The organism is Streptomyces sp. Alt3 (assembly GCF_030719215.1).
Classification (GTDB): Bacteria; Actinomycetota; Actinomycetes; order Streptomycetales; family Streptomycetaceae; genus Streptomyces; species Streptomyces glycanivorans.
This window is the reverse complement of record NZ_CP120983.1, coordinates 1,488,106-1,544,668: the sequence shown is the minus strand read 5'-3', so window position 1 is coordinate 1,544,668 and position 56,563 is coordinate 1,488,106. Positions and strand designations below refer to the sequence as shown.

48 protein-coding genes and 2 pseudogenes (1 of these 50 cut by a window edge) are annotated in these 56,563 nt (G+C 72.1%); 23 read left to right on the top strand and 27 right to left on the bottom strand.

Going from position 1 to position 56,563, the window contains the following annotated elements:
- Positions 1-41: 41 nt before the first annotated feature.
- Complete coding sequence (locus P8A20_RS06670; RefSeq protein ID WP_147959967.1) at positions 42-1,400, top strand: family 43 glycosylhydrolase; 1,359 nt, start codon at positions 42-44, stop codon at positions 1,398-1,400.
- A gap of 33 nt (positions 1,401-1,433) precedes the next feature.
- Here P8A20_RS06670 and P8A20_RS06665 read toward each other — a convergent pair whose 3' ends face one another.
- Entirely contained in the window at positions 1,434-2,186 is a 753-nt protein-coding gene (locus P8A20_RS06665) for a DUF4142 domain-containing protein (RefSeq protein WP_187282197.1), read from the bottom strand.
- A gap of 225 nt (positions 2,187-2,411) precedes the next feature.
- Positions 2,412-3,107, bottom strand: a complete 696-nt coding sequence (locus tag P8A20_RS06660) for an aminoacyl-tRNA hydrolase (protein ID WP_261988726.1) — start codon at positions 3,105-3,107, stop codon at positions 2,412-2,414.
- A 141-nt stretch (positions 3,108-3,248) separates the two neighbouring features.
- Between P8A20_RS06660 and P8A20_RS06655 the strand changes: the two genes are divergently transcribed.
- From P8A20_RS06655 to P8A20_RS06645, 3 genes and pseudogenes are all read left to right on the top strand, one after another.
- Positions 3,249-3,926 carry an AIM24 family protein gene (locus P8A20_RS06655; RefSeq protein ID WP_147959970.1) on the top strand — a complete coding sequence of 226 codons (678 nt, stop codon included), beginning with the start codon at positions 3,249-3,251 and terminating at the stop codon, positions 3,924-3,926.
- Between the two features lie 44 nt (positions 3,927-3,970).
- Positions 3,971-4,487, top strand: a pseudogene (locus P8A20_RS38645) (ATP-binding cassette domain-containing protein); the annotation flags it as partial.
- A gap of 1,066 nt (positions 4,488-5,553) precedes the next feature.
- A complete protein-coding gene (locus tag P8A20_RS06645; protein ID WP_147959971.1) occupies positions 5,554-5,733 on the top strand; it encodes a hypothetical protein in 180 nt (59 codons plus the stop codon).
- Positions 5,734-5,789: 56 nt separating this feature from the next.
- Here P8A20_RS06645 and P8A20_RS06640 read toward each other — a convergent pair whose 3' ends face one another.
- From P8A20_RS06640 to zapE, 4 genes are all read right to left on the bottom strand, one after another.
- On the bottom strand, positions 5,790-6,680 hold the full coding sequence (locus P8A20_RS06640) for a polysaccharide deacetylase family protein (protein ID WP_306105125.1): 891 nt from the start codon (positions 6,678-6,680) through the stop codon (positions 5,790-5,792).
- A 117-nt stretch (positions 6,681-6,797) separates the two neighbouring features.
- Complete coding sequence (locus P8A20_RS06635; protein ID WP_306103056.1) at positions 6,798-8,174, bottom strand: alkaline phosphatase PhoX; 1,377 nt, start codon at positions 8,172-8,174, stop codon at positions 6,798-6,800.
- 133 nt (positions 8,175-8,307) lie between these two features.
- Positions 8,308-8,733, bottom strand: coding sequence for an OsmC family protein (locus P8A20_RS06630; protein WP_015579261.1), 426 nt, complete (start codon positions 8,731-8,733; stop codon positions 8,308-8,310).
- Between the two features lie 82 nt (positions 8,734-8,815).
- Entirely contained in the window at positions 8,816-9,907 is a 1,092-nt protein-coding gene (zapE, locus tag P8A20_RS06625; protein ID WP_147959973.1) for a cell division protein ZapE, read from the bottom strand.
- A 59-nt stretch (positions 9,908-9,966) separates the two neighbouring features.
- Between zapE and P8A20_RS06620 the strand changes: the two genes are divergently transcribed.
- The 4 genes from P8A20_RS06620 to msrB all read left to right on the top strand — a co-directional run bounded on the left by P8A20_RS06620 (position 9,967) and on the right by msrB (position 13,207).
- Positions 9,967-10,740, top strand: a complete 774-nt coding sequence (locus P8A20_RS06620) for a pyrimidine reductase family protein (RefSeq protein ID WP_147959974.1) — start codon at positions 9,967-9,969, stop codon at positions 10,738-10,740.
- Positions 10,741-10,898: 158 nt separating this feature from the next.
- The gene (locus P8A20_RS06615) at positions 10,899-11,351 is read left to right on the top strand and encodes an indole-3-glycerol phosphate synthase (RefSeq protein ID WP_181396814.1); all 453 of its coding nucleotides are present in this window, start codon (positions 10,899-10,901) and stop codon (positions 11,349-11,351) included.
- Between the two features lie 43 nt (positions 11,352-11,394).
- Positions 11,395-12,789, top strand: coding sequence for a UDP-N-acetylmuramate--L-alanine ligase (murC, locus tag P8A20_RS06610; protein ID WP_306103055.1), 1,395 nt, complete (start codon positions 11,395-11,397; stop codon positions 12,787-12,789).
- Positions 12,790-12,799: 10 nt separating this feature from the next.
- A complete protein-coding gene (gene msrB / locus P8A20_RS06605; protein ID WP_147959976.1) occupies positions 12,800-13,207 on the top strand; it encodes a peptide-methionine (R)-S-oxide reductase MsrB in 408 nt (135 codons plus the stop codon).
- A gap of 116 nt (positions 13,208-13,323) precedes the next feature.
- On the opposite strand, the gene P8A20_RS06600 is transcribed toward msrB, so the two are convergent.
- The 7 genes from P8A20_RS06600 to P8A20_RS06570 all read right to left on the bottom strand — a co-directional run bounded on the left by P8A20_RS06600 (position 13,324) and on the right by P8A20_RS06570 (position 23,218).
- A complete protein-coding gene (locus tag P8A20_RS06600; protein ID WP_147959977.1) occupies positions 13,324-15,501 on the bottom strand; it encodes an MMPL family transporter in 2,178 nt (725 codons plus the stop codon).
- 40 nt (positions 15,502-15,541) lie between these two features.
- Entirely contained in the window at positions 15,542-16,090 is a 549-nt protein-coding gene (locus P8A20_RS06595; RefSeq protein ID WP_147959978.1) for a TetR/AcrR family transcriptional regulator, read from the bottom strand.
- A gap of 193 nt (positions 16,091-16,283) precedes the next feature.
- Positions 16,284-17,648, bottom strand: a complete 1,365-nt coding sequence (locus P8A20_RS06590) for an amidohydrolase (RefSeq protein ID WP_147959979.1) — start codon at positions 17,646-17,648, stop codon at positions 16,284-16,286.
- A gap of 67 nt (positions 17,649-17,715) precedes the next feature.
- Positions 17,716-19,005 (bottom strand): amidohydrolase family protein, encoded by a 1,290-nt coding sequence (locus P8A20_RS06585; protein ID WP_147959980.1) that lies wholly within the window; start codon positions 19,003-19,005, stop codon positions 17,716-17,718.
- Positions 19,006-19,310: 305 nt separating this feature from the next.
- The gene (locus P8A20_RS06580; RefSeq protein WP_147961200.1) at positions 19,311-20,033 is read right to left on the bottom strand and encodes a GntR family transcriptional regulator; all 723 of its coding nucleotides are present in this window, start codon (positions 20,031-20,033) and stop codon (positions 19,311-19,313) included.
- Positions 20,034-20,231: 198 nt separating this feature from the next.
- Entirely contained in the window at positions 20,232-20,708 is a 477-nt protein-coding gene (locus P8A20_RS06575; RefSeq protein WP_147961201.1) for a hypothetical protein, read from the bottom strand.
- Positions 20,709-20,803: 95 nt separating this feature from the next.
- Positions 20,804-23,218, bottom strand: a complete 2,415-nt coding sequence (locus P8A20_RS06570; protein ID WP_147961202.1) for a GTPase-associated protein 1-related protein — start codon at positions 23,216-23,218, stop codon at positions 20,804-20,806.
- A gap of 361 nt (positions 23,219-23,579) precedes the next feature.
- Between P8A20_RS06570 and P8A20_RS06565 the strand changes: the two are divergent.
- Positions 23,580-24,415, top strand: a pseudogene (locus tag P8A20_RS06565) (alpha/beta fold hydrolase).
- A 72-nt stretch (positions 24,416-24,487) separates the two neighbouring features.
- On the opposite strand, the gene P8A20_RS06560 reads toward P8A20_RS06565, so the two are convergent.
- Positions 24,488-26,080 (bottom strand): MFS transporter, encoded by a 1,593-nt coding sequence (locus P8A20_RS06560; protein ID WP_147961204.1) that lies wholly within the window; start codon positions 26,078-26,080, stop codon positions 24,488-24,490.
- A 142-nt stretch (positions 26,081-26,222) separates the two neighbouring features.
- Positions 26,223-26,696, bottom strand: coding sequence for a MarR family winged helix-turn-helix transcriptional regulator (locus tag P8A20_RS06555; RefSeq protein ID WP_147961205.1), 474 nt, complete (start codon positions 26,694-26,696; stop codon positions 26,223-26,225).
- Positions 26,697-26,845: 149 nt separating this feature from the next.
- On the opposite strand from P8A20_RS06555, the gene P8A20_RS06550 reads away from it, so the two are divergent.
- From P8A20_RS06550 to P8A20_RS06535, 4 genes are all read left to right on the top strand, one after another.
- A complete protein-coding gene (locus tag P8A20_RS06550) occupies positions 26,846-27,301 on the top strand; it encodes a MarR family winged helix-turn-helix transcriptional regulator (protein WP_147961227.1) in 456 nt (151 codons plus the stop codon).
- Positions 27,302-27,617: 316 nt separating this feature from the next.
- A complete protein-coding gene (gene tdh / locus P8A20_RS06545; RefSeq protein WP_030124718.1) occupies positions 27,618-28,646 on the top strand; it encodes an L-threonine 3-dehydrogenase in 1,029 nt (342 codons plus the stop codon).
- A 42-nt stretch (positions 28,647-28,688) separates the two neighbouring features.
- On the top strand, positions 28,689-29,882 hold the full coding sequence (locus P8A20_RS06540) for a glycine C-acetyltransferase (RefSeq protein WP_147961206.1): 1,194 nt from the start codon (positions 28,689-28,691) through the stop codon (positions 29,880-29,882).
- Positions 29,883-29,912: 30 nt separating this feature from the next.
- Entirely contained in the window at positions 29,913-30,818 is a 906-nt protein-coding gene (locus P8A20_RS06535) for a LysR family transcriptional regulator (protein ID WP_306103054.1), read from the top strand.
- Between the two features lie 15 nt (positions 30,819-30,833).
- On the opposite strand, the gene P8A20_RS06530 is transcribed toward P8A20_RS06535, so the two are convergent.
- The gene (locus tag P8A20_RS06530; protein ID WP_147961208.1) at positions 30,834-31,220 is read right to left on the bottom strand and encodes a VOC family protein; all 387 of its coding nucleotides are present in this window, start codon (positions 31,218-31,220) and stop codon (positions 30,834-30,836) included.
- A 98-nt stretch (positions 31,221-31,318) separates the two neighbouring features.
- Here P8A20_RS06530 and P8A20_RS06525 point away from each other — a divergent pair, with 98 nt between their 5' ends.
- Both P8A20_RS06525 and P8A20_RS06520 read left to right on the top strand, forming a co-directional pair.
- On the top strand, positions 31,319-31,945 hold the full coding sequence (locus P8A20_RS06525) for a nucleoside/nucleotide kinase family protein (RefSeq protein WP_147961209.1): 627 nt from the start codon (positions 31,319-31,321) through the stop codon (positions 31,943-31,945).
- A 91-nt stretch (positions 31,946-32,036) separates the two neighbouring features.
- Complete coding sequence (locus P8A20_RS06520) at positions 32,037-33,167, top strand: aminopeptidase P family protein (RefSeq protein WP_306103053.1); 1,131 nt, start codon at positions 32,037-32,039, stop codon at positions 33,165-33,167.
- A 19-nt stretch (positions 33,168-33,186) separates the two neighbouring features.
- Here the strand turns inward: P8A20_RS06520 and treZ are convergent, their stop codons facing one another.
- On the bottom strand, positions 33,187-34,947 hold the full coding sequence (gene treZ, locus P8A20_RS06515) for a malto-oligosyltrehalose trehalohydrolase (RefSeq protein ID WP_306103052.1): 1,761 nt from the start codon (positions 34,945-34,947) through the stop codon (positions 33,187-33,189).
- Between the two features lie 203 nt (positions 34,948-35,150).
- Here treZ and P8A20_RS06510 point away from each other — a divergent pair, with 203 nt between their 5' ends.
- Positions 35,151-36,536 carry a GH1 family beta-glucosidase gene (locus tag P8A20_RS06510; RefSeq protein ID WP_147959982.1) on the top strand — a complete coding sequence of 462 codons (1,386 nt, stop codon included), beginning with the start codon at positions 35,151-35,153 and terminating at the stop codon, positions 36,534-36,536.
- On the opposite strand, the gene P8A20_RS06505 is transcribed toward P8A20_RS06510, so the two are convergent.
- Both P8A20_RS06505 and P8A20_RS06500 read right to left on the bottom strand, forming a co-directional pair.
- Positions 36,508-37,419, bottom strand: a complete 912-nt coding sequence (locus P8A20_RS06505) for a GNAT family N-acetyltransferase (RefSeq protein ID WP_147959983.1) — start codon at positions 37,417-37,419, stop codon at positions 36,508-36,510. The genes P8A20_RS06510 and P8A20_RS06505 overlap by 29 nt on opposite strands.
- A gap of 216 nt (positions 37,420-37,635) precedes the next feature.
- Complete coding sequence (locus P8A20_RS06500; protein ID WP_306103051.1) at positions 37,636-38,595, bottom strand: GNAT family N-acetyltransferase; 960 nt, start codon at positions 38,593-38,595, stop codon at positions 37,636-37,638.
- A 164-nt stretch (positions 38,596-38,759) separates the two neighbouring features.
- Between P8A20_RS06500 and P8A20_RS06495 the strand changes: the two genes are divergently transcribed.
- Positions 38,760-39,326, top strand: coding sequence for an FHA domain-containing protein (locus tag P8A20_RS06495; RefSeq protein WP_147959985.1), 567 nt, complete (start codon positions 38,760-38,762; stop codon positions 39,324-39,326).
- 19 nt (positions 39,327-39,345) lie between these two features.
- Here the strand turns inward: P8A20_RS06495 and treY are convergent, their stop codons facing one another.
- Entirely contained in the window at positions 39,346-41,742 is a 2,397-nt protein-coding gene (gene treY, locus P8A20_RS06490; RefSeq protein WP_147959986.1) for a malto-oligosyltrehalose synthase, read from the bottom strand.
- A 97-nt stretch (positions 41,743-41,839) separates the two neighbouring features.
- Positions 41,840-43,996, bottom strand: coding sequence for a glycogen debranching protein GlgX (glgX, locus tag P8A20_RS06485; RefSeq protein WP_147959987.1), 2,157 nt, complete (start codon positions 43,994-43,996; stop codon positions 41,840-41,842).
- A gap of 379 nt (positions 43,997-44,375) precedes the next feature.
- On the opposite strand from glgX, the gene P8A20_RS06480 reads away from it, so the two are divergent.
- Both P8A20_RS06480 and P8A20_RS06475 read left to right on the top strand, forming a co-directional pair.
- Positions 44,376-45,608: a DUF5919 domain-containing protein gene (locus tag P8A20_RS06480; protein WP_147959988.1), complete on the top strand. Its 1,233-nt coding sequence runs from the start codon at positions 44,376-44,378 to the stop codon at positions 45,606-45,608.
- Between the two features lie 80 nt (positions 45,609-45,688).
- Entirely contained in the window at positions 45,689-46,423 is a 735-nt protein-coding gene (locus P8A20_RS06475) for a 3'-5' exonuclease (RefSeq protein WP_147959989.1), read from the top strand.
- An 18-nt stretch (positions 46,424-46,441) separates the two neighbouring features.
- Here the strand turns inward: P8A20_RS06475 and P8A20_RS06470 are convergent, their stop codons facing one another.
- Together P8A20_RS06470 and P8A20_RS06465 are read right to left on the bottom strand one after the other, a co-directional pair.
- Positions 46,442-46,801, bottom strand: a complete 360-nt coding sequence (locus P8A20_RS06470; RefSeq protein WP_147959990.1) for a DUF4333 domain-containing protein — start codon at positions 46,799-46,801, stop codon at positions 46,442-46,444.
- 131 nt (positions 46,802-46,932) lie between these two features.
- Positions 46,933-47,799 (bottom strand): phosphotransferase enzyme family protein, encoded by an 867-nt coding sequence (locus P8A20_RS06465; RefSeq protein WP_147959991.1) that lies wholly within the window; start codon positions 47,797-47,799, stop codon positions 46,933-46,935.
- Between the two features lie 125 nt (positions 47,800-47,924).
- Here P8A20_RS06465 and P8A20_RS06460 point away from each other — a divergent pair, with 125 nt between their 5' ends.
- The 4 genes from P8A20_RS06460 to mgt all read left to right on the top strand — a co-directional run bounded on the left by P8A20_RS06460 (position 47,925) and on the right by mgt (position 52,260).
- Positions 47,925-48,863, top strand: a complete 939-nt coding sequence (locus tag P8A20_RS06460; protein WP_147959992.1) for a carbohydrate ABC transporter permease — start codon at positions 47,925-47,927, stop codon at positions 48,861-48,863.
- On the top strand, positions 48,860-49,699 hold the full coding sequence (locus P8A20_RS06455; RefSeq protein ID WP_147959993.1) for a carbohydrate ABC transporter permease: 840 nt from the start codon (positions 48,860-48,862) through the stop codon (positions 49,697-49,699). Before P8A20_RS06460 ends, P8A20_RS06455 begins: the two co-directional genes overlap by 4 nt.
- Positions 49,699-51,003 (top strand): ABC transporter substrate-binding protein, encoded by a 1,305-nt coding sequence (locus tag P8A20_RS06450; protein WP_306103050.1) that lies wholly within the window; start codon positions 49,699-49,701, stop codon positions 51,001-51,003. The genes P8A20_RS06455 and P8A20_RS06450 overlap by 1 nt, the downstream gene beginning before the upstream one ends.
- Before the next feature lie 63 nt (positions 51,004-51,066).
- On the top strand, positions 51,067-52,260 hold the full coding sequence (mgt, locus tag P8A20_RS06445; protein ID WP_306103049.1) for a macrolide-inactivating glycosyltransferase: 1,194 nt from the start codon (positions 51,067-51,069) through the stop codon (positions 52,258-52,260).
- A 9-nt stretch (positions 52,261-52,269) separates the two neighbouring features.
- On the opposite strand, the gene P8A20_RS06440 is transcribed toward mgt, so the two are convergent.
- From P8A20_RS06440 to P8A20_RS06425, 4 genes are all read right to left on the bottom strand, one after another.
- The gene (locus P8A20_RS06440; RefSeq protein WP_147964416.1) at positions 52,270-53,814 is read right to left on the bottom strand and encodes a polysaccharide deacetylase family protein; all 1,545 of its coding nucleotides are present in this window, start codon (positions 53,812-53,814) and stop codon (positions 52,270-52,272) included.
- Between the two features lie 100 nt (positions 53,815-53,914).
- Positions 53,915-55,393, bottom strand: coding sequence for a glycosyltransferase family 2 protein (locus P8A20_RS06435; protein ID WP_306103048.1), 1,479 nt, complete (start codon positions 55,391-55,393; stop codon positions 53,915-53,917).
- Positions 55,390-56,316, bottom strand: coding sequence for a hypothetical protein (locus P8A20_RS06430; RefSeq protein ID WP_306103047.1), 927 nt, complete (start codon positions 56,314-56,316; stop codon positions 55,390-55,392). Before P8A20_RS06430 ends, P8A20_RS06435 begins: the two co-directional genes overlap by 4 nt.
- On the bottom strand, positions 56,313-56,563 hold the 3' end of the coding sequence (locus P8A20_RS06425; RefSeq protein ID WP_147959995.1) for a nucleotide sugar dehydrogenase. The gene runs 1,171 nt beyond the window's last position; 251 of the gene's 1,422 nt are visible here — the last part of the coding sequence; the start codon falls outside the window, past its right edge; the stop codon is at positions 56,313-56,315. The genes P8A20_RS06430 and P8A20_RS06425 overlap by 4 nt, the downstream gene beginning before the upstream one ends.

Genomic DNA, 56,563 nt, shown 5'->3' with positions numbered 1-56,563 from the left:
GAAGCCCTCGAACCCCGGACGAACGAAGGAGTGTCTGACTGATGACCAGCACCGAGAACAGGACCGGTCTTGACCGGCGGTCCCTGCTGGCCCGTGCGGCCGGTGTCGGGGCCGCGGCGGCCCTTCCCGTCGCCGCCGCGCCGGGCGCGCAGGCCTCGGCCGCACCCGCTTCCGCCGCCCGCACCCCCGCCGCGTCGAAGCGGCGGTACCCGGCGAACTGGCCCGACCCCGAGCCCTACGGCGTCGCGGACACCCGGGCCGACCTGTGGCCCCGTGACGACAACTCGTTCGTCCTCCCGCTGGAGCTCCGCCCCCGTGACAAGGAGCGCGGAGTGGTGTGGATGCGGGACACCTACGTCAACTGCTTCGTCGTCGACGGCCGTCCGCTGTACGTCGCCACGGGTACCACCCGGGTGCCCGGCCTCGAAGCGGCCGGTCCCTGGAACGACGGCATCTTCGTCTGGACGGCACGCTCGCTCGAGGGGCCGTGGAAGCTGGCCGACACCACACGGATCCGTCCCGGCGCCGAGAAGGGCAAGGTGTGGTCGCCCGAGTTCACGGCCGAGAACCGGCCCGGGCGAACCGTCGTCGCACCGTGGCAGGAGTACTGGTACGACGAGCAGTTCGGCAAGCGCGGCCAGGCCTGGGCCCCGGAACTGCACCACTTCCGCGGGAAGTGGTACATGGTCGCGTGCATGGGCGACCACTCCAGGAAGGTCGGCTCGTTCATGCTCGTGAGCGAGGGCGGGGTCGAAGGCCCGTACAGGCTCGTCGAGGGCAACCTGGAGAAGCCGTTCGGCGACTCGTTCATCGGGGGGCCGAGCTTCATCGCGCCCGGCGCCTACCACCACATCGACGGCAGCCTCTACTCCGAGGGCCGCGACGCGTGGCTGGTGCTGCACAACAACCTGTACGCGAAGTTCCGTGACGACATGGAGGACATCGTCACGACGACGGACCTCCCCGTGTTCCGGCAGACGCCGTACACGCCCGAGCCGTACCTCGAAGGCGCCTACGTGTTCAAGCACGGGGGGAAGTACTTCCTCCTGCACGCGGCCTGGGACCGGACGTCGGTCAACGCGGACGGCACCCCCCGGCACGCGTACGACGTGGGCGGCACCGGACGCGTGCAGTACCAGTACGACGCCGTCGCCGCCGTCTCGGACAGCTTCGAGGGTCCCTACTCCGAGCGCTGGACCGTCGGTGTCGGCGCGGGGCACAACAACTTCTTCGAGGACTCCCGCGGTGACCTGTGGGCGACGTTCTTCCGGAATCCGAACTTCGGCTACTGGTCCAACCCGTCGCGCCTCGCCGACGCCGCGGTACCCGGTGTCGTACGCGTGGAATGGACCGGCCCGAAGGGCAACCGCCTCTACGCCGAGCGCCGGGCCCGCGGCTGAACCCGTCGCTCCGGTGGCGGGACGGCGGGGGCCTTACGGCTGAGGCAGCGGTGCCATCGTCGGTGGCACCGGGCGGGACGTGAACGACTGGTCTCCGCTCGGAGTCACCGGCACCGGGACCTGCGGGACGCCACCGCCCGATGACACCGGCGGCCCCGACGGGCTCGCCGTGGACGCGCCCGCCGCCTCACGCGCCAGGCCGTCGAAGTCGACGAACCCGGTGCGCTCCAGCATGGTGATGTGGTCGAGCACCGTCTGGTTGGCGTCCGAGGCGAGCTGCCGGATCAGCGAGTTGCGTGTGGTGTGCCGGACCTGCGCGATCAGCGCGAACACCTTGCCGTGCGCCGCGCGCAGGAGGTTGGCGAACTTCTGCTCGTACTCCTGGCCACCGGCGGCGGTCAGCTCGTCGAGCCAGCCCTGCTGCTGTTGCGTGGGCTGGTTCGGGAGTTCCACGCCGAGCTTGGACGCCACGTCGCGGGCCCGCCGGTCCAGGTCCGTGTGGCCGACCACCAGGTGGTCACCGGCGAGCTTCACCCCCTCGCTCGGCGCGCGCTCGATGGCCTGCTGCCCGGCAGGCAGTTCCCACAGACCGGCGAGGCGCACCTTGACCAGGAAGTCCCGGTCGGTCGCGGAGAGCGGGCCCCACTGGGTGGCCACACTGGACGCGTTCAGATTGGCCTCACCGGTACCGGAGCGGTCGGCGTAGGACCACACGGGGAAGGCGAGCGCGCCGAGCGTGGCGACCAGCGCCGCGATGATCAGGGCCGTTCCGTTGATGCGTCGCAGCAAGATGTCTCCCGGGCCGATGCGTGACAGCGTCGAATCAACCGCCGACCGACTTGTCGCACAACCCACTTGGCGGTGAAGCCGATACGGCGGCACGGGGAGATACGTAGGCCGGCGCGGGGATGTTCAACCGGGCGGGAAACCGGGCGGGAAAACGGACGGGAAGCCGGGCGGGAAGCCGGGCGCAGACGACGTCGCTGCGCCTGACACCCCGTCCCCGGCGGTTCAGCGGCGCAGGGCGGGGTGGTCGGCGACTACCGTGCAGGAGCCCGGAGCGATCTCGGTGAACCCCGCGTCCCTCACCACCGGCAGTCCGCTCGCGGTCAGTTCGCGCCAGCGGGCCGGGCCAGGGGTACCGACGGAGAGCGGGAAGCCGGCCTCGCGCCACGCCTTGCGCTCGGTTTCCGACAGCTCCCACCAGGCGAGCTGCGCCCCGTGCCCCACCTGGGCCATCGCCTTGCCCGCCGACATGCCGACGTCCGGATTCATCCAGAGCACCGGGCCCGCGGGATCGGGTGAGGGCGGGGCCTCGGGGTCCTCCAGCTCCGTCCCCGACACCTGGAGCTTGGCCAGCTCCTTGGGCCAGCCGTCCAGCGGCACGGGCGGGAACACCCGCACCTCCGCGTGCTCGCCCGTGACCGTGATCCCGGGGAGCGTGGACGCCTTGCGCCACTCGGCACCGCGCGCCCGCCGCACCACCTTTCGGATCCGGGCGTCCTGCCAGTCGCCCATCACCTGGGCCCACTCGCCCTCGGCGCCACCCTCCTGCTCACCGAGCGAGCGCGGGTCGGCAAGGATCGTGAGCACCGCGCGGGCGGCGGTCACCAGAGCGTCGTTACGCGCCGGGGGGTCGGTCTTCTCGAGGCGCACCACCAGCGGCAGAACGAACTGAGGGGCCTCGTCACGGGCCGTCGGCTCCATACGGAAAGGGCCGTCGGCGGGGGCCTCGGGCGCTGCGGGAAGGGGGCCGGAAATGCTGTCGCTGCTCACACCCCCCAGTCTGCCAGGCCCCGCGACCCCCGTTCTTGGCGGAACAGAGGACTCCGGGTGAGGATGCACGGCATGAAGAGCGACCTCTTTTCCAGTGAGCACACGGCGCAGCCGGCCACCGCCCCCGGTATGACCCTGCAGAACACCAAATCGATCAAGTACGCAGTCAACGGTGAGATGCACGCGCGTCAGGGCTCGATGATCGCCTTCCGGGGCAATCTCCAGTTCGAACGCAAGGGCCAGGGCATAGGCGGCATGCTCAAGCGCGCGGTGACGGGCGAGGGCCTGGCCCTCATGGCGGTCACCGGCCAGGGCGAGGCGTGGTTCGCCCACGAGGCCGCCAACTGCTTCATCGTGGACATGGAGCAGGGAGACGTCCTGACGGTCAACGGCCGCAACGTCCTCTGTTTCGACTCCAGCCTGTCCTACGAGATCAAGACGGTGAAGGGTGCCGGGATGACCGGTGGCGGCCTCTTCAACAGCGTCTTCAGCGGCTACGGAAAACTCGGCCTGATCTGCGACGGCACTCCCATCGTGATCCCCGTCACCGCACAGCAGCCGGTGTACGTCGACACGGACGCGGTCGTCGGCTGGAGCGCGCAGCTCTCGACCTCGCTGCACCGCTCGCAGAGCTTCGGCTCGATGGTGCGAGGCGGATCCGGCGAGGCGGTCCAGCTGATGCTCCAGGGCGAGGGGTTCGTGATCGTACGGCCCAGCGAGCTCAAGCAGGAGAAGGCGTCGGCCCATTGATCCTGCGAGGTGCGGGCCGGCGGTACGGCCTGCGCGGTCCGTGGGTGCTGCGCGGCCTCGACCTGGAACTGCCCGCGCGGACCCTGGTCCGGATCGAGGGCGCCAACGGTGCGGGCAAGTCGACCCTCCTGCGCCTGCTCGCCGGCATCGACGCGCCGACCGAGGGCAGCGTCACGGGCCGGCCGCGAACGGCGTACGTTCCCGAGCGTTTCCCTCCGGCGCTGCCGTTCACCGCTGCCGGCTACCTCGTGCACATGGGCCGGGTCCACGGGCTCCCGGCCGACGAGGCCGCCGCCCGGGCCCAGGAGTGGCTGACACGGTTCGGGGCCGCGGAGCACGCCCGCACACCCCTCGCGGAGCTCTCCAAGGGGACCAGCCAGAAGGTCGCCGTCGCCCAGGCGCTCCTCGCCGAGCCGGACCTCCTCGTCCTGGACGAGGCGTGGACCGGGCTGGACACAGCCGCCCGCGACGAACTGGACCTGGCCGTCGCCGAGCGGGTCGCCGACGGCGCCACAGTGGTGTTCGTCGACCACGACCCGCGACGGCTCGCCGGGGCGGCCGGTGTCTCCCACCGGCTGGCGGGCCGCACCCTGCACACGGCGGTGACCCCGGCCGCCGATCACGGCCCGCGTGTCCGGATCGAGGCGACGGGCCCGCCGTCCGCCGCGCTTCCGCCCGTGCTGCCGGGCGCGCCGACGGTGGAGAGGGACACCGCGAACCCGGCCGCCGCCGTCCGCCTCACGACCACCGCGGCGCACTCGGACGCCCTGCTCGGCGCTCTGCTCACGGCCCGGCCGCCCTGGCACATCACGGGCCTCTCACAGCTCCCCGGCGATGACGTGGTGCCCCTTCCCGCTCCCGGAGCCGGGCCGGCGGCAGCCGCCGCCCCGGCCGGGGACACCGCTCCGCGCCAGGCCCGCCGGTCCGGGCCCCCGCTGCGTGCCACAGCAGCCCTGACGCGCTACCGGATCGCACTGCTGGGACGATCCCAGCGCTGGCTCGCGCCCCTCCTCCTGTACGTGGCCGTCCTCGGCGTCGGTATCCGTGCCGGTCAGCCCCTCCTCGACTCGCTCGGTTACGCCGCGGCGACCGTGCTCCCCCTGTCCGCCTGGCTCGTGCGGCTCTGCGTCACCCAGGAGCCGCCCGCCGCCCGGAACGTCGCCGCCTGCGCCGTCGGACCGGCGCGCGCCCACTGCGCCTCCCTGCTCGCCGGTCTGGGATGCGCACTCGCCCTGGGCTGCGCGGGCACCGGGATCGTGCTGCTGATCAGCGAACCGATCAGCACCGACCGCACGGTCGCCGTGCCACTCCTGCCCGCCGCCCTCGCCGGACTCCTCGTCGCCGTGTGCTGCGCCCTGACGGGAGCGGCGGTCGGGGCGCTCTGCGCGCGGCCGGTCCTGCACCGCCACGGCTGGTCGCTCGCCGCGACCCTGCTCGGCGCACTGCTCGTCCTCGTGACCGACGGCTCACCCGCGAAGGCCGCGGTGACGGGCCTCGTCTCCGGTTCGCTGACGGGCGCGGTCCGTATTCCGTTCCTGCCACTGGCGGTAGCCGTCGTCGTGGCGGTCGCGGTGGCCGCCCTCACGTCCCGGCTCGCGGCCCTGCGCGGGTGAGTACGCTCATGGGCATGAACGATGCGTACTGCGAGACGCCGACGCCGGCCCCCGCACCCTCGGACGCGGGCCCGCCCTACGCGGAGTGCGTGCTGTGCCGGAAGCCGACCGAATACCCGGAGGCGACGAAGGGCAGCACCCTCTGCCCGGTCTGTGCCTGGCAGGAGGCGGGACGCACCGCCTGCTCCGGCTGACACGCGGACTCGCTGACACGCGGACACGCGGACACACGCGGACAGGCTGACCGTGCTCAGCCGCGCATCAGCTCGGAGACCTTCACGAATCGGTAGCCGCGCTCGCGCAGTTCGGGCACGATCCGGCGCAGGGCGTCGTCGGTGACGGGCGCCGCGCTGCGGGTGCAGTGCATGACGACCAGCGACCCCGGCTCCACCCCCTCCAGCACCTGTTCGGCCACCGCGTCCGCGTCGGTGGCGAAGGCGTCACCGCTGACCACGTCCCACTGGACCGCGGTCACCCCCGTCGGTGCCAGTGCTTTCAGCGACGCGTCGTCGTAACAGCCGCCGGGGAAGCGGAAGTAGGGCACGACATGGCGAGCGCCCGTCTTCCGGATCGCCGTGAACGCCCGCTCCACGTCCGCCCGCATGTCTTCCGCCGCGACCGTCGGCAGCCCGTAGCAGGGGGAGGAGAAGGCGTGGTGGCTGAACGAGTGGTTGGCGATCTCGAAGAGGGGATCGGTGCCGATCGAACGGGCCTGGTCCGGATACTCCTGCGCCCATCTGCCGGTCATGAAGACCGTCGACGGGACCTCCAGCCGGCGCAGCGACGCGATCAGTCCGGGGTTGTCGAAGTGCTCGCCCTCGGCGGCGCGCTGCCCCTGGTCCGCCGTCATGTCCGCGTCGAAGGTCAGCGCCACCACCTTGTCCGCCGCGCCTGCCCCGTCGCGCCCGGTGGAGCCGGTGGCACGTCGTTCGAAGACCGGCGTGAGACCGCCGGGCCCCGGGGCCAGCACGGGCGGACCGCTCTCCGGCGCCCGCGACGGGGCCCGCGGCGGCGAAGGGGCCGCCGTGGGCCCCGTCGCGGGCTTCTCGGAGGCCGTCGGACGAACGGCCGTCCCGGCGCGGGTGGCCTCAGGGCTTGCGCAGCCGGCCAGCACCCCGCCCATGACGGTCAGGACGATCATCGCTCGAACGGATTTGATCACTGGAGGACGCTAGCTGATGATTAATCAGATAATCCTCATGGCACTCCGGCCGTCCGGGACACGGACGGCCGGATCACCCGTCTGCCCGCGCCGGTATCAGCGCCAGGGGCCCGTCACCGCGAACGTCGTCCCCGGCGTGTAGCAGTTCACGAACATCGTCGCGCCGTCCGGCGAGAACGTGACGCCCGCGAACTCGCCCCACTCCGGATCCTCGTCCGTCCCGATGTTCTGCCGTCCCCGTGCCATCGCGTAGACCTCGCCGCGCCTGGTCACCCCCAGCACGTGCTGCGCGCCGCCGCCGTCCTCACAGACCATCAGCCCGCCTCCGGCCGCGAGGCAGATGTTGTCCGGGGACTCGCCCGGCAGCTGGACGTCGGTGTCGGGGCCGAAGACGATCACCAGCGTGAGCCGGCGCCGCTTCGGCTCGTACCGCCACACCTGGCCGAAGTGGTCGGCGGCCGACCCCTCCGAGCTGTGCGCGAAGCTGGAGACGAAGTACACCGAGGAACCGCCCCAGTAGCAGCCCTCCAGCTTCTGGGCGTGCGTGATGCCCTTCGCCCCGAAGTCCTGGTGCCGGATCGGTGTCTCCGCGGCCTGCGGATCCGGTACGGGGACCCACTCGATCCGGTCGAACGTCGCACCCGTCTCCTGGATCACGGAGAGGTCGGGCACCCCGGGCACCCGCATCGCCTCCAGCGCACCGCCGGCCCGCAGCGACCCCCTTCCGCCGAGCGGCTTCTCGGGGAGGAAGCGGTAGAAGAGCCCGAACGGCTTCTCGAACGCGTCCTCCGTCTCGTAGACGATGCCGTTCCGCGGGTCGATCGCGACGGCCTCGTGCTGGAAACGACCCATCGCGGTCAGGGGGACGGCCCCGGTGCGGCGCGGATCGGCACCGTCCACCTCGAAGACGAAACCGTGGTCCTTCGTGTAGCCGTTGGTGCCGGCCTTGTCCTCGGTCTCCTCGCAGGTCAGCCAGGTGTTCCAGGGGGTGGGCCCACCCGCGCAGTTGACGGCCGTACCCGCGATGGCGACGCGCTCGCCGCGTACGTTGCCCCGGCCGTCGAGTTCGAGGGCCGTGCAGCCGCCCTTGCCCATGGGGTCATAGGTCAGGCCCTCGACCGTGGGGACGGCGATCTTTCCCGTGACGCGGTTCTCGTGGTTGCGCACGAGATGGACCCGGCCGGCGGAACCCGCGAAGGCGGCCATGCCGTCGTGGTTGCTGGGAACCAGGCCCTCGCCCGAGCGGAGCGGATCGCCCTCCCGGGAGAGCACCCGGTAGCGGAATCCTTTCGGCAGGTCGAGCAGGCCGTCGGGGTCCGGCACGAGGGGCCCGTAGCCGCTGTGGCCACGGGCGTCGGCGGTGCCGGAGAAGAGTTCGGTGAAGGCCCCGGTGAAAGCGACCGAGGCGGCGGTCGCGGCGCTGCCGGCCAGGACCTGTCGTCGTGTTGCGAGTCGTCGAGGTGCGGATGACATGAGGCAACTCCCTGTTGGCGGACAGGTGAAGTGACCCGCATGTGTGTACCACGCATGGTGGCGCGCGGGAACCATGCGGGCCACGGTGCCCCCTGTGTCCCCGGGGCGGACGGCGCACCGGGGACGGGTGGGATCAGGCCAGCGACGCGGTGAGCGTGATGGTGGTGCCCGTGAGCGCCTGACTGACCGGGCAGTTCGCCTTGGCGTCCTCCGCGGCCTTCACGAAGCCCGCCTCGTCCAGACCCGGAACCTCGCCCTCCACCGTGAGGTGGATGCCGGTGATCCCGGTGCCGGGCTGGAAGGTGACCTCGGCCTGGGTGTTCAGCCGGGTCGGCGGGGTGCCCGCCGTGGCCAGGCCGTTGGACAGCGCCATCGAGAAGCAGCTGGAGTGCGCGGCGGCGATGAGCTCCTCCGGACTGGTCTTTCCGTTCGCCTTCTCGGCGCGCGACGGCCAGGAGACGGGGTACTCCCCGATCCCGGAGGAGTCGAGGGTGACAACACCCTTGCCCTCGAGCAGGTTGCCTTCCCAGACCGTGTGCGCCTGACGCGTGGTAGCCATGCTGGATCCCTTCGAACGGTGTGCTCGGTCATCCGGACGTACGCGGCACCCGCAGGCACCCGTACGCCCTTCGCCCCCGAACCTACTGCCCCACCAGTCCCTTTGCGTCACGTGCCAGTGCAGTCAGCCGGGAGATGGCCCGGAAGTACTTCTTGCGGTACCCGCCGTTCAGCATCTCGTCGCTGAACAGCCGGTCGAAGGGCAGCCCGGAGGCGAGCACCGGGACCTCGCGGTCGTACAGCCGGTCCGCGAGGACCACGAGGCGCAGAGCCGTCGACTGGTCGGGCACCGCCTGCACATCGGTGAGGCAGACCGCCGTGATCCCGTCCGTCAGCGCTCCGTACCGGCTCGGGTGCACCTTGGCGAGGTGGCCGAGCAGGGCCGGGAAGTCGTCGAGCGAGGCGCCGGCGGTCGCGTACGCGGCCCTGGTCACCTGGTCGTCGGAGTACGGCGGCGGCGCCTCGGGCAGTCCGCGGTGGCGGTAGTCCTCGCCGTCGATCCGCAGGGGCCGGAAGTGCGAGGACAGCCCCTGGATCTCGCGGAGGAAGTCGACGGCCGCGAAACGGCCCTCGCCGAGCTTGCCGGGCAGCGTGTTCGAGGTGGCGGCCAGCGCGACGCCCGCCTCGACGAGCCTGCCGAGCAGGGACGACACCAGGACGGTGTCGCCCGGGTCGTCCAGCTCGAATTCGTCGATGCAGAGCAGCCGGTGCCCGCTCAGGGTCTGCACGGTCTGCTGGAAGCCCAGCGCTCCGACGAGGTTCGTCAGCTCGACGAAGGTGCCGAAGGCCTTGAGCGAGGGCGCGGCCGGGGTGGCGTGCCAGAGGGAGGCCAGCAGGTGCGTCTTGCCGACGCCGTACCCACCGTCGAGATAGACCCCGCGGGGCCCGGTGGGCGCCACGGGCTTCCTGCCGAACCACTTGCGCTTGCCGGTGCCCGTGGCGTGCGCCCCGCCGAGCCCGGCGGCGAAGGAGCCGAGCACCTGGACGGCCTCGGTCTGGCTCGGCTGGTTCGGGTCGGGCACGTACGTATCGAAGCGCACCGAGTCGAAGCGCGGCGGCGGCACCATCTCCGCGACCAGCCGGTCGGCGGGGACGCGCGGTTCGAGGGCGCACAGGGACTGCGGGGCCGTTTCGGCTATGGGGCTCTGCCCCGGCACGGCTGTGGAGGACGACACAACTCTCCACCTTAAGGCCTCTCCCGGAAGGCCTCCCGCGCCGTGCCAGACTGCGGATCATGCGACGCCTGATCCCCGTGACGGACCCGACCACCCCGGCCTCCTCCGCCGCCGACCGCGAGTGGACGCTCGACGAGCTGGCCGACGCCTACGCCTATCCCGAGGCGAGGCGTCCCTGGCTGCGGGCGAACATGGTCTCCACCCTCGACGGCGCCGCCCAGCACGACGGCCGTTCCCAGGGCATCTCCTGCGCCTCCGACATGCGCGTCTTCGGCACGCTGCGTGGGCTGGCCGACGCGGTCGTCGTCGGTGCCGAGACGGTCCGCCTGGAGGGTTACCGGCCCGCGAAGGCACGCGAGGCCTTCGCCGCCAGGCGTGAGGCGGCGGGGCAGGGACCCGCCCCGGCCGTCGCGGTCGTCAGCGCGAGCCTGGACCTGGACTTCTCCCTCCCGCTCTTCGTCTCGCCGCTGGTGCCGACGCTCGTACTCACCGGATCGGCGGCACCCTCCGACCGGGTCCACGCGGCGCGGGAGGCGGGGGCCGAGGTGGTGTTCGCCGGGGACGGATCCGCCGTCGACCCGGCCCGCGCGGTCGCGGAACTCGGCCGGAGGGGCCTCGGCCGGCTGCTCACCGAGGGCGGGCCGCGCCTGCTCGGCCAGTTCGTGGCGGCGGGGGTGCTGGACGAACTCTGCCTGACCCTGTCACCGCTGCTCACCGCGGGAGACGCGCAGCGCATCGCGGGCGGGCCCGCCGTCTCCGTGCCGGAACGTTTCGCCCTCGTCTCCCTCCTGGAGGAGTCGGGATTCCTCTTCACCCGGTACGGGAAGATCTGACATTTAGCGGAATTACCCGTTCCGGTTAGCTCCGGGTGGGCACACTTAGTCCTGCCGACCCCGTGCAATTGCGGGGAAGGATGGTTTCAGCAACAGCGGCCGGTCTCGCGGCCGACAAGATGAAGCGGAAGGCGCCTGTCGTGTTCACGAGCGTTTTGATGATCGAGAAGCCCCTCACCCCCGAGGACGTGGAATTCGTCACCACCCTCCACGGCGAGGAGCGGATCTCGTTCGTCGTGCTGATGCAGCCCCGCAGCGACCAGGCCGACGTACTGCTGCGGGCGATCGACGACGTGGCGATCGGCGAGCTCCGGGAAGCCGTCCGCGAAGGGGACCGGCCCGAGGGAGACGAGGCCAGGGAACCGGCCGAGATGGCGCTCGAGTACTCCCTCCGGGAGCTGCGCGAGGCGGGATCCGAGGCCGTCGGACAGGTCGTCGAGGACCATCCCCTGGACAAGCTGAAGACCGTGGTCGACGACTCGGGGGCCGACGAGGTCATCGTGCTGACGGCACCCCACTACGTCGAGGAGTTCTTCCACCGTGACTGGGCGTCCCGGGCCCGTCACAAGGTCGGCGTACCGGTGCTCAAGCTCTTCGCGCACAGCGAATAGGCTGGGGCGGACCGACCCACGTCACACCTCGGGAGAGACACGTATGGCACCCGGTATTCCTGCCGCTCTGGAACGGCCGCACTTCATCGGCATCGGCGGCGCCGGAATGTCGGGCATCGCGAAGATCCTCGCCCAGCGCGGCGCGAAGGTGGCGGGCAGCGACGCCAGGGAGTCCGCCACCGCGGACGCCCTGCGCGCGCTGGGCGCGACCGTCCACATCGGGCACGCCGCCGGGCACCTGGCCGACGACGCGACCTCGGTGGTCGTCTCCAGTGCCATCCGCGCCGACAACCCCGAGCTGGTCCGTGCCGCCGAGCTGGACATCCCCGTCGTGCACCGTTCCGACGCGCTGGCCTCCCTGATGGACGGCCTGCGCTCCATCGCGGTCGCCGGAACGCACGGGAAGACCACCACCACGTCGATGCTGGCCGTGGCCCTGTCGGAGCTCGCCCTCGACCCCTCGTACGCCATCGGCGGCGACCTGGAGGGCCCCGGGACCAACGCCACGCACGGCGGCGGCGACATCTTCGTCGCCGAGGCCGACGAGAGCGACCGCAGCTTCCAGAAGTACGCTCCCGAGGTCGCGATCGTCCTCAACGTCGAGCTGGACCACCACGCGAACTACGCGTCGATGGACGAGATCTACGAGTCCTTCGAGACGTTCGTCGGCAAGGTCGTCCCCGGCGGCACCCTGGTCGTCGCCGCCGACCAGCCCGGTGCCGTGGAGCTGACCCGCCGGGTCCGTGAGGGCTCCTCCCTCACCGTCGTCACCTACGGCGAGTCCGAGGGTGCGGACGTCCGCGTGCACAAGGTCACCCCGCGCGGACTGACCAGCGAGGTCACGGTCGTCCTCAACGGGAAGTTCCTCACCTTCACGGTCTCCGTGCCCGGCCGCCACTACGCGCACAACGCGGTCGCCGCGCTCGCAGCCGGTGTCGCACTCGGTATCCCGGCGCACAATCTGGCCTCCGCCATCGGCAAGTACACCGGGGTCAAGCGCCGCCTCCAGCTCAAGGGCGAGGCGGCCGGCGTCCAGGTCATCGACTCCTACGCGCACCACCCCACGGAGATGACCGCCGACCTGGAGGCCATGCGCGGCGCGGCGACGGACGCCCGCCTGCTGGTCGTCTTCCAGCCCCACCTCTTCTCCCGCACCCAGGAGCTCGGCACGGAGATGGGCCAGGCTCTCGCCCTCGCCGACGCCTCGCTCGTCCTGGACATCTACCCGGCCAGGGAGGACCCGGTCCCGGGCGTCACGAGCGCACTGATCATCGACGCCGCGAAGGCCGCGGGCGCCGACGTCACGGCCGTCCACGACAAGGCCGATGTCCCCGCGGCCGTCGCGGGAATGGCGAAGCCCGGTGATCTGGTTCTCACCATGGGAGCGGGCGATGTCACCGACCTCGGCCCGCAGATCCTGGACCACCTGTCGAGCTGAGGGAGCCACCGTGTCGTACGACGTCGAGAAGCCGGACGAGCAATGGCGGGCCGAGCTGACGCCCGCCGAGTACGCGGTGCTGCGCAAGGCCGGCACCGAGCCAGCGTTCGTCGGTGAGTACACCGACACCAAGACGGCGGGGGTCTACTCCTGCCGTGCCTGTCAGGCGGAGCTGTTCCGCTCCGACACCAAATTCGAGTCGCACTGCGGCTGGCCGTCCTTCTACGACCCGAAGGACACCGACGCCGTCGAACTGCTCCGGGACGACAGCCTCGGCATGGCGCGCACCGAGGTGCGCTGCGCCCGCTGCGGCTCGCATCTCGGACACGTGTTCGAGGGTGAGGGTTACGCCACGCCCACGGACCAGCGTTACTGCATCAACTCCATCTCGCTGACGCTGGCGCCGGACGAGAGCTGACGCGGACGGGCACGCGCCCGGCCGCGGCAGCGAGCCGCACACCAGGGCGAAGCCCCCGGTTCCCCGCGTGAGAACGTGGGGAACCGGGGGCTTCGACGTGCCGGAGACCGGCGTGATCAGGTCTTCACGAGCTCCGCGGGCTCCCGCTGCACCGGAATCTCGCGCTGCAGCCGCTCGCCCTCGATGTCGAGGTCGGGCAGGATCCGGTCGACCGGGCGCGGCAGCCACCAGGCGGCGCGCCCCAGAAGGTGCATGACCGCCGGAACGATCGCCATGCGGACGACGAAGGCGTCGACGAGGACGCCGATCGCCAGGGCGAATCCGATGGACTTGATGATCGGATCGGGCATGAGGACGAAGCCGCCGAAGACCGCGGTCATGATCACTGCGGCGGCCGTCACCACACGTGCGTTGTGACCGACACCGCTGATGACGGACTCCCGGGCGTCGGCGCCGTGGACGAAGTCCTCCCGCATGCGCGAGACGAGGAAGACCTCGTAGTCCATGGCCAGCCCGAAGAGGATGCCGATCAGGAGGATGGGCAGGAAGCTGACCAGCGGTCCCGGCGTGTCGAGGCCGACCCACGAGGCGAGATGGCCCTCCTGGAAGATGGCGACGGTGATCCCGAACGTCGCGCCGATGGTGAGCAGGAATCCCAGCGCGGCCTTGAGGGGTACCAGGACCGACCGGAAGACGAGCATCAGCAGCAGGACCGACAGCCCGACCACCAGCAGGAGATAGACCGGCAGCGCGCCGGCGAGCTTCTCGGAGACGTCGATGCCGACCGCGGTCGCACCGGTCAGCGAGATCGCCGCGCCCTTGACGCTCTTCACCCGGTCACGGATGTCGTTGACGGTGTTCTCGGTCGTGGCGTCGGTGGGACCGGTCTCGGGGATCACGGCGAGGAGGGCGGTGGTGCCCGCCTCGTTCATCTGCGGGGCGGCCACGGCCAGCACCCCGTCGGTGCCCATGACGATCTTCGCGGTCTCCTCGGCCGCCGCGCCCGTCGCCTCCGGGGTGTCGCCGGACACGACGGCGACCAGCCTGCCGTTGAAGCCCTCGCCGAAGCCCTCGGTGGTCAGGTCGTACGCCTCGCGGTTGGGCGAACCGACCGCCTCGGTGCTCGCGTCGGGCAGTGCGAGGCGCATGTCCTGCACCGGCAGCGCGAGGGCGCCGAGACCGGCCACCCCGAGGATGAGGACGGGGACGCGCAGCCGCGCCACGATCCGGCCCCAGCGGAAGCCGAAGGCCGTTCCGCCCCCGTCGGGAGCGGAAGCTTGGTCCTGTGCCCGGGCCTTCGTGCGGTGCTTGCGGGGGAGGACGCGGTCGCCCGCGAATCCGAGGACGGCCGGCAGCAGGGTGAGCGACACCAGGACGGCGAGCGCGACCGTCGCCGCGGCGGCCAGGCCCATCACCGTCAGGAAGGGGACACCGGCGACCGTGAGCCCGGCCAGGGCGATGACGACGGTGGCACCCGCGAAGACGACGGCCGAACCCGCGGTGCCGGCCGCCCGGCCCGCTGCCTCCTCGCCGTCCATGCCCTCGGCGAGGTAGTGGCGATAGCGGGACATGATGAACAGGGCGTAGTCGATGCCGACGGCCAGGCCCAGCATGAGCGCCAGGATGGGCGCGGTGCTGGTCAGTTCCACCGTGCTGCTCAGGGCGAAGAGTCCGGCCATGCCGGCCGCCACGCCGACCAGGGCGTTCAGCAGGGTCATGCCGGCTGCCACGAGGGAGCCGAAGGTCAGGACCAGCACGAGGGCGGCGACCGCGACACCGATGACCTCGGTCGAGCCGACCTCGGGAACGCCCCGCATGATCTCGCCGCCGTGTTCGACGCGCAGGTCCGGGACGGACTCTCCGGCCTTCGAGAACGCCTCCCGCTGGCTGTCGGTGATGCCGTCGACACCCGAGTCGAACTGCACCTGGACGAGGGCGTAACGGCCGTCCTGCGAGACGGCCTTGGACACGAACGGGTCGACGGCCGCGAGGACACCCGGGACCTTCGAGGCCTCCTCGATCACGGGAGCCACGGCCTGGGGCGTGAGCTTCGCGCCCTCGGGCGCCGCGAGGACCATGCTCCCCGTCGCGCCGCTCGCCTGCGGGAACTCACGGGCGAGTGAGTCCAGCGCCTTCTGCGACTCGGTGCCGGGTATCGAGAACTTGCTGGTGGTGGGTCCGCTGAAGGCGGCGGCGCCGCCTCCGAGCAGTGCGAGCAGCAGAAGCCAGAGGGCGAGGACACGCCCTCGGCGCCGGAAGGACAGCCGGCCGAGCCGGTACAGCAGGATTGCCATGCGAAAGAGGCGTCTTTCTCTTCGGTCTGGACGACTTCTGTCAGCTGGTCCGATGCCCGAGGGTCCTCAGCGCTCCCTGGACCAATTCGGTACGCATCGAGTCGGGTTCGACATCCACGTCGGAGGCGACCGTGACAGCCACGCCGCCGATCACCATCTGTGCCCCGACGCGTGCCCGCGGCTCGCGCGAACGGCCCGCGAGCGCGTCCGCGAGCTGGTCGACGGCCGTGGGGATGACGGCCAGCGCCGGATGGTCGAGCATGTCCGGCAGCTCGGCGAAGATGATCTTGACTTCCAGGCGGAAGCGCATCGCGAGGCCGACGAAGCCCGTCACGGCCGGTTCGACGGCCCGGTCGCCGTCCAGGGTCGCCAGTTGCTCGTTCATGGCGGCCAGGCTCTCGGCCGGCGGTGTCAGCAGTTCGGCGAGGATCGCGTCCTTGCCCGCGAAGTGGTAGAGCAGGGACGCCTTCGAGCAGTGCGCCTCGACTGCGATGTCGTGCAGCGAGGTCCCCTTGAAGCCGTGCTCGGCGAACAGACGCAGTGCGGAGTCCAGGATCTGACGACGCATCGCGGAGGGCGGACGTGGCATGGGTCCACCGTAGCTGACCGATCGGTCAGTCCTGACCGATCGGTCAGGCGTTCCATGTGACCCGGACCACTCCGGCGTCGCGGTCCGGAGCGTCCGGGGCGGCTCGTGAAAGGGTGATGGCCCTCCGCCGGGGCGGAGGGCCATCGCTGGACCGGTACCGGACGCGGGCGGCCGAAGGACGCGCCGCGCGGAGCTACCTGCCCGGGCGGCCGTCCCCGGCGACGAACTCCCCGTCACGCGCGACGACGACCCCTCCGTGCACGACCAGGTCGCGGCGTGGCATGTCGACGACGACCTGAGGCAGGCATTCGCCCCGCACGAGCACGAAGTCGGCCGGGGCGCCGGGCCGGAGGTCGGCGTGTGCGAGGCCCATGACGTCCGCGCCCCCGTGGGCCGCGACCTGGTAACAGTCCGTCAGCTCCTCGTCGAGGCGGACGTCCGTGACCCATCCGAGCAGATGCGCGCGATGCAGCATGTCGGCGTTGCCGAACGGGCTCCAGGAGTCGCGTACGCCGTCGGAACCCAGCCCGACCCGGACGCCGTGCTCGCGCAGCCGCGCGATCGGCAGCACCAGCGAGTCGGACGGGGCCACCGTGGTGAGCGCGATGTCCAGATCGCCCAGTTCGGCGGCCACGGAGTCGAGTTCGCCGTCCTCCAGGCCGGGCAGGCAGAAGACGTGGCTGACGGTGACCTTGCCGTGCAGGGACAGGGCGCGGGTGCGGTCGATGATGCCGCGCATCGCGTCGATTCCCTTCGCTCCCCGGTCGTGAAGGTGGATGTCCACGCCGATGCCGTGGCGGTCCGCGATCCCGAAGACCAGGTCCAGCTGTTCCTCAGGCGCCTGGTCGAAACCGCCGGGGTCGATGCCGCCGATCATGTCCACGGCACCGCTGCGCGCGGCCTCCTCCAGGAGCTCGGCGGTGCCGGGTGTGCGGATGACGCCGTGCTGCGGGAAGGCCACGATCTGGACGTCCAGGGCGTGGCGCAGCCGCTTGCGGGCTTCCGCCAGGCCCTCGACCCCGGCCAGGTCGTAGGCCGGGGCCACGTCGGCGTGGGCGCGCATCGCCCGGGTGCCGCGGGTGACGGCGTGGCTCATCAGTCCGTACGCGCGTTCCGCGACGGACCTGTGCTGGCTGTGGAACAGGTCCACGTCCTGGGCGACGTAGTCGGCGATCCCGCTCGCGGGGCGTCGCGAGACCCAGGACCCGCCCCAGGTGGTCTTGTCGGGGTGGATGTGCGCGTCCACGAGGGACGGCAGCGCGATCCTGCCACCACCCTCGACGACTTTCGCGCCGCGGGGCGCGGGGCCGCGCGACACACGGCCGTCGACGACCACGAGGTCCGTGGCGTCCGGGGCGCCGAGCGGGCGTACGTCGCGGAAGACGACAGGGCCGGTGTGCGGCTGCCCGTCGCCCGACGCGGCTGACACGGGCGCGGCCGGTGCGGCCTCCGCCCGGGGGGCCGGTGCCACGGCGGCCGTGGTGCCGGCGACGGCGACGGCGCCCGCCAGGACGGAGCGTCGGGAGAAGGTGCCGGGAGAGGGCGATGACGGCTGCATGGGAACTCCTGCTGCGGGTCGGCGCGGTGGGGGAGGAATCGAGGACGGGCCGTGCGGGGCCGGTGGTTCAGAGGGCGATGCCGGCCCTGACCACCCGTACCGGCCGCGTGAGGACGGAGACGTCGGCCAGCGGGTCCCCGTCGAGGAGGACCGCGTCGCCCGCGAAACCTCGCGCGAGACGGCCCACCGTGCGCTCCAGCCCGAGGAGGCGGGCCGCGCCGGTCGTGGCGGTGCGGATCGCGTCGAGCGCGGGCAGCCCGGCGGCGCGCATCAGTTCCACCTCACGGCCGATCGGACGCACCGTGCCGCCCGAGGAGTCGGTCCCCGCGGCGAGCGGGACCCCGAGTTCGTGTGCCGCGAGGACCGCGCGCTTCAGCACCGGGAGGTAGGTGCGCCCCCGCTCCGCGAGGACCGGGTCGGATGACTGGGCCAGGCCGGCGATGGCGGTGAGCGTGGGCGTGAAGTACGTACCCCTGCGGCGCATTTCGGCCAGGGTGCGCTCCCCGACGAACGCGCCGTGCTCCAGGGAGCGGATGCCGGCGGTGACGGCGTCGTGGCAGCCCTGCTCGCTGTAGCTGTGGCAGAGCACGCCCTTCCCCCTGCGCCGGGCCGCGGTGACGATCTCGGAGAGCTGCTCGTGCGAGTACACCTGGGTGAGCGGGTCCTGCTCGGGCAGTCCGGCGCGCTCGTTGACCCGCGTCTTGATCACGTCCGCGCCCCTGGCGATGTTCACCTCGACCACGCGGCGCAGCGCCTCGGCCGAGCGGACGCCGTCCTTCAGCCGGGCGAGCGGGGTGAGGTCCGGGTCGGCGAGCACGGTCTCGCCGAGGTCCGGGGTGACGAAGACGCCCGCGGCGGTCAGCCGGGGCGCGAGATCCGGGCTGTGCCGGGCGAGTTCGCGTACGGCGATGTCCTGGTAGAACGACGTGGATCCGCTGCGCGCGCTGGTCGCCCCCTGGCGGACGGCGTCACGGGCCTCGGCTGCCGTGCTCAGGTGGATGTGCGCGTCCACCAGGCCGGGCAGGACCCAGCGGCCGTGCGCCTCCAGGACCTCGGCTCCGTCCGGCACGCTCACGGATCCCCGCGGGCCCGCCGCGCGCACCGTCCCGTCCCGGATGACGACGACGGCGTTCTCGGTGACCTCGCCGGTCGCCGGGTCGAGCAGGGTGCCGCCCCGGATGACGAGGCCGGCGGCCCGCTCGGCGGCGCCCGGGGCGGTCCGGGCCGGGGCCGCGTCACGGTCCGCGGACACCGCCGGAGCGGCCGCGGCCACTGTCCCGGCGAGCGCGGCGGCGCCGGCCAGGATGCCGCGGCGGGTCAGCCTGCCGGACGGCGGGGGGAGGGCTTCGACGCACATGAGGGCTCCTTGGGGGGAGGGGGGCCGATGGCTTTCCCAGTTTGTATACCAAGGCTCGGGCGACGATCAAGGATTGTGTCGGTGAACAGGTTGATTGCCCAGGTATCGGTACCTGGACCCGCAGGTCGCGCGCATGGTTGGATCACCTTGGTATACCGGCTGCCTGCCGATCCGGCCGTGCGGTCCCGTGCAGACGTCGCCGATCCGTGCGGTCCCGTGCAGACGTCGCCGATCCGTGCGGTCCCGTGCAGACGTCGCCGATCCGTGCGGTCCCGTGCAGACGTCGCCGATCCGTGCGGTCCCGTTCAGGCGTCGCCGAACAGGGAACGCAGGGCGACCGCCCTGCTGTCCCGCACGTGCAGCAGCGTGCTGGCCGCCGCGGCCTCCGCGTCGCCGGCGCAGATGTGCCGGTACATCTCCGCGTGCTGGGCCCGCATGTGCGCGGGTTCCTCGCGCATGCCGAAGAGCAGCCGGAGCTGCCAGCTCAGCTGCTCCATGGTGCGTACGAGCAGAGGGTTGCCCGACATCGCCACGACGCCGTCGTGGAAGGCCGTGTGGGCGGCCACCTCACGCGTCCCCTCGTCCGACGCGGCGGCCGACTCGGCCTGGCCGAGGGTGGCCCGCAGACCGGCCGGTCCCCGGGTGTCGCCAGCCGCCACGGCACGTGCCGCGAGCCGTGACGCCTGGACCGCGAGGGGCTCCCAGACCTCGTACAGGTGCTCGACATCGGTGTACTCGAGGCGCCGGACGCGGACGCCGCTGTGGGGGAGCAGCTCCAGCAGGCCCTCCGCGACCAGCGCACGCAGCGCCTCGCGCACGGGCACGCGGGACATGCTGAGCTCCTCGGCGACCTCACGCTCGACGAGGCGGGCGCCCTGCGCGTAACGCCTGTCGACGATGCGCTGCAGGACGGCCTCACGCGCCCGTGCGCTGAGTGAGGCCGGTCCCGTCGCCGCCGGAGCACCCGGGCCGCTGTCGCGGACCGCCGGGCCGGCCCCGCTTCCGTCCGCCACCTGTTCCGCCTTCATCCGTGCCCGCCCGGCGTGGTCCGGACGAACGAACCCAAGTGCTGTCCCGCAATCCCCGGCGGGCGCACGACGACAGCTACGGCACCTCGCCGCGTTGTCGGAACTCCCGAATACGTCCAGTATGCGGGTGTCCCTCCGCCTTGCGATGCACCGCATCTGACGCCGCGCGCTGATCCACCGGAGATTACGGGACAGCCCTCAGTCCTCGTCAGGCCCGGACTCCGAGGCCACCTCGGCGCGCAGCAACGGGTGCACCACCCCGGGGAACACCCGGGCCAGCACGACCTCCTCGGCCGACCCTCCCCGCACCACGGTCTCGGCCACGCCCCAGGGCCGCCCCGCCAGGTGGATGGTCAGTGTGTACGAGGAGGAACAGCCCATGCACTCGTAGCGGTCGGCCCAGGCCTCCACGTCCGTGACGCTGCCCGGGTAGCGCTTCACGTGCCGGTGCCGGGCGTGACAGTGGTCGCACGTCTCGCCGGGCTCGCACGTACCGCCACACGGACACGGCACGTCCAGCGTCTCCGCGGGCAGCCACCGCTGGATCAGCCGGGCCTCGCGGGTGGCGGCCGTGTCCTTCATCGCCTTCAGGTTCCGCGCGGCGACGTTGTACGACTCGCCGGTCGAGGCCATCCGGTCCCGGATCACGTCCTTGCGTCCGCGGTTCGTCGTCATGCCGTCTCCTCCTGGGATGTCACGCAGCCCGCCAGGAGGCACACGAGATCAGAACGCTCCACGGTACCTGCCGTGCGGTGTGTCCGACGACCTCGTCACCCTCTGCGCACCCGCCCGGCTATGCGTCTGCCGAGGCGGCCCAGGGAGCGGGAGGGCCGGTTCCAGGCACGGAACGCGTCGAGGGTCCGGCTGTTCCCCTCGGCCTCCACGGCCTGCTCCACCGCAGCGAGGCCTTCCGGGGACAGGCCCCGCACGACGGGGCGCAGCACCTCATCCAGCAGGCCGGTCCTGGTCCGGGTCCACTCGGCGCCCGCGTGCGGGTGGGCGTTCCACACGGTGAAGCAGTCCGCGACGTACACGGGATCCGCCCCCAGCAGTGCCAGAACCGCTTCACGGCGGGCGGCGGTGCCGTACGCCGCGATCAGGTCCTCGTCCCCGCTGTGCACGAACGCGTACAGCTCCTCCCCCGGCCGCCCGGGAGCCAGCAGCCGCTCGGCCAGGGCGCCGAAGGCGTGCTCCAGGGGAAGGGGGCCGGCCGGTTCGGCGCGGGCCCGCAGCGTCCGCGCGCGGTCGGTCCAGCCCGCTTCCGGAGCACCCGAGCGCAGCTCGCGCGCGAAGTCCAGCAGCATCAGGCGGGCGCGCACCTGGGTGCCCAGCTCCTGCGGGAAGCCGCGCAGCAGGTCGTGGGCGAGTTCGGTGGCGTCCTCGTCGTCGAAGGGAGCGGCGAGCGCGGCGTCGACCAGGTTCGACCAGGTGCCCGCCGTCCGGTGGGCGTCGGAGGTGGTCTCGCCCAGCAGCGTCCTGGCCTCGCCAGCCGTCGGCGTGTCCCCGCCCCACACCAGGCCGACGGCGGTCCGAAGCACCAGCGGCTCGGCGAACGGGGACATCCCCGCCGCGCGCAGCACCGTGTGCAGGACCGCCACCCGGTCCGTGCCCCGCGCCTTCGCGCCGGGTGCCTCGGCGCACATCCGCAGATGCGGCAGAGCCTGTGTGCCCGTGAACGGCAGCGCCACCCGCACCAGCAGCCGCTCCGTGTCCGAAGGGTGGTCGGGGGCGAGCCGGTCCAGCTCACCGAGGAGCGCCGTACGGACGTCGAACTGCTCGTCCAGCAGGTCCAGCAGTGCGCGGGAGCCGCCCGCCTCCGGATCGTCGAGCAGTGCGCGGGCCAGCCGCCCGACGACTGCCGGGAGCAGCTCCGAGCAGTCGACGCCCAGGAGCCGGACGATCCTCAGCAGCTGCACGGTCCGTGCGACGCTCCGGGGCACCCCGGCGGCGAGTTCGGCCAGCAGCTCGTCGCCGAGTTCCTCGACCAGCGCGGCGAGGGCGCGCTCCCCGGCGGGCTCCTCGAACGCCGAACGGGCAGGAGGCTCCAGGTCCACGTCGTCGCCCCGCACCGCCTCCGTCACCAGCAACGCGGCCAGCGGAGCCGTGACAGCGGCCGGACAGCGGCCGTCGAGCGCCGTCAGCAGACGCAGGGCCGCCGCGCACTCCGCGGCCGTACGGTCGTCGGCGGGCGCGGTCAGGGCGTCCGTCAGCTGCAGGGTCCGCTTCTCGTCCAGCGCGTAGGGCCGCTCGGCCGCCCAGTCGGCCGCCGCGGCCCGCTCAGCGGACCCGAGCGCGATGCCGGCGCCGAGGGCCGTGACGGCCAGCGGCCCGGCGGCGAACGGTTCCCCCGGAAGTTCCGCCGCCTCCCGGAAGAGCTCGGGGGACCGGCTGCGCCAGATCCGGGCGGCGGTCCCCGCCCAGGCGTCGGCCACCGACCCGGAGGGGCGCGGACCCGAGGCGGTGTGGACCCGGAACCGCGGATCGCTGATGTCGGGGGCGTCCTCCGGGAGGACACCGATGACCTGGTGCGCCCTGCGCCCGGGGTCGCGGGTGTACGTGGTGAAGGTCAGCCGCTCGGCGTGCTCCCGGGGCAGCACGGCGGTGGCCAGGGCGACCCAGCGGGCCACGTCCGCGCTCTGCCGCTCCACGAGGACGACCCGCGGCGCGGACGGGTCCTCGCTCACCCGGCGCAGATCGCTGAGCACGGCGGCGATCCAGGGACTGCGGGCCACGGCGAAGTCGCCGAGCCCCTCCCTGGTGAGCCCCTGGGCCGGGCCGGGCGCGCCCGACATCGTGGTCAGCGGATCGGACAGCATGCGGCCGGGTGTCGCGGACAGCCACCCGGCGGCCCCCCACGCGGCGACCGGGAGGACCCGGCCGGGTATCGGCGCACCCGGCGGGAGGAGCACGGCGTGTGCGTGGAACCCGCCCGCGCCCGTGGCGACCGTACGGCTGAGGAGATGACTGCCGTCGGAGAGCGCGGCGAAGCCGAAGGCCACCGGCAGCGAGCGGATCCGGGCGTCGGTGAGCCGGCCGGGAGTGCCCTCCGGGGCGTCGTACGCCAGGAGCGGCGCGGCCTCCGCGCGCACCGGCCCGGCTATCGCGGGATCCACCGCGGTGAACCGGCCGGCGGGCACCTCGTCCCCGGACGCCACGGAGGTGTAGTGCAACTGCGGGAGGCTCATGCGTAGGCCCTCATCGTCCCTGCCACGTGCGTCCCCGTCACACGCACCGGCCGCCGCTCGCCGCCCTGTCGGTGCGGCCCGGCCCGGCGGAGCGACGACCCCGGCGGGGAGCTTTCCGTAGTCGTGCGGGCGACGCTATCAAGCCCTGACGCCCCGTTGGGCCGCGCGGCGTCGGCGGGCGCACTGAGGGCTGTCCCGAAATCCCTGGCGGGCGCACGACGACAGCTACGGCACCTCGCCGCGTTGTCGGAACGCCCGAATACATCCAGTATGCGAGCATCCCTCCGCCTTGCGATGCACCGCATCTGACGCCGTGCGCTGATCCACCACGGATTGCGGGACAGCCCTTAGGTTGGAGTCCATGACCGAGGTGACGCTTTCCGCGGGAGTGGTGGAGTACGAGGACACGGGCGGTGAGGGGCCCGTCGTGGTCCTGCTCCACGGGGTCGCGATGAACGGTTCGCTCTGGCGTCACGTCGTCGCCGGGCTGGGCCCCGGATACCGGTGCGTGGTGCCCACGCTGCCGCTGGGCGGCCACCGCAGACCCATGCGCCCCGACGCCGACCTCACGGTCCTCGGAGTCGCCCACCTGGTGGGCGAGTTCCTTGAGGCGCTGGACCTCCACGACGTCACCCTGGTGATGAGCGACTGGGGCGGCGCGCAGGCGCTCGTCGCGGAAGGCAGGGACCGGCGGATCGGCAGACTGGTGATCACGTCCTGCGAGGCGTTCGACAACTTCCCGCCGGGTCTGCCCGGCCGCAATCTGTACACCGCGGCCAAGGTGCCGGGCGGGCTGCGGCTCGCCTTCGCCCTGCTGAAGCTGAGGCCGCTGCGCCGGCTTCCCCGACCTGGGGGTGGATGAGCAAGCGGCCGGTCCCGCACGACGTGATGGACGACTGGTTCCGGCCGCTGTGGACCTCCGCCGCGATCCGGAAGGACCTGCGGGCCTATGTGCTCGGGGTGCCGCCCAAGGACGAACTCCTCGCTTGGGCCGAGGCGTTGCGCACGTTCGACCGGCCCGCGCTCGTCGTCTGGGCGGCCGAGGACAAGGTCATGCCGCCGGCCCACGGCCGACGGCTGGCGGACCTGCTGCCCCGGGGCGAACTCGTGGAGATCGCCGACAGCTACACGCTCATCCCCGAGGACCAGCCGCAGCGGCTGGCCGAGGCCGTCAAGGCGTTCCTGCCGCTGCCGTGACGAGGGCCGGCCGGGCACGGGGCGCCCTCCGGACGCACTCCCGTACCCGGCCGGGTGGCAACGGGCGTGCCCTCAGACCTTGGTGACCTCCGGTCCGGAGGCGCGGCGCATGCCGAAACCGGCCAGCAGCGCGCCGACGGCACACAGGACCGCTGTGACGATCACGGCGGAGTGCACACCGTTCATGAACGCGTTGCCGCTGCCCTCGATCACGGCGGCCCTCAGCTGCGCGGGCATGTCGGCCGACACGGGCGAGACACCCATGGACACCGCGTCCTTGGCCTCCTCGAAGCCCGCCGCCGCGTCCGCCGGGACACCGGCGGACGTCAGCTCGCCGGTGAGGGTCGAGCCGACCTTGCCGCTGATCAGCGACACCAGTACGGACGTGCCGAGGGCGCCGCCGATCTGCAGCGAGGTTGCCTGGAGCCCGCCCGCGACACCGCCGTCCCTGCGCGGGGCGTTGCCGACGATGGCGTCGGAGGACGCCGACATCACCATGCCGACCCCGAGACCGATGGCGAGGAACGGCGGCCACATCGCGGCGAACGCAGATCCGGCGTCCCAGGTCAGCATCCACAGGGAGGCCGCCGCCTGGAGGACCATGCCGAGCGGCATCGTGACCCGCGGGCCGAAGCGCTGCGTCAGGGCGGCGCCGAGCGGCGCCGCCACCACGGTGGCAAGGCTGAACGGCAGGGTGCGGACACCGGCCTCGACCGGGGAGAAGCCCCGCACGTTCTGCAGGTACAGCATCACGAAGAAGATGACGCCCAGCATCACGAAGAAGTTGATCGCGGTGACGATCGTGCCGATGGTCAGCGAACGGTTGCGGAAGAGGCGCATCGGCAGCAGCGGGTGCTCCTGCCGGGTCTCGTACCAGCAGAAGACGACCAGCACGGCCAGGCCCGCGGCGATCGATCCCAGCGTTCCGCCGGAGGTCCAGCCCCAGGTCTCCCCCTTGACCACGCCGAAGATCAGGGCGACCAGACCGACGGCGAGCAGGATCACGCCGGGGACGTCGAAGCGGTGGTGTCCGGTGGAGTCCTTGCTCCTCGGGAGCACGAACAGGCTGAAGACCAGTGCGAAGAGGCCGATCGGGGCGTTGATCCAGAAGACCGACTGCCAGTTGACGTGCTCGATGAGCAGGCCGCCCACGATCGGTCCGAGCGCGGTGGAGCAGGACGCCACCATGGCCCACAGGCCGACGGCCATACCGAACTTGCGGGGCGGGAAGACCGCGCGCAGCAGCCCGAGGGTGTTGGGGATCAGCAGGGCGGCGAAGAGTCCCTGGGCGGCGCGGAAGGCGATCACGCCCTCGATCGAGCCCGACAGCCCGATGGCCACCGAGGCCAGGGTGAAGCCCACGGTGCCGACCATGTAGACCGTGTGCCGTCCGAGGCGGTCACCGAGCTTGCCGCCCAGGATCAACAGGGCGGCCATGGCTATCAGATAAGCGTTGGTGACCCACTGCAGGTCGGCGGTGGACGCGTCGAGGTCCCGGCCGATCTCCGGGTTGGCGATCGCGACGACGGAGCCGTCGAGGTTGACCATGAACAGGCCGATGGCGACGGCGATCAGCGTCAGCCAGGGATTGGTGCGCCTGCCCCTCGGCGCGTCCGGTGGACTGCTCTCGGGCAGGGAGGAGGTGTCCACGGTGGTGGAGGACATGGGTGAGCCTTGTCTGTGAAACGTCGGTACGACGGGAGGAGACGCGCCGGGGCGCGACGACCGCACCGTGGTCGTCGCGCATGAGGGCACCCGGCAGCAGCAGGCCGGGAGACCCGGCCGCGGCAGTGCCGGGCGGGGGAAGTCAGCCGGCGGGGGAGTGGAGGCGGCCGTCCAGTGACGCCAGTGCGCCCAGGGCCGCTCCGAGAGCGTCGAGCTGCCCCTCGGTGAGGGTGTGCAGCGCGCGCGCCATGTGTGCTTCCTTGAGTGCCCGCGCCGCGGCGAGCCGCTCGCGGGCGGTGGGCGTCGGGTGCAGGTGGGCGATCCGCTTGTCGTCCGGGTCCCGCCTGCGCTCCAGCAGCCCGAGGCCGGTGAGCTGGGAGACGAGCGCGCTGACGTTGTTCGGCTTCATCACCAGGGCTTCGGCCGACTCGCGGACGGTGATCCCCTCGCGCTCCTCCACGAGGAACAGCAGCGCCAACTGGCCGTCGGGGAGCCGGGGATGCGGGAACTCCTGCGCCACCTTCCGCTCCAGACCCCGGTAAAGCGCAGGCAGGGACGCCACGAGCGCGGAGGCTACGCGGTCGATGTCCTGGGCGGGTGCGGTGGGGTCGGGCACCCCGGCAGCATAGGTACGGAATAATAGCTATGTCAAAATACCTGAATGCCGCGTCAACCGGACCGGCCTCCGGGTGGTATACGTGCCGTTGAGAGCCCCGCGGCACCGCTCAGGCGGTCGAGAGAAGGACCTGGCCCGTGACTCAGGCGATGGACAAGCCGACGCACCTGATCGAGTTCGAGACGATGCTGCTGGGCAGGCACCTCCAGCTCGGCGCGCCCCGGTCGAGGCGGGGCGGTGGGCGCCTCGACCGCAGTGCGTACACGCTGCTGAGCCGGATCCGCGTGCAGGGGCCGATGTCCATCGGGCAGCTCAGCGAGGCCTTCGGGCTGGACGCCTCAACCCTGAACCGGCAGACCGCCGCCATGCTGCGGGCGGGTCTCGTCGAGCGCATTCCCGACCCCGATGGGGGCATCGCCCGCAAGTTCCGCATCACCTCTGCGGGTGAGGCCGGCCTCGACGCGGAACGTGCGGAGAACATCAGCGGTCTGGAGCGGGTGATGGCCGGGTGGTCGCCCGACGAGGTCGCCGTCCTCGCCGCGTATCTCAAGCGCCTCAACAGCGACATCGAGAACCTCGACGGGCGTCCCTGGCCGCGGCCCTGAAGCGAGGACCGGCGCCGGAGGGCCCGGGGGAGCCGGCCCCGGCCTGCCGCGCGAGCCGTGGACTCGTCGGCCAGGGCGGCGGTGCCCGGCGTCTCCCGGCGGGCCTGAAGAGGATCTACGGCCGCGCTTAAGAAATCCTCGATGGACCTGGAGCGCCGGGTACGGCACATTTCTCGGTGACGGCAGAGAGCGCGCCGACAGGCGGTTCGCCCTGTCCCGTCCGTCGTATCCCCCCCGCACCCCCGGGCCGCAGGCCGTTCCTCGGCATGCCCGGGAACGGGGGTCCGCCCCGCACCAGGTACAGGGAGCCGCAGCCGTGAAGGCACTCGTGAAGCACAAGGCCGAGCCGGGACTGTGGCTGATGGACGTGCCCGAGCCGGAGACCGGCCCCGGGGACGTGCTGATCAAGGTCCTCCGCACCGGGATCTGCGGTACGGACCTGCACATCCGCGACTACGACGGCTGGGCGCAGCAGGCCGTGCGCACGCCACTCGTCCTGGGCCACGAGTTCGTCGGCGAGGTCGCCGGGATCGGCGCGGACGTCGTCGACATCAAGGTCGGTGACCTGGTCAGCGGTGAGGGTCACCTGGTCTGCGGGAAGTGCCGCAACTGCCTCGCCGGGCGCCGGCACCTGTGCCGCTCCACCCTCGGACTCGGGGTCGGCAGGGACGGTGCGTTCGCCGAGTACCTGGCGCTGCCCGCCTCGAACGTCTGGGTGCACCGGGACAAGGTCGACCTCGACGTCGCCGCGATCTTCGACCCGTTCGGCAACGCCGTGCACACCGCCCTGTCCTTCCCCCTGGTCGGCGAGGACGTGCTGATCACCGGCGCGGGCCCGATCGGCATCATGGCGGCCGCCGTGGCGCGTCACGCGGGCGCCCGCAACGTCGCCATCACCGACGTCAGCGAGGCCCGTCTCGACCTGGCGAGGAAGGTCGGCGTCGACCTCGCCCTGAACGTCTCGGGCGAGACCATCGCCGACGGCCAGCGCAGGCTCGGTCTGCGCGAGGGCTTCGACATCGGCCTGGAGATGTCCGGCCGCCCCGAGGCCATGCGGGACATGATCGCGAACATGACGCACGGCGGCCGCATCGCGATGCTCGGACTGCCCTCCGCCGAATTCCCCGTCGACTGGTCCCGGGTCGTCACCTCCATGCTGACGATCAAGGGGATCTACGGCCGTGAAATGTACGAGACCTGGTACGCCATGTCCGTGCTCCTGGAGGGCGGGCTCGACCTCGCGCCCGTGATCACCGGCCGGTACGGCTACCGCGACTTCGAAGCCGCGTTCGACGACGCCGCGAGCGGACTCGGTGGCAAGGTTCTTCTCGACTGGGCCGCCTGAAGCTCCTCGTACGCACCCGTATCCACCTGGGAGACACCCTTCATGTTCGATTCCGTACGCGACGACCTGCGCATCACCCTCGACGAGATCCGTGACGCCGGACTCCAGAAGCCCGAGCGGGTCATCGGCACCCCGCAGTCCGCCACGGTCGCCGTCACCGCCGGGGGCCGCGCGGGTGAGGTGCTGAACTTCTGCGCCAACAACTACCTGGGCCTCGCCGACCACCCCGAGGTCGTCGCCGCCGCCCACGAGGCGCTGGACCGCTGGGGCTACGGACTCGCGTCCGTCCGCTTCATCTGCGGCACCCAGGAGGTCCACAAGGAGCTCGAGCAGCGGCTCTCGGCCTTCCTCGGCCAGGAGGACACGATCCTCTACTCCTCCTGCTTCGACGCCAACGGCGGAGTCTTCGAGACGCTGCTGGGCCCCGAGGACGCGGTGATCTCCGACGCCCTCAACCACGCCTCCATCATCGACGGCATCCGCCTCTCCAAGGCGAAGCGCCACCGCTACGCCAACCGCGACATGGCGGACCTGGAGCAGCAGCTCAAGGAGGCGTCCGGGGCGCGCCGCCGCCTCGTCGTCACCGACGGCGTCTTCTCCATGGACGGTTACGTCGCCCCGCTCGCCGAGATCTGCGACCTGGCCGACCGCTACGACGCCATGGTCATGGTCGACGACTCGCACGCCGTCGGCTTCGTCGGCCCCGGCGGCCGGGGCACCCCCGAACTGCACGGGGTCATGGACCGGGTGGACATCATCACCGGCACCCTCGGCAAGGCGCTGGGCGGCGCTTCCGGCGGTTACGTCGCCGCGCGCGCCGAGATCGTCGCGCTGCTGCGCCAGCGCTCCCGTCCGTACCTCTTCTCCAACTCCCTCGCCCCGGTCATCGCCGCCGCCTCCCTCAAGGTCATCGACCTGCTGGAGTCCGCGGGCGACCTGCGCGAGCGGCTCGCCGCCAACACCGCGCTGTTCCGCTCCCGGATGACCGAGGAGGGCTTCGACATACTGCCCGGCGATCACGCCATCGCCCCCGTGATGATCGGGGACGCGGCGAAGGCGAGCAGGATGGCGGAGCTGCTGCTCGAACGCGGGGTGTACGTGATCGGGTTCTCCTACCCCGTCGTCCCGCAGGGGGCCGCCCGCATCCGCGTCCAGCTCTCCGCCGCGCACTCCACCGAGGACGTCAACCGCGCCGTGGACGCCTTCGTCGGCGCACGGGCCGCGCTGGAGGCGTAGAACCGCCCCGCGAGCTGGGACAATGAGCGCATGATCGATGCACGGCGGCTGCGCATCCTCCGTGCGGTGGCCGACCACCGCACGGTGACCGCCGCAGCCGCCGCGCTGTACCTGACCCCTTCGGCCGTCTCCCAGCAGCTCGCCGTCCTGGAGCAGGAGACCGGACACAGACTGGTCGAGCGCGGGGCGCGCGGCGCCCGGCTGACCGCCGCCGGGGAGATCCTGCTGACCCACGCCAACGCCGTCCTCGCCCAGCTGGAGCGGGCCGAGGCGGAGCTCGCCGACTACGGCGCGGGTGTGGCCGGGAAGGTCACCGTCGCCGCGTTCGCCACAGGCATCGGGCTCGTCCTCGCGCCCGCGATCGCCGAGCTCACCCGCACGGCGCCCGGAATCCGGGTCCGGGTCCAGGACGCCGAGGGCGACGCCAGCGTGCCGATGGTGCTGGACCGTCAGGTGGATGTGGCCGTGGCCGTCGAATACCGTGGCGCGCCCGGTGACGACGACCGCCGGCTGACCCGGGTGCCGCTGTACTCCGAGCCCTTCGACGCGGTCCTGCCGGTCGGCCACCGTCTGGCGGGCCAGGACCACGTCGCCGTCGCCGATCTCGCCGAGGACACCTGGATCGGTCCGTACCCGGGCAACCCCTGCCACGACGTGGTGGTCCTGGCCTGCGAGTACGCCGGTTTCGAGCCCTCGCTGGAGCACTCGTCCGACGACTTCCACGCCGTGGTCGCCTTGGCCGGGGCGGGCGCCGGGGTGGCACTCGTGCCACGCTCGGCGCTGCGCGGCACGGACCTCGGCGACGTCGTCGTACGGCCGGTGGAGGGCGCCGCCCCGACGCGGCGGGTCTTCGCCGCCGTGCGGCAGGGGGCCGAGGGGCATCCGCTGATCAAGCCTGTCCTGGAGGCGCTGCGCGCGGCGGCGGGGCCCGTCTGACGTCCGGGCGCGACGTCACGCCGGCTGAAGCAGGTCCCACCGGTTGCCGTACAGGTCCTCGAAGACGGCGACGGAGCCGTACGTCTCGTGCCGCGGCTCCTCCAGGAAGCGGACCCCGGCCGCCCGCATCCGCTCGTGGTCACCCGCGAAGTCCTCCGTGTGCAGGAAGAATCCGACCCGGCCGCCGGTCTGCGCCCCGACGCTCCCGAGCTGGGCCTCGTCCTTGGCGCGCGCCAGGAGCAGACCGGTACCGGACGTGCCCCGGGGACGGACCACCACCCAGCGGGAGCCGTCGCCCCGGTCCGTGTCCTCCACCAGCTCGAACCCGAGGGCGTCGGTGTAGAAGGAGAGAGCCTCGTCGTAGTCGCGGACGACCAGCGTGACCAGAGCGATGTGGGACATGGGGATCCTCGTCCTCGGCGGTGCGGAAGCAGCACGGACCATGTGTGCGTTATACGTAACACTAACGTGTGCCGTCCCGTCCGGGGACAATGCCCGCCATGGACACGAGCGACTTCACCGCGCTGACCGACCGCGCCCGCCGCCTCGCCACCGGCGGCGGACGCCGCATCCTCGGCATCGCGGGGGCGCCCGGCGCCGGGAAGTCCACGCTGGCCGCCCGCATCGTCGAACGGCTCGAAGGGAACGCGGTCCTGGTCCCCATGGACGGCTTCCATCTGGCGGGGGCCGAACTGGAACGCCTCGGCAGGGCCGGACGCAAGGGCGCCCCCGACACCTTCGACGCCGCCGGGTACGCGGCCCTGCTGCGCCGGCTGCGCCACCCCCAAGGCCAGGACCCGGTGTACGCGCCCGCCTTCGACCGCGCGCTGGAGGAGCCGGTCGCCGGATCCGTGCGCGTCCCCGCCGACATCCCCCTCGTCGTGACCGAGGGCAACTACCTGCTCCTCGACGAGGGCCCCTGGGCGCCCGTACGCGGACTGCTGGACGAGGTCTGGTTCCTGCACGCCGATCCCGCACTGCGGGTGCGCGGGCTGGTCGACCGGCATGTGCGCTTCGGCAGGTCACGCCCCCAGGCCGAGCGCTGGGTGGCAGGCTCCGACGAGCGCAACGCCCGGCTCGTCGAGCGGCACCGCGACCGCGCCGACCTCGTCGTACGGCTTCGCTGAACCGGGCGCGGCACGCGTGGAATCCCGCTCGCGCCCGCACCGGCGGGCGGGCAGGATGCTGTGTGCCGCGTCGCCCCGCCAGGAGGTACCCATGCCCAGCACCGACCAGCCCGCCCCCTTCACCGCCGACGACTACCGGGCCAGGATGACCCGCGCCGCAGAGTCGGCCGACGCCGCGGGACTGGCCGGCGTCCTCGTGGCACCGGGGCCCGACATGGTCCACCTCACCGGATACCGGCCGACCGCGGACACGGAGCGCCTCACCCTGCTCGTCCTCAGGGCGGGCCACGACCCCGTCCTCGTCGTCCCGGCCCTGGAGGCGGCGGACGCGGAACGGGCCGCCGGTTCCCCCGCCCTGACCCTGCGGGACTGGACCGACGCCGCGAACCCGTACACCCTGACCGCCGGACTGCTCGACGCCAAGGGCCGGTTCGGGATCAGCGACAACGCCTGGGCCCTGCATCTGCTGGCCCTGCACAAGCTGCTCCCCGACACCTCCTACGCCTCGCTGACCGACGCCCTGCCGATGCTCCGCGCGGTCAAGGACGCGGCCGAGCTGGAGAGGCTCGCCGCGGCGGGGGCCGCGGCCGACGCGACGTACGAGCAGATCCTGAAGGTCCGCTTCTCCGGACGCAGGGAGAGCGACGTGGCCGCCGACCTGGCCGCACTCCTCGTCGGACACGGGCACTCCCAGGTCGACTTCACGGTGGTGGGGTCAGGACCCAACGGCGCCGACCCGCACCACGAGGCGGGCGACCGCACCATCGAGCAGGGCGACATGGTGGTCCTGGACTTCGGCGGGCTGAAGCACGGCTACGGCTCCGACACCTCCCGCACGGTCCACGTCGGCGAACCCACCGCGGAGGAGCAGCGGGTCCACGACGTCGTACGGGAGGCCCAGGAGGCCGGCTGCGGCGCCGTGCGGCCCGGAGCGGCCTGCCAGGACGTCGACCGGGCCGCGCGCGCCGTCATCACCGAATTCGGCTACGGCGAACGGTTCATCCACCGCACCGGCCACGGCATCGGCGTCACCACCCACGAGCCGCCGTACATGATCGAGGGCGAGGAGCAGCCGCTGGTCCCCGGGATGTGCTTCTCCGTCGAGCCGGGCATCTACCTCCCCGGCCGCTTCGGCGTCCGCATCGAGGACATCGTCACGGTCACGCGGAGCGGCGGCAGGCGGCTGAACACCACCGCCCGTGAACTGGCGGTCGTCGAGTAGGGCGCTACGGAGGGGGTGTTCAGTCGTCGGCCAGCACCACGCACGACTCCGCCGGCAGGTGCAGCACGCCGTCGGCGCCGGGGGCCTCGGCCGGCTCCCAGGCTGCCAGCACCCTGCCCCCGCCGGCCCGGTGCCGGCCGGCGCCCAGCGGGATGGCGGCGGGCTCCCCGGAGAGGTTGACGGCGATCCTCAGATCGCCCCTGCGGCAGACGATCCAGCGCGCCGTCTCGTCGTACGCCGTCCGCACCGACGCCAGGTCCGGGTCGGAGAGGTCGGGCAGGGCGTGGCGCAGGGCGATCAGCTCGCGGTACCAGGCGTACAGCCGCGCGTGCGGCTCCCGCTCCGGCTCGCTCCAGTCGAGACAGGAGCGGGCCCGGGTGGCCGGGTCCTGAGGATCGGGGATGTCCTCCTCGGCCCAGCCGTGCGCCGCGAACTCCCGTCTCCTGCCGTCGCGTACGGCGCGGGCGAGTTCCTCGTCGGTGTGGTCGGTGAAGAACTGCCAGGGGGTGCGGGCGCCCCATTCCTCGCCCATGAACAGCATCGGGACGAACGGCCCGGTGAGCACCAGCGCCGCCGCGCACGCCTGGAGACCCGGGGAGAGCCCGGCGGCGAGCCGGTCCCCGAGGGCGCGGTTGCCGATCTGGTCATGGGTCTGGGCGTAGCCGACGAAACGGTGGGCGGGTGTCCGGGTGGCGTCGACGGGGCGGCCGTGCACACGCCCCCGGAAGCTGGAGTACGTCCCGTTGTGGAAGAAGGCCTTGGTCATGGTCTTCGCCAGTGCGGCCAGCGGGGCGGTCGCGAAGTCGGCGTAGTAGCCCTGGGACTCGCCGGTGAGCGCGGTGTGCAGGGCGTGGTGGAAGTCGTCGTTCCACTGGGCGTGCAGCCCGATGCCGCCCTCCGTGCGCGGAGTGGTCGTGCGGGGGTCGCAGAGGTCGGACTCCGCGATCAGCCCCAGCGGCCGGCCGAGTTCCGAGGCGAGCGCGTCGACGGCGGTGGAGAGCTCCTCCAGGAAGGTGAGCGCCCTGCCGTCGGCCAGCGCGTGGACGGCGTCCAGACGCAGGCCGTCCAGTCGGTAGTCCCGCAGCCAGGCGAGTGCGCTGCCCAGCAGATAGGCGCGTACCTCGTCCGAACCGGGGGCGTCGAGATTGACGGCCGAGCCCCAGGGGGTGTGGTGCGTGTCCGTGAAGTACGGGCCGAAGGCCGGCAGGTGGTTGCCCGAGGGGCCCAGATGGTTGTGGACCACGTCCAGGACCACGGCGAGACCCAGTCCGTGCGCCGTGTCGACAAAACGCTTCAACCCGCCCGGGCCGCCGTACGGCTCGTGCACCGCCCAGAGCGACACTCCTTCGTACCCCCACCCGTGGGTTCCCGGGAACGGGCAGACGGGCATCACGGAGACATGGGTGATGCCGAGACCGACGAGATGGCCGAGCCGTTCGGCCGCCGCGTCGAAGGTGCCCGCCTCCGTGAAAGTGCCGACGTGCAGTTCGTACAGGACCGCGCCCGGCAGCCCGCGCCCCGCCCAGGCGGTGCGCCAGGTGTAGGCGTCCTGGTCGACGACGGCGCTCTCGCCGTCCGGACCGTCGGGCTGGCGCCGGGACCGCGGATCCGGCAGCACGGGGCCGTCGTCGAGCGAGAAGCCGTAGCGGTCGCCGTCGGCGGCCTCCGCCTCCGCCGTCCACCAGCCCGCGCGCCGCGGGTCGCGCTCCATCGGCAGGCGTCCGCCCGCCGTTCGCAGCACGGCCGACCCGGCCTGGGGGGCCCACACCTCGAACTGCATTCAGCACTCCTCGTCCATGAACCTGACGCCTCGCCGGAGGCCCCGTGACCGGCGGAATCCGTACGCACCGCCCCGGGACACTGGAGCGAGCCCACACCTGGCCATTAGGGTCTGGTCCTGATCATTGCCCTACCGGGTTCCGCTCATTCGCGGTGAGCCCGGGCAGTACCACGAGGTCCCTCTTACGGCTGCTGGAGGCCGAGATGACCGTGCCGACCTTCCCACCCGGCTTCCTGTGGGGCGCCTCCGCCTCCGCTTTCCAGACGGAGGGAGCCTTCGACACCGACGGCAAGGGACTCTCCGGCTGGGACGCCTTCGCGGCCCAGCCCGGCCGCATCAAGGACGGCACCGACACCACCCGCGGCACCGGCTTCCACGAGCGCTACCGCGAGGACGTCGCCCTGCTCGCCGGACTCGGCGCGGACGCGTTCCGCTTCTCGATCAGCTGGCCCCGGGTCGTACCCGGCGGCAGCGGCTCGCTCAACCCCGCCGGCCTGGACTTCTACGACCGGCTCGTCGACGAGCTCTGCGCCCACGGCATCACCCCTGCCCCGACCCTCTACCACTGGGACACCCCGCTCCCGCTGGACGAGGCGGGCGGCTGGCTCAACCGGGACACCGCCTACCGCTTCGCCGAATACGCGGGCATGGTCGCCGAACGCCTCGCCGACCGGGTCCCCATGTGGATCACCATCAACGAACCGGCCGAGGTGACGATGCTCGGCTACGCACTCGGCGAGCACGCCCCCGGCCGCACACTCCTCTTCGACGCGCTGCCGGCCGCCCACCACCAACTGCTCGCCCACGGACTGGCCGTACGGGCGCTGCGCGCCGCGGGCGCCGGCAACATCGGCATCGCGCTCTCCCACTCGCCCGTCTGGACCGCCGGGGACACGGACGAGGACCGCACGGGCGCGGAGCTCTACGACACCCTGACCAACTGGCTGTTCGCCGACCCGGTCCTCACCGGCCGGTACCCCGACGAGGGCTTCGCGGCCCTGATGCCCGGCCCGGTCGAGGACGACCTCAAGATCATCTCCGCCCCCCTCGACTGGTACGGCGTCAACTACTACAACCCGACCCTGGTCGGAGCGCCCAGGCCGGAGGCGCTCGACTCCTTCTCGGGCTACTCGATGCCCTCCGGCCTCCCGTTCGGCATCAGGGAGATCGAGGGGTACGACACCACCGACTTCGGCTGGCCCGTCGTACCCCAGGGACTCGCCGAGACGCTCGGTCAGCTGCGGGACCGCTTCGGGGACCGGCTGCCGCCCGTCTACATCACGGAGAACGGCTGCGCCGTCGACGAACCCGTCGCCGACGGCCGCCGCATCGCCTTCCTGGAAGGACACCTGGAGGCGCTGCGCACGGCCATCGACGCGGGCGTCGACGTGCGGGGCTACTTCACCTGGTCACTGACCGACAACGTCGAATGGACCGAGGGCGCGAGCAAACGGTTCGGCCTGGTCCACATCGACTACGAGACCCTGCGCAGGACCCCGAAGGAGTCCTACGCCTGGTACCGCGACGTGATCCGCGCACAGCGCACGGGTGGTCCGGCCCTCACACCAGGTGAACGCGCTCCTGGATGATGCGGTGCCCCGCCCGGGCGAACGCGGCGGCCATCGGCACGTTGCCCCGGTCCGTCGCACCCGCGACGGCCGTGGCACCCTCGCCGGCGAGGAAGCGGGTGCATTCGACGAGCAGGTCGTAGCCGTAGCCGTGCCCGCGCGCCTCGGGAACGACCCCGATGAAGCCGACGCACGGGCCACCCGGATTGCGGGCGGGCACCTGGATGCCGACGAGCGCGCCGTCCGGGGTGTGGGCGAGCTGCCACCAGGAGCGGGGCGAGGGACACCAGTTGAAGAAGTCCAGCTCCTCCTGGGCGGCCTGCTCCAGACCGCCCGGGCCCTCGATGGTGCGCAGGGCGTGGGCGTCCAGCGTCCTGGAGTGGACCCGGCGCAGCACGTCCAGGACCACCGCGTCGTCGGGTTCCTCGCGGAAGACCAGCCGGCCGGGGCGCTCGGGCAGGCCGTCGGCGGGTGTCCACTCGTACCGGTAGCGCTCGACCAGCGGCTTCATCCCGGCGGCCTCGGCCGCCGCGATCCGCGCCGACGCGGCCGCCCGTACCCCGTGGGTCTCACGCCAGGCCGGGGGAACGATCAGCTCGTACTCGACGGACCAGGGGGCGCGGCGGAGCAGTTCGGTGCCCGCGGCGTCCTCGCCCTCGGCGAAGTCGAAGTAGTTGAGCAGCACCGGTTCGGTGTCATCGGGCCCGCCCCACCAGGCGGCCCGGGCGACGACGACGCCGTCGCGCAGAGCCACCCAGGTCCACTCGGGACGGTACTCGCCGCCGTCGGCCACGGTGGCCCAGCGGTGTCCGAACGCGGACCGGCCGACGAGACCGGGGTCGTGGAGCGCGTGGAAGAGATGGGCGTCGCTCGGGATGAGCGGACGGATGACCACATCGGTCATGGGGAAAGTCCTCCGGGACTCGGTGTGAGAGGCGAGCGCTCCCGGTCAGACCGAGTCCGACACCGTCCTGCGGGCGGATGGGGAGCGCGTGATCGTGGTGCTGCGGGTGGTGCGGGTGGTGCCGGGGTCGCGCACGGGTCTCGCCTCCTTCCCAGTCCGGGCGGGTGTCCGGGCGCCGAGAGTACGGCCCCCGGACCCCTCACGTCCACCGGTTTCTCAGTGGTCCCACACCATGTCGAAGGCCCGCTCGAAGTTGACGTAGCCCAGGCGCGCGAAGGACTTCGCCATGGGGACGTTGCCGAGGTCCGTCGCCGCCCGGATCCGCTCCACACCGTCCTGGGCGGCGAGCACCCGCGTGCCCTCGGCGAGGAGGTCGTCGATGTAGCCGTGCCCGCGGTGCGCCGGCAGCACCCCGATGTAGGAGATCATCGGGTGGTAGTTGTTCCGCGCCGGGACGACGAAGCCGACCGGCTCACCGCTCGGCAGCTCCGCCACCCGCCACCACTCGCGCGGCGTCCGCAGACCGGCGAAATCCTCGTCGTAGTGCTTCTCCGCCGCCTCACGGGCGCTCAGTCCGGACGCCAGGTCGGCCTGTCCGTGCGCGTCCAGCGTCCCCTCCATCACCGGGGCCATCAGCGCGAGGAGGTCCTCGCGACCGGAGACCTGCCGGAACACCAGCCGGCCACTGTCCTCGGGCACCGGCGTACCGGCCCGCCACTCCAGGCGCAGACGCTCGACCAGCATCCGGGCGCCGCTCGCCTCCATCACCCGTATCCGGGCCTCGACGACACCGCGCGCGGCGGGGTCCTCGCGCCAGTCCGGGGGGACGAACCGGCCGTACTCAGGCCGGGGGCTCCCGGCCGGGACGACCGCGGCCGTCGCCTTCTCCAGCAGTTCGAGCCCGATCGCGCCGCGCTCCGGCTCCGGCAGGGTGTCGTCCAGGTCGAAGAAGTCCAGGAACTGGGGACTGCCGCCCTCCTGCCCCGTCCACCAGGAGAGCCGGCCGAGGACGCGGTCGCCGCGCAGGGCCACCCACATCCAGTCCGGGCGGCGACGCCCCGTGGCGAGGTCGTCGGCCAGCTCGTGGTCGAGCACGTAGGAAAGGCGGCGGAAGAGACCGAGTTCGTCCGCTCCGGCGAGCGGACGGATGGTCAGTTCCGGTGGTGCAGGGGTCACGGAGTCTCCTCGACGGGGGTGCCGCGCCGTACGACGGCGGCGCCGGAGGATAGCAACCATCCGGCTCCCGGGGCGCGGTATCTCCCGCCTGCCGCGCAGGTCGGAGGAGGGCGGAAACGGGCATCGTCTGGACACTCCGGGGCTCTCGGACCGACAATCGTTCCGTGACGTCCTCCTTCGAGCACCACACGTATCCCGCGCGGCTCTCGGACGCCGAGCGCGACCGTGTCCTCGGTGCGCTCAGAGACGGCGCCGCACAGGGAAAGCTCTCCCACGACACCTTCCTGCGACGCATGGAAATCGCCCTGACCGCGCGGCGTTCCGAGGAGCTGAAGGCGCTCACCTCGGACCTGGAGACGGACGGACGCTGGTCCCGGGGCCTGTTCCGCGCGGTCGGCGGGGTCTCCGCCTTCCCGGCCCGCCTGCGCAGGGCGTGGCAGTCCGAGCGGCTGCCGAGGCTCCTGCTGCCCATGCCCGGCCCGCACCCGCTGCGCATCGGCCGCGACCCGGGCAACGGACTCCGCCTCAGCCACGAGACGGTGTCCCGGATGCACGCCGAACTGACCGCGCACGGCAGCCGGTGGATCCTGTGCGACCTGGGCTCCACGAACGGCACGTGCGTCAACGGACAGCGGGTCGTCGGTTCGGTCGTGGTGCGCGAGGGCGACCAGGTGAGCTTCGGCCGGATGACCTTCCGGCTCACCGCGTCGCTGCCGGTGCCCCCGGCCTGAACCCGGCCGCCCGGCTCCGTCATCCCTGCCGGCCGCCCGGAGCCCTGACGAGCAGCGCCACCGGCCGGTCCGCGAAGAGTTCGGCCACGGCCACGGCGGAACCCATGAAATCCCGCCCGGGCGACAGCAGATCGCTCCACCGGTCCTCGCCGGGCAGCGCCAGCTCCGTGTCGCGCCAGCCGCCCTCCTCGTGGAGCCGCAGCGACAGCCGGGTCACCGCCGTGACCACCTCGCCCGACCGGGCGAACGCCAGACAGTGCGCGGCCGCGGGGCCGTGTGCCGCGAGCGGGGCGTACGTTCCCGACTCCCCGAAGAGCTCCGGGCGCTCCCGGCGCAGTTGGAGCGCGGCCGTGGTCAGCGCGGCCTTCTCGTCCTCACCCGAGGGGGGCCTGGTGAACGGCCGCCGGTTGTCGGGGTCGACCAGGGCGATGTAGTCCCGCTCCGTGCCCTGGTACAGATCGGGCACCCCGGGCATCGTCAGATGCACCAGCGCGGCACCCAGCACATTCGCCCGTACGAAGGGGGCCAGCCCGTCCGCGAACCTGGTCAGCGCCGACCGCGCCTCACCGGAGTCACCGCCCGGGCCGGCCGCCACGAAGTCGGTCACCGCCCGCTCGTACACCGGATCCGGCTCGGTCCAGCTGGTGAACAGGCCGGCCTCCCTGACGGCCTTGAGCAGCGCCGGCTCCAGCCTGCCCGCCATCTCCCCCGCGGGCAGGCCCGCGCACCCGTACGCCGACTGCCAGGCCTGCCAGGCCAGCTGAGGATCCGGGGACGGCACGGGCGTCGCCCTGGACAGCTGAGCAACCAGCGAGGACCACCGCTCCGGGCACTCGGACAGCACCGCGATCCGGGCGCGGAGGTCCCCGCTCCGCTTGGTGTCGTGGGTGGTCAGCACCGTGCCGGTCGCCGGCCAGTCCCGGGCGACACGGGCGCAGAAGGCATGGAACTCCTCCGGGCTCACCGCCGGCCGCCCCGGGTCGCCGCCCACCTCGGTCGCCGAGATCAGCGGTGCGTAACGGTAGAACGCCGTGTCCTCCACCGACTTGGCGTGCAGGGCGGACGCCGTCTGCGCGAACCTGGCGCAGAACGCCGAGTGGGCCGGTCCGTCACCGAGGCGGCCGAGCGCCAGATCCCGCACCACGTCGACGGCCTCCGCCTCCTGGGAGACCGAGAAGGCAGCCTTGGCGTCCCGCACCGTCCCGGCCGGGAGCGTCGACTCGGCGGCCTCCGTGAGCGGACCGCCCGCCGTCACGTACGGCCGGTACACGGGCACCCGGACCAGCAGTTCCCGTACCGCCGTGCGCAGGGCCCACGGCGCGTGGTCCCTGAGGGCGGGGTCCCCGGCACAGACCTCGACGGCGAGTCGGGTCAGCCACTCCGTCTCGGCTGCCAGCTCGTGGGTGACCACGCGGTACGCCGCCCGCCGGACCGTCGCCGTCCAGTAGCCGCCGCGGTCGCCCGGAGGTCCCGCGAAGTCCCGGTAGCGGCCCAGGAGATCCGCCGCGCCCATCGGGTCCGTGAACAGCCCGTCCACCCGGTGCAGCGCGTCGTACCCCGTCGTCCCCGCGACAGCCCAGCCTGCCGGCAGGGACTCGGGTCCCGTGAGGATCTTCTCCACCACCGTCCAGCGGCCGCCGGTGGCGTCACCGAGCCGCCCGAGGTACGCGGCGGGATCGGCCAGCCCGTCCGGGTGGTCGATGCGCAGCCCGTCGACGACCCCGTCGCGGACCAGCTCCAGGATCTTGCCGTGGGTGGCGTCGAAGACCTCGGGGTGCTCCACCCGCACGCCGATCAGGTCCGAGATGGTGAAGAACCGGCGGTAGTTCAGCTCGGTCCTGGCCAGCCGCCACCAGGCGAGCCGGTAGTGCTGCGCGGCCAGCAGCTCGGGCAGTGGGAGGCCCGCCGTGCCCTCGCGGAGCGGGAACTCCAGGTCGCCGTGGCGGAGCACGGGTGTGCCGTCGTCCCGGGTGCCCTGCTCGAAGGCGTCGCTCTCCTCGCCGACACGCCCCGCCAGCACGGGCAGCAGCACCTTCCCGCCGCCCGCTGCCCAGTCGATGTCGAACCAGCGGGCGTACGGGGACCCGGGGCCCTCGCGCAGCACCTCCCACAGCGGCAGGTTGTACCGGGGCGCGGCGGCCATGTGGTTCGGCACGATGTCCAGGATCAGCCCGAGGCCGTGCGCGCGAGCCGTTGCGGCCAGCTCCCGCAGGCCCTCCTCACCCCCGAACTCGGCCCGCACCCTGCTGTGGTCGACGACGTCGTAGCCGTGCCCGGAGCCTGGCACGGCCTCCAGCACGGGGGACAGATGCAGGTGCGAGACGCCGAGTCCGGCGAGGTACGGCACGGCGTCGGCGGCGGCGGCGAACGGGAAGTCCGGTTGGAGCTGGAGCCGGTACGTGGCGGTGGGCGTCATGGACTCGTACGTACCCAGCGGGGCGCCTCTCTCCCACCTTCCGACGGCCCGGCACCGGCCGGCGGCCCGCCCGGCCGGTGCCCGTCACCCCAACGGCCTACGCCGGACGCTTGAGCACCGTCAGACTGCGCCCGATCAGCGTCACCCGCTCGCCCGCGGACACCCTGGGCCCCGCACCGGGCGGCACCCCGTCCGGGACCGCCGTGTCCACGACGACCTGCCACTGCCTGCCGTGGTTCATCGGAACGGTGAACTCCAAGGTCTCGGCGCCAGCGTTGAACAGGAGCAGGAAGGAGTCGTCGGCGATCCGCTCACCGCGCGGGCCGGGCTCGGAGATCGCGTGGCCGTTGAGGAAGACCGTCATGGCCTTGGCGTGCGCGGCCTGCCAGTCCCGCTGGGTCATCTCCTCACCCCTCGGGGTGAACCACGCGATGTCGGACAGCTCGTCGTGCGTGCCCTCCACCGGACGGCCGTGGAAGAAGCGCCGGCGCCGGAAGACCGGGTGGTCCCGGCGCAGCCAGACCATGGACCGGGTGAACTCCAGCAGACTCGTGTCCGAGGCGGCGCCGTCCTCCTCGCGGTCCTCCGCGTGCGAGGCGGCGGCCGGATCCGGCCAGTGGACCCACGAGAGCTCGTTGTCCTGGCAGTAGCCGTTGTTGTTGCCCCGCTGCGTGCGTGCGAACTCGTCCCCGTGACTCAGCATGGGCACGCCCTGGGAGAGCATCAGGGTGGCGATGAAGTTGCGCATCTGACGGCTGCGCAGCTCCAGGACCTCCTTGTCCTCGGTCTCGCCCTCCGCCCCGCAGTTCCACGAACGGTTGTGGCTCTCGCCGTCCCGGTTGCCCTCGCCGTTGGCATCGTTGCGCTTGTCGTTGTAGGAGACCAGGTCGTGCAGGGTGAAACCGTCGTGGCAGGTGGTGAAGTTGATCGAGGCCAGCGGGCGCCTGCCGTCGTCCTGGTAGAGGTCGGAGGAGCCCGTGAGGCGCCCGGCGAACTCCGCGAGGGTCCGGGGCTCGCCCCTCCACAGGTCCCGCACCGTGTCCCGGTACTTGCCGTTCCACTCGGTCCACAGCGGCGGGAAGTTCCCCACCTGGTAACCGCCCTCGCCCACGTCCCAGGGTTCGGCGATCAGCTTCACCTGGCTGACCACCGGGTCCTGCTGCACGAGGTCGAAGAAGGAGGACAGCCGGTCCACCTCGTGGAACTGGCGTGCGAGGGTCGCCGCCAGGTCGAAGCGGAAGCCGTCCACATGCATCTCGGTCACCCAGTACCGCAGCGAGTCCATGATCAGCTGGAGGACGTGCGGCGACCGCATCAGCAGGGAGTTCCCCGTGCCGGTGGTGTCCATGTAGTACTTCTGGTCGTCGGCCAGCCGGTAGTACGAGGCGTTGTCCAGCCCCCGGAACGACAGCGTCGGACCGAGGTGGTTGCCCTCGGCGGTGTGGTTGTAGACCACGTCGAGGATCACCTCGATCCCCGCCTGGTGCAGCGCCTTCACCGCCTGCTTGAACTCCAGCACCTGCTCGCCGCGGTCGCCCCAGGAGGCGTAGGCGTTGTGGGGGGCGAAGAAACCGATGGTGTTGTAGCCCCAGTAGTTGGCGAGGCCCGCGTCGGCGAGACGGTGGTCCTGGACGAACTGGTGCACCGGCATCAGCTCGATCGCGGTGACCCCGAGCTCCGTCAGGTGGGCGATGATCTCGGGGTGCGCGAGCCCCGCGTAGGTGCCGCGCAGCTCCTCCGGCAGACCCGGGTGAAGCATCGTCAGGCCCTTCACATGGGCCTCGTAGATCACCGTGCGGTGGTAGTCGGTGCGGGGGCGGCGGTCGTCGCCCCAGTCGAAGTACGGATTGACCACGACCGAGCTCATCGTGTGCGGCGCCGAGTCCAGGTCGTTGCGCTCGTCCGGCTTGCCGAACGGATAGCCGTACACCGCCTCGCCCCACCGGATCTGCCCCGAGATCGCGCGGGCGTAGGGGTCGAGGAGCAGTTTCGCCGAGTTGCAGCGCTGCCCGTGCTGCGGTTCGTAGGGCCCGTGCACCCGGAAGCCGTAGCGCTGCCCCGGCATCACACCCGGCAGATAGGCGTGACGGACGAAGGCGTCGGTCTCGCGGAGCTCCACCGCCGTTTCTGAACCGTCGTCGTGCAGCAGGCACAACTCGATTCGGTCGGCGGCCTCCGAGAAGACCGCGAAGTTGGTTCCGGCGCCGTCGTACGTGGCACCGAGCGGATACGCGTGTCCCGGCCAGACCTGCATAGATAGGACTCTTCCACTTCTGATCCGGGTGCTGGGGGTTTTCGCCCCGATACTCCCCGAAAGACGGTCCTGTACCTAGTACGTCGAGCGGTGCGGCCGGGTTCCGTCGTGTCGTCCCGCCGGGCCGGTCAACCTGGCACACCTCGGTGTCGCCCGGACAGGGGGCCCGGGCCGCCGGGCAGCGCCTCCGTCCGTCCTACGGCGTGCGAGAGGGTGCGCAATCACTATGAACCATCTCACTCCACCCGATCTCACCGCAAGGAACGGGCCGGTGACATAGGGGAGTTGAGTAAGGAGCCTGTGCATCCTGCTGCACCGGCTCCCGCTACCGGAGTACCCTTCCTTGATCGTTGGTGGGGGAGTGGAAGGCGGTACACGGGTGAGCTCGGGAGGGTTCGAGCTGCCCCCAGGTGACACGGGTCACGAGGGGGAATCGACCGATGCCCCGCCGGGGGCTGTCTCCCTCGCACAGCCCATGGAGATCGGTGCTGAGCTGGACTGGGGAGCGGACGCCTGGAACGAGGTGCGCACGCGCGCCCAGCGGGCGGGGCGTGCCTACATCTGGCTGAATCTGGTGGAACAACGGCTGCGTGCCGTGGTCTCCGCCGTGATCCGGCCGATCTACGAGCCGGTGCACGGCGAGGACTGGGTGGTGGCCGCCGCGGGGCCCGCGGGACAGGAGTGGGTGCAGCGCGCCGTCGCCGTGCGGGAGGTCTCGCGCCGCAAGGGCTACCTGCTCGACCCGGCCGACGACAACGTCCTGAGCTTCCTCACGCTGCCGCAGCTGCGCGAGCTGATGGTCCAGCACTGGCCCTGCTTCGAACCGTACTTCGACGACCGCCGCGAGGTGGAGCTCGCGCTCGACGAGCTGGAGGTGGCGCGCAACGTCGTCTCCCGCAACCGGGCGCTGAACGAGGCCGTCCTGGCCCAGGCGGAGAGGGCGTCCGCACGGCTGCTCGAGATCCTCGGCAACGGGGCCGCGGTCCCGTCCGCCGACCGGCTGCCCGTGGACGCCGTGGAGGAACTGGTCGGCGACCGCTACGCCGACGTCGTCTCCGTCCACCCGGACCGGGTGCGCCTGCAGCGTCAGCTGCCCGCCGAGGACCTGTTCGGCGGCGCGCGCCGGCTGGACGCGATCGGCATAGGACTCAACCTCCTCACGCAGAACTTCTCGGGGCGCCGGCTCGTCCGCCTCGCCGAGTCGGGCTGCCGGGTCCGGCTGCTGTTCATCAACCCGGCGAGCAGCGCGGTCAAGCGCCGGGAGCGCGAACTCGGACTCAAGAAGGGCGAACTGAGCCGCTCCGTGGAGATGAACATCCTCCACATGCGCCGGGTCCGCTCCAGGCTCCGCGACCCGGGGGCCTTCCAGATCCACGTCTTCGACGAGACGCCGCGCTTCACCGCCTACCTGGTGGACGGTGACGGGTCCGACGCGGTCGGGGTCGTCCAGCCGTACCTGCGTCGCGCACGCGGCATGGAGGCGCCCGTCCTGGTGCTGCGCGGCGGGGGGCGTGCGGTGGTCAGGGCGGGGCAGGACAGTGAGCACGGCCTCTTCGAGACGTACCGCGAGGAGTTCGAGTCGGTCTGGACGGACTCCAGGCCCGTCTCCTGACGTCCCTTCCGGGGTTGTCAGTGGTGCGTGCGAAGGTGGTCGTCACTTGGGGGAACGCACCACTGAAGGGAAGATGCGGGATGAGCTGGATCAGCGGGCCGCTGCTGGCGTTCGACCTGGAGACCACGGGGACGGACGTCGAGACCGATCGCATCGTGACGGCGGCGGTCGTCCGGCTGGAGGCCGACGGATCGGTGTCGGCCGAGCGGACCTGGCTGCTGGATCCCGGGGTGGCCATACCCGAACAGGCGTCGGCGATCCACGGCATCTCGACGGAACGGGCCCGCGAGCACGGGATGCCGGCGGCCTCGGCGATCGAGGAGATCACCCGTGCCGTCGCCGAAGGGCTGGGCTCCGGGACGCCTCTCGTGGTGATGAACGCGCGCTACGACCTCTCCCTGCTCGACCGTGAGTGCCGGCGGTACGCCGTCGAGTCGGTCAGCGAGCGACTGGGCGACGCGCCCTCGCCCGTCATCGATCCGCTGGTGATCGACAAGCACGTCGACAAGTACCGGAAGGGGAAGCGGGCCCTGCACGCCCTGTGCGCCCACTACGGTGTGCGGCTCGACGACGCTCACGACGCGAGGGCGGACGCGGTGGCCGCCGCCCGTGTGGTGCGGCGCATGGGGGAGAAGCACGGGCCCGTCGGGGCGATGCCGCTGGAGGAACTCCACATTCTCCAGGTGCGCGCGGCAGCCGAGCAGTCGCTCTCGCTGCAGGCCTACCTGCGGCGTACCGCGGACCCGGCGGCGGTCGTCGAGCCGGCGTGGCCGCTCGTACCCCGGAGGCGGGAGCCCGCGGGCGACAGGAGCTGATCCGGCCGTCCCGGGACGTCAGTTGGGAGCCGGTGTCGCCGTCTCGTCGGCCTTGATGTCGAAGTTGATCTGCTCTCCTTCGACCGAGGTGACGGTCGCCGTCACACCGAGGGTGCTGCCGTCGTCGGCCGTGAGCTCGCACCGGGTCGTGGTGCCGACCTTCCCGGCGAGGTCCTCGGGGCAGCTGATGTCAGGTTCCGGTTGGCCGGTCGTCCGGGCGAGCTTCTCGGACACCGTGGCGGCCAGCTTCTCCGCAGACAGCTTCGGGTCGGTCTTCCCGACGCTCACCGACGCCGAGCAGCCGGTGAGCAGCACGCCCGCGGTCACGGCCACGACCGACAGGCTCCACTTCGCCGCGGTCGAGCGGGGTATGGCCATGGGGGTCTCCATTCCGACTGATCAAGGTGGTCGCCGGTAGCTTACGGGGCACCAGGTTCCACGCCTGCCGCCGTGGGACGGCCCACCCACCTCCGGCGGCGCACGGTGATCCCGCCGGACCGGAGAGCCGGTCAGAAGGGGTACCAGCGCACCTCGGGGTCGTCCTCGCGCAGCGAGGCGACCCTGCGCTCGAATTCCGCGCGTGCCTTCGGGTTCGCCGGTGCGTGCTGGGAGACCCAGGCGCAGCTGGCGGTCTCCCGCGCGCCGCGCAGCACCGCGCATCCTTCCCACTGCCGCACGTCCCAGCCGTACGCCTCGGTGAACGCGTCGTAGGCGTCGGCGGGCAGGCCGTACCGGTCGCGGGAGAGCGCGAGGACCACCAGGTCGTGCTCGCGCAGGTCGAAGGAGAAGGTCTCCAGGTCGACGAGCACCGGCCCCTCCGGGCCGACATGGACGTTGCGGGGGAGCGCGTCGCCGTGGATCGGCCCCGGCGGAAGGTGCGGGGCGAGAGCCGCTGCGGCCTTCGCGAAGCCGTCGCGCCGGCCGCGCAGGTAGTCCGCGTCGGCCGGATCGATCGCGTCGCCGGCCAGGCGCAGCCAGCGTTCGACACCGCCGAGCAGCTCACGGCGGGGGAGCGTGAAGCCCTCCGGGGCCGGCAGCGCGTGCACCTGGGTGAGCAGCGGGGCGAGATCGTGCGGTTCGGACGGGCGTACGGCATCGGGCAGCCGGTGCCACACGGTCACCGGGTGGCCCTCCACCAGCCGGGCCGATGGTTCGGCCGCACGTACGGCGGGTACGCCCGAGGCGGCGAGCCACCGGGCGACGGCCACCTCGCGCTCGGCCCGCTCCCGCAGCTCCGGGTGGTGCGTGGCGTCCCGGCCGGTCTTGACCACCAGGTCACCGACGGCGAACACCGCGTTCTCGCCCAGCGCGAGGAGCTCCGCCCCACCGGGCAGTCCGGCGGCGGTGAGTACCTCGCGTGCGCGCATCTCGTCCATGGCCTGATTTTCTCATCCGCGCAGGCCACCTTGACGTACGGGCGGCCCGTCAGCACGATGACGGGGGCCGCCCGGGCGGCAATACAGGGATGAAACCGATCCGAAGAGGTAAAGGGGTCGAATTCATGACACTGGTGACCGCAACGGTGCGGTCCGGGCGCAGAGCCCCGCGGGGCGGACAGGGCGACGGCCGCCGACGGGACGGCGCCACCTGGTTCCTGGTGCTGCCCGCGCTCATCCCGATCCTGATCCTGAGCGTCGGCCCCCTGCTGTACGGCATCGCGCTGGCCTTCACCGACGCCCAGTCGGGCCGCACCCGTTCCACGCAGTGGGTCGGCCTCCTCAACTTCCAGGACCTGCTGCACGACACCCTGTTCTGGGAGTCCTTCCGGATCGGCCTGCTGTGGGCGGTCGGGGTCACGGTCCCGCAGTTCGTGCTCGCCCTCGGACTCGCCCTGCTGCTCGACGCGAACCTGCGGATGCGCTGGCTCGCGAGGGCACTCGCGATCATCCCCTGGGCCATGCCCGAGGTCGTCGTCGGCATCATGTGGCGCCTGGTCTACAACCCGGACGCCGGCATCCTCAACGAGACCGTCCGCGATCTCGGGCTCGGTGACGGCAGGGACTGGCTCACCGGACTCGCCACCGCGCTGCCCGCCGTGATCGTCGTCGGCATCTGGGCGGGCATGCCGCAGACCACCGTGGCGCTGCTGGCCGGACTGCAGAACACCCCGCACGAACTCCACGAGGCGGCCGCCCTCGACGGAGCCGGCGCCTGGCGTCGCTTCCGCACGGTCACCTGGCCCGCCATCAGGCCGGTGGCCCTCGCGATCAGCGCGCTCAACTTCATCTGGAACTTCAACTCCTTCGCCCTGGTCTACGTCCTGACCAGCGGCGGGCCGGGCGGCCGTACCCGGCTGCCCATGCTCTTCGCCTACGAGGAGGCATTCCGCTACGGGCAGTTCGGCTACGCCGCCGCGATGGGATGCGTGATGGTCGCCGTCATCTCGGTGCTCCTCGCCGTGTATCTCGTCGGCCGGCTGAGGGGAGGCGAGGACGGATGAGCCTGCGTACGAGCGGAACCGCGCGCGCCGGGCAGTACGCCGCGCTCCTGTGCTACCTCGTCTTCCTCGCGTTCCCCTTCCTCTGGCTGATCTCCACCGCTTTCAAGCCGGCCCGCGAACTCGGCTCGCTGCACCCCACGTGGATCCCCGAGGACCCGACGCTGGACAACTTCCGGCAGGCCTTCGACGAACAGCCGCTGCTCAGGGCCGCGGCCAACTCGCTCACTGCCGCGCTCTGCGCCGCCCTGATCGCGGTCGTCATCGCCACGCCCATGGCCTATGTGATGGCCCGCCACCGAGGGCGCCTCTCCACGGCCGCCACCGGGTGGGTCGTGGTCAGCCAGGCGTTCCCCTTCGTCCTCGTGATCATCCCGCTGTTCCTGGTCCTCAAGTACCTGCACCTGATCAACTCGCTGTGGGGGCTGATCCTGGTGTACGTCGTCTGGTCCCTGCCCTTCGCGCTCTGGATGCTCGCCGGATACGTACGGGCCGTGCCGCCCGAACTGGAGGAGGCCGCCGCCGTCGACGGGGCGGGGAGGGTCCGGATCCTCGTCTCGGTCACCGCGCCCCTGCTGGCCCCGGGGATCGTCGCCACCGCGCTCTTCGCGTTCATCACCGCATGGAACGAGTTCTTCTTCGCGCTCGTCCTGCTCAAGACCCCGGAGAAGCAGACCTTGCCGGTCGTCCTCACGCACTTCCTCGGCGCGGAGGGGGTGGCCGACCTCGGGCCGCTCGCTGCCGCCGCGTTCCTCGCCACCCTTCCCTCCCTCGTGCTCTTCGCGGTCATCCAGAAGCGCATCACGGGCGGCCTGACGGCCGGGGCGGTGAAGAACTGATGCCCCGCCGACGCCTGCCCGCACTCGCCACCGCGGTGACCACCGTTCTCGCCCTTCTGCTGGCCGGCTGCTCGGGCGACGACGGCCGCGGCACGGAGGCGGACGGCACGATCCGGCTCAGCTTCCAGTCGCTGGCCTGGCAGAAGGAGTCCGTCGACGCCAACAGGCAGCTCGTACGGGAATGGAACGCCACCCACCCGGACGTCCAGGTGGACTACGTCCAGGGCAGCTGGGACAACGTCCACGACCAGCTGCTCACGTCCTTCGAGGGCGGCGAGGCGCCCGACATCATCCACGACGCCTCCGACGACCTCGCGGACTTCGCGTACGGCGGCTACCTCGCCGACCTGAGGACCCTGCTGCCGGACCGGCTGACCGAGGACATCCCGCAGCAGTCCTGGGCGACCACCACCTTCGGCGACGGCGTCTACGGGGTCCCCTTCCTCCAGGAACCCAAGGTCCTGATCGCCAACACGAAGATCCTCGAAGCCTCCGGCGTCAGGATCCCGACCCCCGGGAAGCCCTGGAGCTGGCCGGAGTTCCGGCAGATCACCGCGAAGCTCACGAAGAAGGGGACGTACGGCGTCGCCTGGCCGCTCAAGGAGCCGGTCTCCGTCACCCTCAACCTGGGCCTCTCATCCGGTGGCCGGCTCTTCCACCGCGGTACCGACGGAAAGGTGACGATCCGGTTCGACGAAGGCGACCGGGTCATGCCCGGCACGGTCCGGGACCAGGTCGTCTCGGACCGCAGTGCCGCGCGTCCGTCCCTCGGCATGGGAGGTTCGGACACCCTCCCCGGCCTCTTCGGCGGGAAGTACGCCATGGTCCCGCTGGGCTTCTCCTACCGCCAGCAGGTCGTCGAGCAGGCCCCCGAGGGCTTCGAGTGGACGGTGCTGCCGGCGCCGGCCGGCAGCGGAGGGCTCGCCCAGGGGGTCAGTCCGCAGACCCTCTCGGTCGCAGAGGACAGTCCGCACAAGAGGGAGGCCGCGCGGTTCATCGACTTCCTGCTGCGTCCCGCGAACATGGTCCGGCTGGCCAAGGGCGACTGGATGCTGCCGACCGGCACCGAGGCGCTGGCGGACCCCGCCCTGCACACCGCCGAGAACGGCTGGGCCACGGGTACCGCGCTCGCCCGGGCACTGCGCCCCGCACCCGCGCAGTCGGTCCGGGGCTACCCCGAATGGAAGGACAAGGTCGCCACGCCGGCACTCCAGGAGTACTACAGCGGGGCCATCGACACCGAGGAGCTGAAGAAACGCCTGGTCGAGGACGGGAACCGGGTTCTGGCCCGCTACCAGCGCTGATCCCGGGCGGGGCATGCGGCGAAACAACTGGACGAGACGTATCGTCTCGCTTATCTTGGTGGCATGACAACGCCACCGCGCGCCCACATCGCCATGTTCTCGATCGCCGCCCACGGGCACGTGAACCCGAGCCTCGAAGTGATCCGGGAGCTGGTGATCCGTGGTCACCGCGTCAGCTACGCCGTCCCGGCCTCCTTCGCGGCGAAGGTCGCCGCCACCGGAGCCCAGCCGGTCGTATACACCTCCACCCTGCCCACCGGTCCGGAGGGCTGGGGGAGCGAACCCATCGATTACATCGAGCCGTTCCTCGCCGACGCCGTCCAGGCTCTGCCGCAGCTCGCCGACGCCTTCGCCGGGGACGAACCCGACCTCGTCCTGCACGACATCACCGCCTACCCGGCGCGTGTCCTCGCCCACCGCTGGGGCGTGCCCGCCGTCCAGCTCTGGCCCAACCTGGTGCCCTGGGAGGGGTATGCGGAAGAGGTGGGGGAGCTCCAGAACGCCGAAGTCAGGAAGACCGGGCGGGGCAGGGCCTACTTCGAGCGCTTCGCGGACTGGCTCACGGAGAACGGTCTCGGCGACCTCTCCCCGGACGACTTCGTGGCCCGCCCCCGCCGTGGCCTGGTGCTGATCCCGGAGGCGCTCCAGCCGAACGCCGACCGGGTGGACCACGCGCGGTTCACCTTTGTCGGCGCCTGCCAGGGCGAACGCGCCGACCAGGGCGAATGGAAGAGGCCGGCCGACGCGGAGAAGGTCCTGCTGGTCTCCCTCGGGTCGTCGTTCACCGGCGAGCCCGCGTTCTACCGGGAATGCGTCGAGGCCTTCGGCGGTCTCCCAGGCTGGCACGTGGTGCTGCAGATCGGCGCGCAGGTCGATCCGGCTGAACTGGGGCACGTACCGCCGAACATCGAGGTGCACTCCTGGGTCCCGCAGCTGTCCGTGCTGAAGCAGGCGGACGCCTTCATCACCCACGCGGGAGCGGGCGGCAGCCAGGAGGGGCTCGCCACCGGCACCCCGATGGTGGCGGTGCCGCAGGCCGTCGACCAGTTCGGCAACGCCGACATGCTCCAGTCCCTCGGAGTCGCCCGGCATCTGCCGAAGGAGGAGGCGGACGCGGCGTCCCTGCGCGCCGCCGTGATCGCCCTGGCCGGCGATCCGGACGTGACCGCGAGGCTGACGCTGATCAGGGAGCGGATGGCCGAGGAGGGCGGGACCGGGCGGGCGGCCGACCTCATCGAGGCCGAACTGCCGGCCTGAGAAGGCCTCTCACCGTTCCGGGGCCGCGACCGCCCCGGTCCGCGGGCGCACGGTCAGGGACTCGAAGCGCGGCCAGGCCCCGCGGGGATCGGCGTTGCGCACACTGACGGCGATCCCCCCGGTCGCGTCCCCGCCGGTCGCGCGGGCGGCCCGTTCGATCGGCGCGCCGCCGTCGACGACCACCACGGTGCGATCGCCGTCCACCGTGATCCTGACGTGGTGCCCGGCGGCATCGGTCAGGGTGCGGCGGCCGATCTCCCGCCAGCGGCCGCCCCGGTACTCCCGGAGCCGGACGTAGCTGAAGCTGACCGACACCTCGAGCGGGTCGAGACTGCCGTCGCGCGTGATCAGGCCGGCACTGTTGGCCGACTCGCGCAGGCCCTCGACGCGGGCATCGACGGTGTAGTCGCTCCAGTCGGCGGAACTCGTCGGCCGGTAGGCGGCGGCGGTGTAACCGCTCGGGCCGGGATAGGGCCCGGTGCCGGTGAACGCCCCCAGGCCGTCGGCCCTCGACCTCTCGTCGCGCCGCCACAGCCGGGGCCGGCCGAGCGGGTCAGGACACTCGGCCGGGGACACGGACGTCCAGCGCTCGACGGCGGCGAGGAGTTCCCGGGTGCTGGTGCCGGAAGTGATCTCCACCCGTTGCACCTCACCCGCGGCGGCCGCCCGGCGCCCGGCGGGCAGCGGGCGCACCGGACGGTCGGAGCCGTTGGTCAGGGCCGTCACGAACCGCTCCGCGAGTGCCTTGCGCAGCAGTTGGTTCGTCGGTGACGCCGAGTCCGGCCCCTGCGATTCGGAGAAGGGGTAGGCGAAGAGCCGGGGGCTGGGCAGGCCGTGACGGGTGATGTCGGTGACCGACCGGTCGAGGTCGTCCTCGATCCGCCGCCGGTACTCCTCCGCCGTCTCCCGCCGGTTCTCGTCCGGCAGCCACAGCCGGCCGGTGAACGCCGAGGACGTGTGCCCGGCCGCGTCCACGGCCTCCCTGCGGTGCAGGTCACGGGTGTGGTTCTCGAAGTCCCAGCGCCCCGACCGTGCCATGCGTCCGATCTCGTCCCAGGAGAGGTAGTACGGGCGATGGCTGCCCACGGAACGGGTGATCAGGAAGGCCGCCGCCCGCATGCGGTACTTGGCCAGGATGCGGTCGGCATGCACCCACAGCCCGTGCGCGCCGTCGTCGAAGGTCAGGAACACCGAGCGCGGGCCCGGCGCAGGCCCTCCGTCCAGATACGCGACGAACTCGTCGGTGCTCAGCGTGCGGTAGCCGGCCGAGGCGAGGGCTGCGAGCTGGGCGTCGAACGACTCCGGGGTCACCGTGTAGCGGCTGTCGCTCGCGCGCCCGACGTCGTGGTAGGCCAGCACGACGGGAGCTGGGTTCCCCGCCCTCCGCTCCGAGGGCGGCCCGCCGGCGGGCACGGCGCCGCGCGGCCCCGGCGCCTCCTGCGCCGTCACCTGCCTGCGGAACTCGTTCCAGTGCCAGGCGCCGTAGAACGGCACACACACCAACGTCAGGGCCAGCAGCCCGAGGATCATCCGCCCAGGTCCGGAACGGTTCACGGAAGCGTCCCCCGGGAGAGCACGAGAAGGTACACGGCGATGACGGCCGCCGCGCTGAGCAGCGCGGCCAGCAGCCTGGAGGCCAGACGGGCCAGATCCCTCATGCCGCCCCCCTCGACCACACGCCGCGCCGGACGGTGAGCAGGGAGTACGGCAGCAGCCAGGCCAGCAGCACCGAGGAGAACAGACTCATCAGCGGCCGGTAGCGCCAGCGGGTGTCCCCGGGGTGGTCGATCCGGTACGCGAGCCCCCACACACAGCCCTTGAGGACCACTCCGCAGAGGTAGAGCAGGGTCAGGAACAGGGCGCCGTGGGCCGGCGCCCAGACCAGATGGCTGAACGCCATCACCGGCGCGGCCAGTACCCACAGCACATGGCCGTAGTAGAGCGCGGCGGGCCCCGGGCCGCGCCGCCACATGAAGGAGCCGGTGAAGAAGAGATTGCGGATGAAGCTCTTCTTCCAGCGGATCTGCTGGCGCAGGAGGGGCCCCAGCCGGGCAGGCACATCGGTCCACACCTTCGCGGAGCGTACGTACCCGACGCGCCAGCGGCGCTCGGCGAAGTCCTCCGCGGTGAACGGCGATCCGGGGTAGCGGCGCTTGAGTGCCTGGCCGCGCCACGCCTGTCCGAGGACGTACCCGGTCAGCTGGCGGTCCGTGGCGAAGCGGAACGGGGCGCCCATGAACCGGTCGTCGGCCCAGGCGGGAAGGTAGTTGAAGATGGCGTCCCGGCGGAACACGGCGAGGGGGCCCGAGACGCAGGACACCGAGCCGAAGGATGCCTCGGCCGCCTTGGACACCCTGAACTGGCCCTCGTACCAGACGTCCTGCGCGCGGGCCAGAAATCCGGAATCCGTGTTCAGGGCCCGGCAGTGACCGCTCACGGCGCCCAGCTCGGGATGGGTGACCAGTGCGCGTACACAGCGGCGCAGCGCGTCGGGGGCGAGGACGCAGTCGGAGTCGGTGAAGGCGATGACCTCGGTGTCGGCGGTGAACTCGCAGGCACGGACCAGAGCGTGCTTCTTGCCGACGTTGGCGTCCAGATGGACGACCGTGATGGCGAGCTCGTCCTCCAGTCTGCGCAGTACGTCGCCGGTGCCGTCCTGGGAGTGGTCGTCCACCACGATGATCCGTACCCCCGGGCAGTCGGAGGCGGCCATGGAGCGCACACACGCCTCGATGCCGTCCACCTCGTCCTTGACGGCGAGCAGGAAGGCGACCATGGGATGCGCGGGCAGTGGCGGGAACATCTCCTCGGGACCAGGACGCACCCGCAGTTCGCCCTCGGCCGGGTCCTCGTACCGGCTGTAGGCGATGTAGAGCAGGGTGATCGTGCCGGCCAGCACGACGAGCCCGTAGCAGACGGGCAGGCTCAGCCGGGGCAGCCGGGCGGCGTGATGGGCCAGGACGAGCAGGAGCGGCATCAGGAGGAGCAGGACGACCAGTCGGCGTACCCCGTGCCGGATCGCGGGGTCGGCGCGGGCGACACGCCGGCCGATCGCCCGGACGCCGCGGGGGCCGGGGACGCCGTCAGGAGTGGGGAGCGGGGGGCGGGCCGGCGGCCGGTGGAGCGCGTTCACCGGTGTGTCCCTTCTGCCGGGGGCTCCGCCCAGGGGCGGCTTCCCGTGTGGTTCCCGGCCGTGAAGCCGAAGAACGCCATCTCCGTGTTGTCACCGCGCAGCCCGACCCCGCCCGCCGTGATCAGCCTGCCCGGGTCCCGGTCCTCCGCGTCGAGGACCTTCCGCCCGTTCAGCGACAGAGCGACCCGGACCCGGCCGTCCCGGGGGCCGCTCACCGTGCCGGAGACCTGATGCCACCGGGCGTAGTCGAGGGCGTGGTCGGCCGTGGCGAGGGTGGTGTAGAGGCCCTCGTCGTCCGCGGGCCTGCCCGGGGCCGGGTGTTTGCGCTTGAGGACGACCGTGCCGTCGCGTCGGCGGAAGCTCAGGGCGTACAGCTCCTGCGCGCTGTGGTAACGGAGCCAGAGGTGTCCGCCGTCCCAGTCGCGGGCGGGGGTGCGGTCGGTGGCACCCGGCGGTTTCAGGTACACCCAGCACCGCACGGTGGTCTCGCCGAAGTCACGGCGGCGGGTGACGAGCCGGAAGACGGACGACCCGGTGTGGAGGCCGGAGTCGGGGCCCGGCGGTTCCCCGTCGGGTACGCCGGTCCATCCGAAGGTCCAGCGGGCGAGGAGCGAACCGCTGGTGACGACCCAGTCCCGTGACAGCCGTGCGTCGTCGGCGTCCGGTCTGCCGAAGGCGTATTCGTTGGTGACCAGGCCCTCGGCGGGGAGGACCGGGCGGAAGAGGGCTTCGGCCGTCTCCGCCGGGCTCCCGCCCAGGGCCGGGGCGTCTCCCGGTGCCTTCCCGTCGTCCGGCGTGTCCGTATCCGGACTGTCCGCGGCCAGCACCCCGGCCAGTCCGGCGGCGGGGGTGACGACCGCGGCGGTGAGCAGCGCGCGGCGGCTCGGAGCGCGGCCCCCGTCCGGGGCGGACGGGGCGGTCATACGGCGGCCCCGGTGGCCGCGGTCGTGAGGCGGTGCGTGACGTCGAGGACGGCGGGACCGCTTTCCAGCCAGTCCAGTGCGGTGCAGGGGTGCACTGTGTGGACGACGACCAGGTCCCAGTCCAGGGCCTCGGGGGCGTCGACGCTGTGCAGGACGGTGCCCCGCCGCTCCAGGCGGGGCACCAGGGGGTCGGTGTACCCGACGGTGGCGCCCCATGCCGTGAGCCGGTCGATGATCTCCAGCGCCG

Excerpts from the sequence above, each read along its gene's own strand:
- P8A20_RS06670 (WP_147959967.1), top strand. The coding sequence starts at position 42 with ATGACCAGCACCGAGAACAGGACCGGTCTTGACCGGCGGTCCCTGCTG.
- P8A20_RS06660 (WP_261988726.1), bottom strand. The coding sequence starts at position 3,107 with ATGGAGCCGACGGCCCGTGACGAGGCCCCTCAGTTCGTTCTGCCGCTG.
- P8A20_RS06655 (WP_147959970.1), top strand. The coding sequence starts at position 3,249 with ATGAAGAGCGACCTCTTTTCCAGTGAGCACACGGCGCAGCCGGCCACC.
- P8A20_RS06645 (WP_147959971.1), top strand. The coding sequence starts at position 5,554 with ATGAACGATGCGTACTGCGAGACGCCGACGCCGGCCCCCGCACCCTCG.
- P8A20_RS06640 (WP_306105125.1), bottom strand. The coding sequence starts at position 6,680 with ATGATCGTCCTGACCGTCATGGGCGGGGTGCTGGCCGGCTGCGCAAGC.
- P8A20_RS06635 (WP_306103056.1), bottom strand. The coding sequence starts at position 8,174 with ATGTCATCCGCACCTCGACGACTCGCAACACGACGACAGGTCCTGGCC.
- P8A20_RS06630 (WP_015579261.1), bottom strand. The coding sequence starts at position 8,733 with ATGGCTACCACGCGTCAGGCGCACACGGTCTGGGAAGGCAACCTGCTC.
- P8A20_RS06620 (WP_147959974.1), top strand. The coding sequence starts at position 9,967 with ATGCGACGCCTGATCCCCGTGACGGACCCGACCACCCCGGCCTCCTCC.
- P8A20_RS06615 (WP_181396814.1), top strand. The coding sequence starts at position 10,899 with ATGATCGAGAAGCCCCTCACCCCCGAGGACGTGGAATTCGTCACCACC.
- murC (WP_306103055.1), top strand. The coding sequence starts at position 11,395 with ATGGCACCCGGTATTCCTGCCGCTCTGGAACGGCCGCACTTCATCGGC.
- P8A20_RS06600 (WP_147959977.1), bottom strand. The coding sequence starts at position 15,501 with ATGGCAATCCTGCTGTACCGGCTCGGCCGGCTGTCCTTCCGGCGCCGA.
- P8A20_RS06595 (WP_147959978.1), bottom strand. The coding sequence starts at position 16,090 with ATGCCACGTCCGCCCTCCGCGATGCGTCGTCAGATCCTGGACTCCGCA.
- P8A20_RS06590 (WP_147959979.1), bottom strand. The coding sequence starts at position 17,648 with ATGCAGCCGTCATCGCCCTCTCCCGGCACCTTCTCCCGACGCTCCGTC.
- P8A20_RS06585 (WP_147959980.1), bottom strand. The coding sequence starts at position 19,005 with ATGTGCGTCGAAGCCCTCCCCCCGCCGTCCGGCAGGCTGACCCGCCGC.
- P8A20_RS06580 (WP_147961200.1), bottom strand. The coding sequence starts at position 20,033 with ATGAAGGCGGAACAGGTGGCGGACGGAAGCGGGGCCGGCCCGGCGGTC.
- P8A20_RS06575 (WP_147961201.1), bottom strand. The coding sequence starts at position 20,708 with ATGACGACGAACCGCGGACGCAAGGACGTGATCCGGGACCGGATGGCC.
- P8A20_RS06570 (WP_147961202.1), bottom strand. The coding sequence starts at position 23,218 with ATGAGCCTCCCGCAGTTGCACTACACCTCCGTGGCGTCCGGGGACGAG.
- P8A20_RS06560 (WP_147961204.1), bottom strand. The coding sequence starts at position 26,080 with ATGTCCTCCACCACCGTGGACACCTCCTCCCTGCCCGAGAGCAGTCCA.
- P8A20_RS06550 (WP_147961227.1), top strand. The coding sequence starts at position 26,846 with ATGGACAAGCCGACGCACCTGATCGAGTTCGAGACGATGCTGCTGGGC.
- P8A20_RS06540 (WP_147961206.1), top strand. The coding sequence starts at position 28,689 with ATGTTCGATTCCGTACGCGACGACCTGCGCATCACCCTCGACGAGATC.
- P8A20_RS06535 (WP_306103054.1), top strand. The coding sequence starts at position 29,913 with ATGATCGATGCACGGCGGCTGCGCATCCTCCGTGCGGTGGCCGACCAC.
- P8A20_RS06530 (WP_147961208.1), bottom strand. The coding sequence starts at position 31,220 with ATGTCCCACATCGCTCTGGTCACGCTGGTCGTCCGCGACTACGACGAG.
- P8A20_RS06525 (WP_147961209.1), top strand. The coding sequence starts at position 31,319 with ATGGACACGAGCGACTTCACCGCGCTGACCGACCGCGCCCGCCGCCTC.
- P8A20_RS06520 (WP_306103053.1), top strand. The coding sequence starts at position 32,037 with ATGCCCAGCACCGACCAGCCCGCCCCCTTCACCGCCGACGACTACCGG.
- treZ (WP_306103052.1), bottom strand. The coding sequence starts at position 34,947 with ATGCAGTTCGAGGTGTGGGCCCCCCAGGCCGGGTCGGCCGTGCTGCGA.
- P8A20_RS06510 (WP_147959982.1), top strand. The coding sequence starts at position 35,151 with ATGACCGTGCCGACCTTCCCACCCGGCTTCCTGTGGGGCGCCTCCGCC.
- P8A20_RS06505 (WP_147959983.1), bottom strand. The coding sequence starts at position 37,419 with ATGACCGATGTGGTCATCCGTCCGCTCATCCCGAGCGACGCCCATCTC.
- treY (WP_147959986.1), bottom strand. The coding sequence starts at position 41,742 with ATGACGCCCACCGCCACGTACCGGCTCCAGCTCCAACCGGACTTCCCG.
- glgX (WP_147959987.1), bottom strand. The coding sequence starts at position 43,996 with ATGCAGGTCTGGCCGGGACACGCGTATCCGCTCGGTGCCACGTACGAC.
- P8A20_RS06475 (WP_147959989.1), top strand. The coding sequence starts at position 45,689 with ATGAGCTGGATCAGCGGGCCGCTGCTGGCGTTCGACCTGGAGACCACG.
- P8A20_RS06470 (WP_147959990.1), bottom strand. The coding sequence starts at position 46,801 with ATGGCCATACCCCGCTCGACCGCGGCGAAGTGGAGCCTGTCGGTCGTG.
- P8A20_RS06465 (WP_147959991.1), bottom strand. The coding sequence starts at position 47,799 with ATGGACGAGATGCGCGCACGCGAGGTACTCACCGCCGCCGGACTGCCC.
- P8A20_RS06460 (WP_147959992.1), top strand. The coding sequence starts at position 47,925 with ATGACACTGGTGACCGCAACGGTGCGGTCCGGGCGCAGAGCCCCGCGG.
- P8A20_RS06455 (WP_147959993.1), top strand. The coding sequence starts at position 48,860 with ATGAGCCTGCGTACGAGCGGAACCGCGCGCGCCGGGCAGTACGCCGCG.
- P8A20_RS06450 (WP_306103050.1), top strand. The coding sequence starts at position 49,699 with ATGCCCCGCCGACGCCTGCCCGCACTCGCCACCGCGGTGACCACCGTT.
- mgt (WP_306103049.1), top strand. The coding sequence starts at position 51,067 with ATGACAACGCCACCGCGCGCCCACATCGCCATGTTCTCGATCGCCGCC.
- P8A20_RS06430 (WP_306103047.1), bottom strand. The coding sequence starts at position 56,316 with ATGACCGCCCCGTCCGCCCCGGACGGGGGCCGCGCTCCGAGCCGCCGC.